Origin of the sequence: Rhodococcus sp. NPDC057135 (assembly GCF_042670865.1) — a bacterium.
Classification (GTDB): domain Bacteria; phylum Actinomycetota; class Actinomycetes; order Mycobacteriales; family Mycobacteriaceae; genus Rhodococcus_F.
This window is the reverse complement of sequence record NZ_JBHUUU010000005.1, coordinates 226,517-282,551: the sequence shown is the minus strand read 5'-3', so window position 1 is coordinate 282,551 and position 56,035 is coordinate 226,517. Positions and strand designations below refer to the sequence as shown.

General features: G+C 63.3%; 60 protein-coding genes (1 of these 60 only partly in view). 16 read left to right on the top strand and 44 right to left on the bottom strand.

Features of this window, described 5'->3' with window-relative positions:
* The 5 genes in view from ACFT1A_RS12115 to ACFT1A_RS12095 are tightly spaced (at most 60 nt apart) and all read right to left on the bottom strand, a layout consistent with a single transcriptional unit that may run on beyond the window.
* On the bottom strand, positions 1 to 203 hold the 5' portion of the coding sequence (locus tag ACFT1A_RS12115; protein ID WP_003942018.1) for a hypothetical protein. It extends 157 nt beyond the left edge of the window; the window shows 203 of its 360 coding nt (coding positions 1-203); the start codon lies at positions 201 to 203; its stop codon lies off the left edge, out of view.
* 2 nt (positions 204 to 205) lie between these two features.
* Positions 206 to 964, bottom strand: coding sequence for an ABC transporter ATP-binding protein (locus ACFT1A_RS12110; RefSeq protein WP_378447167.1), 759 nt, complete (start codon positions 962 to 964; stop codon positions 206 to 208).
* On the bottom strand, positions 961 to 1,704 hold the full coding sequence (locus ACFT1A_RS12105) for an ABC transporter ATP-binding protein (protein WP_020968954.1): 744 nt from the start codon (positions 1,702 to 1,704) through the stop codon (positions 961 to 963). The genes ACFT1A_RS12110 and ACFT1A_RS12105 overlap by 4 nt, the downstream gene beginning before the upstream one ends.
* On the bottom strand, positions 1,697 to 3,955 hold the full coding sequence (locus ACFT1A_RS12100) for an ABC transporter permease (protein WP_378447166.1): 2,259 nt from the start codon (positions 3,953 to 3,955) through the stop codon (positions 1,697 to 1,699). Before ACFT1A_RS12100 ends, ACFT1A_RS12105 begins: the two co-directional genes overlap by 8 nt.
* Before the next feature lie 60 nt (positions 3,956 to 4,015).
* Positions 4,016 to 5,440 (bottom strand): ABC transporter substrate-binding protein, encoded by a 1,425-nt coding sequence (locus ACFT1A_RS12095; RefSeq protein ID WP_378447165.1) that lies wholly within the window; start codon positions 5,438 to 5,440, stop codon positions 4,016 to 4,018.
* A gap of 284 nt (positions 5,441 to 5,724) precedes the next feature.
* Here ACFT1A_RS12095 and ACFT1A_RS12090 point away from each other — a divergent pair, with 284 nt between their 5' ends.
* Genes ACFT1A_RS12090 through menE form a run of 5 tightly spaced genes read left to right on the top strand, consistent with a single transcriptional unit; the run spans position 5,725 to position 9,036 of the window.
* A complete protein-coding gene (locus ACFT1A_RS12090) occupies positions 5,725 to 6,924 on the top strand; it encodes an anion permease (protein WP_378447164.1) in 1,200 nt (399 codons plus the stop codon).
* A gap of 15 nt (positions 6,925 to 6,939) precedes the next feature.
* Positions 6,940 to 7,203 (top strand): hypothetical protein, encoded by a 264-nt coding sequence (locus ACFT1A_RS12085; RefSeq protein WP_003942079.1) that lies wholly within the window; start codon positions 6,940 to 6,942, stop codon positions 7,201 to 7,203.
* Between the two features lie 54 nt (positions 7,204 to 7,257).
* Positions 7,258 to 7,593: a DUF3349 domain-containing protein gene (locus tag ACFT1A_RS12080; protein ID WP_378447163.1), complete on the top strand. Its 336-nt coding sequence runs from the start codon at positions 7,258 to 7,260 to the stop codon at positions 7,591 to 7,593.
* A 4-nt stretch (positions 7,594 to 7,597) separates the two neighbouring features.
* The gene (locus ACFT1A_RS12075; protein WP_003941976.1) at positions 7,598 to 7,900 is read left to right on the top strand and encodes a DUF3349 domain-containing protein; all 303 of its coding nucleotides are present in this window, start codon (positions 7,598 to 7,600) and stop codon (positions 7,898 to 7,900) included.
* A complete protein-coding gene (gene menE / locus ACFT1A_RS12070) occupies positions 7,870 to 9,036 on the top strand; it encodes an o-succinylbenzoate--CoA ligase (protein ID WP_378447162.1) in 1,167 nt (388 codons plus the stop codon). The genes ACFT1A_RS12075 and menE overlap by 31 nt, the downstream gene beginning before the upstream one ends.
* 34 nt (positions 9,037 to 9,070) lie before the next feature.
* Here the strand turns inward: menE and ACFT1A_RS12065 are convergent, their stop codons facing one another.
* A complete protein-coding gene (locus ACFT1A_RS12065) occupies positions 9,071 to 9,868 on the bottom strand; it encodes a hypothetical protein (protein ID WP_378447161.1) in 798 nt (265 codons plus the stop codon).
* A gap of 154 nt (positions 9,869 to 10,022) precedes the next feature.
* Between ACFT1A_RS12065 and ACFT1A_RS12060 the strand changes: the two genes are divergently transcribed.
* Together ACFT1A_RS12060 and ACFT1A_RS12055 are read left to right on the top strand one after the other, a co-directional pair.
* Positions 10,023 to 11,030 carry an ATP-binding cassette domain-containing protein gene (locus ACFT1A_RS12060; RefSeq protein ID WP_378447160.1) on the top strand — a complete coding sequence of 336 codons (1,008 nt, stop codon included), beginning with the start codon at positions 10,023 to 10,025 and terminating at the stop codon, positions 11,028 to 11,030.
* A complete protein-coding gene (locus ACFT1A_RS12055; RefSeq protein WP_003941848.1) occupies positions 11,027 to 11,854 on the top strand; it encodes an ABC transporter permease in 828 nt (275 codons plus the stop codon). Before ACFT1A_RS12060 ends, ACFT1A_RS12055 begins: the two co-directional genes overlap by 4 nt.
* A gap of 21 nt (positions 11,855 to 11,875) precedes the next feature.
* Here the strand turns inward: ACFT1A_RS12055 and ACFT1A_RS12050 are convergent, their stop codons facing one another.
* Positions 11,876 to 15,124 carry a BTAD domain-containing putative transcriptional regulator gene (locus ACFT1A_RS12050; RefSeq protein ID WP_378447159.1) on the bottom strand — a complete coding sequence of 1,083 codons (3,249 nt, stop codon included), beginning with the start codon at positions 15,122 to 15,124 and terminating at the stop codon, positions 11,876 to 11,878.
* A 49-nt stretch (positions 15,125 to 15,173) separates the two neighbouring features.
* On the opposite strand from ACFT1A_RS12050, the gene ACFT1A_RS12045 reads away from it, so the two are divergent.
* Complete coding sequence (locus ACFT1A_RS12045) at positions 15,174 to 16,043, top strand: 1,4-dihydroxy-2-naphthoate polyprenyltransferase (protein WP_230812123.1); 870 nt, start codon at positions 15,174 to 15,176, stop codon at positions 16,041 to 16,043.
* Positions 16,044 to 16,055: 12 nt separating this feature from the next.
* On the opposite strand, the gene ACFT1A_RS12040 is transcribed toward ACFT1A_RS12045, so the two are convergent.
* Genes ACFT1A_RS12040 through ACFT1A_RS12025 form a run of 4 tightly spaced genes read right to left on the bottom strand, consistent with a single transcriptional unit; the run spans position 16,056 to position 18,101 of the window.
* Positions 16,056 to 16,436: a phage holin family protein gene (locus ACFT1A_RS12040; protein ID WP_378447158.1), complete on the bottom strand. Its 381-nt coding sequence runs from the start codon at positions 16,434 to 16,436 to the stop codon at positions 16,056 to 16,058.
* A 48-nt stretch (positions 16,437 to 16,484) separates the two neighbouring features.
* A complete protein-coding gene (locus ACFT1A_RS12035) occupies positions 16,485 to 17,051 on the bottom strand; it encodes a Clp protease N-terminal domain-containing protein (protein ID WP_378447157.1) in 567 nt (188 codons plus the stop codon).
* Between the two features lie 5 nt (positions 17,052 to 17,056).
* The gene (locus ACFT1A_RS12030) at positions 17,057 to 17,308 is read right to left on the bottom strand and encodes an HTH domain-containing protein (protein ID WP_230812121.1); all 252 of its coding nucleotides are present in this window, start codon (positions 17,306 to 17,308) and stop codon (positions 17,057 to 17,059) included.
* Between the two features lie 55 nt (positions 17,309 to 17,363).
* Positions 17,364 to 18,101, bottom strand: coding sequence for a lysophospholipid acyltransferase family protein (locus ACFT1A_RS12025; protein WP_378447156.1), 738 nt, complete (start codon positions 18,099 to 18,101; stop codon positions 17,364 to 17,366).
* Between the two features lie 122 nt (positions 18,102 to 18,223).
* On the opposite strand from ACFT1A_RS12025, the gene ACFT1A_RS12020 reads away from it, so the two are divergent.
* A complete protein-coding gene (locus ACFT1A_RS12020) occupies positions 18,224 to 18,862 on the top strand; it encodes a GNAT family N-acetyltransferase (RefSeq protein ID WP_378447155.1) in 639 nt (212 codons plus the stop codon).
* Here ACFT1A_RS12020 and ACFT1A_RS12015 read toward each other — a convergent pair.
* Complete coding sequence (locus ACFT1A_RS12015; protein WP_378447154.1) at positions 18,760 to 19,863, bottom strand: PLP-dependent cysteine synthase family protein; 1,104 nt, start codon at positions 19,861 to 19,863, stop codon at positions 18,760 to 18,762. The genes ACFT1A_RS12020 and ACFT1A_RS12015 overlap by 103 nt on opposite strands.
* Positions 19,860 to 20,246 carry a DUF4229 domain-containing protein gene (locus tag ACFT1A_RS12010; protein ID WP_378447153.1) on the bottom strand — a complete coding sequence of 129 codons (387 nt, stop codon included), beginning with the start codon at positions 20,244 to 20,246 and terminating at the stop codon, positions 19,860 to 19,862. The genes ACFT1A_RS12015 and ACFT1A_RS12010 overlap by 4 nt, the downstream gene beginning before the upstream one ends.
* Positions 20,247 to 20,518: 272 nt before the next feature.
* Between ACFT1A_RS12010 and ACFT1A_RS12005 the strand changes: the two genes are divergently transcribed.
* Positions 20,519 to 20,731 (top strand): BldC family transcriptional regulator, encoded by a 213-nt coding sequence (locus ACFT1A_RS12005; RefSeq protein ID WP_230812117.1) that lies wholly within the window; start codon positions 20,519 to 20,521, stop codon positions 20,729 to 20,731.
* Positions 20,732 to 20,895: 164 nt separating this feature from the next.
* Positions 20,896 to 21,102, top strand: coding sequence for a hypothetical protein (locus ACFT1A_RS12000; RefSeq protein ID WP_060939066.1), 207 nt, complete (start codon positions 20,896 to 20,898; stop codon positions 21,100 to 21,102).
* 25 nt (positions 21,103 to 21,127) lie between these two features.
* Here ACFT1A_RS12000 and ACFT1A_RS11995 read toward each other — a convergent pair whose 3' ends face one another.
* The 7 genes from ACFT1A_RS11995 to hemL form a co-directional block, all read right to left on the bottom strand.
* Positions 21,128 to 22,405, bottom strand: coding sequence for a MinD/ParA family protein (locus tag ACFT1A_RS11995; protein ID WP_378447273.1), 1,278 nt, complete (start codon positions 22,403 to 22,405; stop codon positions 21,128 to 21,130).
* Between the two features lie 590 nt (positions 22,406 to 22,995).
* Entirely contained in the window at positions 22,996 to 23,958 is a 963-nt protein-coding gene (ccsB, locus tag ACFT1A_RS11990) for a c-type cytochrome biogenesis protein CcsB (protein ID WP_378447152.1), read from the bottom strand.
* Positions 23,955 to 25,619: a cytochrome c biogenesis protein ResB gene (locus ACFT1A_RS11985; protein ID WP_378447151.1), complete on the bottom strand. Its 1,665-nt coding sequence runs from the start codon at positions 25,617 to 25,619 to the stop codon at positions 23,955 to 23,957. The genes ccsB and ACFT1A_RS11985 overlap by 4 nt, the downstream gene beginning before the upstream one ends.
* Complete coding sequence (locus tag ACFT1A_RS11980) at positions 25,616 to 26,464, bottom strand: cytochrome c biogenesis CcdA family protein (protein WP_283304941.1); 849 nt, start codon at positions 26,462 to 26,464, stop codon at positions 25,616 to 25,618. Before ACFT1A_RS11980 ends, ACFT1A_RS11985 begins: the two co-directional genes overlap by 4 nt.
* 2 nt (positions 26,465 to 26,466) lie before the next feature.
* A complete protein-coding gene (locus ACFT1A_RS11975) occupies positions 26,467 to 27,072 on the bottom strand; it encodes a TlpA disulfide reductase family protein (protein WP_378447150.1) in 606 nt (201 codons plus the stop codon).
* Complete coding sequence (locus tag ACFT1A_RS11970; RefSeq protein ID WP_378447149.1) at positions 27,069 to 27,728, bottom strand: histidine phosphatase family protein; 660 nt, start codon at positions 27,726 to 27,728, stop codon at positions 27,069 to 27,071. The genes ACFT1A_RS11975 and ACFT1A_RS11970 overlap by 4 nt, the downstream gene beginning before the upstream one ends.
* Before the next feature lie 66 nt (positions 27,729 to 27,794).
* Positions 27,795 to 29,120 (bottom strand): glutamate-1-semialdehyde 2,1-aminomutase, encoded by a 1,326-nt coding sequence (gene hemL / locus ACFT1A_RS11965; RefSeq protein WP_019744354.1) that lies wholly within the window; start codon positions 29,118 to 29,120, stop codon positions 27,795 to 27,797.
* Positions 29,121 to 29,230: 110 nt separating this feature from the next.
* On the opposite strand from hemL, the gene ACFT1A_RS11960 reads away from it, so the two are divergent.
* Positions 29,231 to 29,578 (top strand): hypothetical protein, encoded by a 348-nt coding sequence (locus ACFT1A_RS11960; RefSeq protein ID WP_378447148.1) that lies wholly within the window; start codon positions 29,231 to 29,233, stop codon positions 29,576 to 29,578.
* Positions 29,579 to 29,638: 60 nt separating this feature from the next.
* Positions 29,639 to 31,570, top strand: coding sequence for an acyl-CoA dehydrogenase (locus ACFT1A_RS11955; RefSeq protein WP_378447147.1), 1,932 nt, complete (start codon positions 29,639 to 29,641; stop codon positions 31,568 to 31,570).
* 53 nt (positions 31,571 to 31,623) lie between these two features.
* Here ACFT1A_RS11955 and ACFT1A_RS11950 read toward each other — a convergent pair whose 3' ends face one another.
* Entirely contained in the window at positions 31,624 to 32,640 is a 1,017-nt protein-coding gene (locus ACFT1A_RS11950; protein WP_378447146.1) for a hypothetical protein, read from the bottom strand.
* A gap of 131 nt (positions 32,641 to 32,771) precedes the next feature.
* Here ACFT1A_RS11950 and ACFT1A_RS11945 point away from each other — a divergent pair, with 131 nt between their 5' ends.
* Positions 32,772 to 33,320: a TetR family transcriptional regulator gene (locus tag ACFT1A_RS11945; RefSeq protein WP_378447145.1), complete on the top strand. Its 549-nt coding sequence runs from the start codon at positions 32,772 to 32,774 to the stop codon at positions 33,318 to 33,320.
* Here the strand turns inward: ACFT1A_RS11945 and ACFT1A_RS11940 are convergent.
* The 9 genes from ACFT1A_RS11940 to ACFT1A_RS11900 all read right to left on the bottom strand — a co-directional run bounded on the left by ACFT1A_RS11940 (position 33,311) and on the right by ACFT1A_RS11900 (position 42,946).
* Positions 33,311 to 34,186, bottom strand: a complete 876-nt coding sequence (locus ACFT1A_RS11940; RefSeq protein ID WP_378447144.1) for a TIGR03619 family F420-dependent LLM class oxidoreductase — start codon at positions 34,184 to 34,186, stop codon at positions 33,311 to 33,313. The genes ACFT1A_RS11945 and ACFT1A_RS11940 overlap by 10 nt on opposite strands.
* Positions 34,187 to 34,255: 69 nt before the next feature.
* Positions 34,256 to 35,884 (bottom strand): ABC transporter substrate-binding protein, encoded by a 1,629-nt coding sequence (locus ACFT1A_RS11935; RefSeq protein ID WP_378447272.1) that lies wholly within the window; start codon positions 35,882 to 35,884, stop codon positions 34,256 to 34,258.
* A gap of 23 nt (positions 35,885 to 35,907) precedes the next feature.
* On the bottom strand, positions 35,908 to 36,969 hold the full coding sequence (locus ACFT1A_RS11930) for a DUF1214 domain-containing protein (RefSeq protein WP_378447143.1): 1,062 nt from the start codon (positions 36,967 to 36,969) through the stop codon (positions 35,908 to 35,910).
* Between the two features lie 89 nt (positions 36,970 to 37,058).
* Positions 37,059 to 38,204, bottom strand: a complete 1,146-nt coding sequence (locus tag ACFT1A_RS11925; RefSeq protein WP_378447142.1) for a sulfotransferase family protein — start codon at positions 38,202 to 38,204, stop codon at positions 37,059 to 37,061.
* 23 nt (positions 38,205 to 38,227) lie between these two features.
* Positions 38,228 to 39,019 carry an SDR family oxidoreductase gene (locus ACFT1A_RS11920; protein WP_378447141.1) on the bottom strand — a complete coding sequence of 264 codons (792 nt, stop codon included), beginning with the start codon at positions 39,017 to 39,019 and terminating at the stop codon, positions 38,228 to 38,230.
* Positions 39,013 to 39,372 (bottom strand): nuclear transport factor 2 family protein, encoded by a 360-nt coding sequence (locus ACFT1A_RS11915; protein ID WP_378447140.1) that lies wholly within the window; start codon positions 39,370 to 39,372, stop codon positions 39,013 to 39,015. The genes ACFT1A_RS11920 and ACFT1A_RS11915 overlap by 7 nt, the downstream gene beginning before the upstream one ends.
* A 24-nt stretch (positions 39,373 to 39,396) precedes the next feature.
* Positions 39,397 to 41,298, bottom strand: a complete 1,902-nt coding sequence (cysN, locus tag ACFT1A_RS11910) for a sulfate adenylyltransferase subunit CysN (RefSeq protein WP_378447139.1) — start codon at positions 41,296 to 41,298, stop codon at positions 39,397 to 39,399.
* Positions 41,298 to 42,203, bottom strand: coding sequence for a sulfate adenylyltransferase subunit CysD (gene cysD, locus ACFT1A_RS11905; protein WP_019744365.1), 906 nt, complete (start codon positions 42,201 to 42,203; stop codon positions 41,298 to 41,300). The genes cysN and cysD overlap by 1 nt, the downstream gene beginning before the upstream one ends.
* Positions 42,200 to 42,946, bottom strand: a complete 747-nt coding sequence (locus ACFT1A_RS11900; protein ID WP_378447138.1) for a 3'(2'),5'-bisphosphate nucleotidase CysQ — start codon at positions 42,944 to 42,946, stop codon at positions 42,200 to 42,202. The genes cysD and ACFT1A_RS11900 overlap by 4 nt, the downstream gene beginning before the upstream one ends.
* A 254-nt stretch (positions 42,947 to 43,200) precedes the next feature.
* Here ACFT1A_RS11900 and ACFT1A_RS11895 point away from each other — a divergent pair, with 254 nt between their 5' ends.
* Positions 43,201 to 43,812, top strand: a complete 612-nt coding sequence (locus ACFT1A_RS11895) for a TetR/AcrR family transcriptional regulator (protein WP_378447137.1) — start codon at positions 43,201 to 43,203, stop codon at positions 43,810 to 43,812.
* A gap of 12 nt (positions 43,813 to 43,824) precedes the next feature.
* Here ACFT1A_RS11895 and ACFT1A_RS11890 read toward each other — a convergent pair whose 3' ends face one another.
* From ACFT1A_RS11890 to ACFT1A_RS11835, 12 genes are all read right to left on the bottom strand, one after another.
* Complete coding sequence (locus tag ACFT1A_RS11890) at positions 43,825 to 44,106, bottom strand: metal-sensitive transcriptional regulator (RefSeq protein WP_003942012.1); 282 nt, start codon at positions 44,104 to 44,106, stop codon at positions 43,825 to 43,827.
* Positions 44,107 to 44,137: 31 nt separating this feature from the next.
* A complete protein-coding gene (locus ACFT1A_RS11885; protein ID WP_378447136.1) occupies positions 44,138 to 44,410 on the bottom strand; it encodes a hypothetical protein in 273 nt (90 codons plus the stop codon).
* Positions 44,403 to 44,918 carry a hypothetical protein gene (locus ACFT1A_RS11880; RefSeq protein ID WP_378447135.1) on the bottom strand — a complete coding sequence of 172 codons (516 nt, stop codon included), beginning with the start codon at positions 44,916 to 44,918 and terminating at the stop codon, positions 44,403 to 44,405. Before ACFT1A_RS11880 ends, ACFT1A_RS11885 begins: the two co-directional genes overlap by 8 nt.
* Complete coding sequence (locus tag ACFT1A_RS11875) at positions 44,911 to 45,348, bottom strand: hypothetical protein (RefSeq protein WP_378447134.1); 438 nt, start codon at positions 45,346 to 45,348, stop codon at positions 44,911 to 44,913. Before ACFT1A_RS11875 ends, ACFT1A_RS11880 begins: the two co-directional genes overlap by 8 nt.
* 15 nt (positions 45,349 to 45,363) lie before the next feature.
* Entirely contained in the window at positions 45,364 to 45,519 is a 156-nt protein-coding gene (locus ACFT1A_RS11870; protein ID WP_019744371.1) for a hypothetical protein, read from the bottom strand.
* A 57-nt stretch (positions 45,520 to 45,576) separates the two neighbouring features.
* Positions 45,577 to 46,239: a hypothetical protein gene (locus tag ACFT1A_RS11865; RefSeq protein ID WP_378447133.1), complete on the bottom strand. Its 663-nt coding sequence runs from the start codon at positions 46,237 to 46,239 to the stop codon at positions 45,577 to 45,579.
* Positions 46,240 to 46,312: 73 nt separating this feature from the next.
* Positions 46,313 to 47,287 carry a porphobilinogen synthase gene (gene hemB, locus ACFT1A_RS11860; protein WP_378447132.1) on the bottom strand — a complete coding sequence of 325 codons (975 nt, stop codon included), beginning with the start codon at positions 47,285 to 47,287 and terminating at the stop codon, positions 46,313 to 46,315.
* A gap of 74 nt (positions 47,288 to 47,361) precedes the next feature.
* Positions 47,362 to 48,924 carry a bifunctional uroporphyrinogen-III C-methyltransferase/uroporphyrinogen-III synthase gene (locus ACFT1A_RS11855; protein ID WP_003941969.1) on the bottom strand — a complete coding sequence of 521 codons (1,563 nt, stop codon included), beginning with the start codon at positions 48,922 to 48,924 and terminating at the stop codon, positions 47,362 to 47,364.
* 60 nt (positions 48,925 to 48,984) lie between these two features.
* On the bottom strand, positions 48,985 to 49,959 hold the full coding sequence (gene hemC / locus ACFT1A_RS11850) for a hydroxymethylbilane synthase (RefSeq protein ID WP_378447131.1): 975 nt from the start codon (positions 49,957 to 49,959) through the stop codon (positions 48,985 to 48,987).
* Positions 49,956 to 51,317 carry a glutamyl-tRNA reductase gene (locus ACFT1A_RS11845; RefSeq protein WP_019744375.1) on the bottom strand — a complete coding sequence of 454 codons (1,362 nt, stop codon included), beginning with the start codon at positions 51,315 to 51,317 and terminating at the stop codon, positions 49,956 to 49,958. The genes hemC and ACFT1A_RS11845 overlap by 4 nt, the downstream gene beginning before the upstream one ends.
* Positions 51,314 to 52,201, bottom strand: a complete 888-nt coding sequence (locus ACFT1A_RS11840) for a redox-sensing transcriptional repressor Rex (protein ID WP_007735314.1) — start codon at positions 52,199 to 52,201, stop codon at positions 51,314 to 51,316. Before ACFT1A_RS11840 ends, ACFT1A_RS11845 begins: the two co-directional genes overlap by 4 nt.
* 141 nt (positions 52,202 to 52,342) lie before the next feature.
* Complete coding sequence (locus tag ACFT1A_RS11835; protein ID WP_003941953.1) at positions 52,343 to 52,603, bottom strand: glutaredoxin family protein; 261 nt, start codon at positions 52,601 to 52,603, stop codon at positions 52,343 to 52,345.
* Between the two features lie 200 nt (positions 52,604 to 52,803).
* On the opposite strand from ACFT1A_RS11835, the gene ACFT1A_RS11830 reads away from it, so the two are divergent.
* Positions 52,804 to 53,799, top strand: a complete 996-nt coding sequence (locus ACFT1A_RS11830; RefSeq protein ID WP_378447130.1) for an HAD family hydrolase — start codon at positions 52,804 to 52,806, stop codon at positions 53,797 to 53,799.
* Between the two features lie 39 nt (positions 53,800 to 53,838).
* On the opposite strand, the gene ACFT1A_RS11825 is transcribed toward ACFT1A_RS11830, so the two are convergent.
* A complete protein-coding gene (locus tag ACFT1A_RS11825) occupies positions 53,839 to 54,876 on the bottom strand; it encodes a lysophospholipid acyltransferase family protein (protein ID WP_378447129.1) in 1,038 nt (345 codons plus the stop codon).
* Positions 54,873 to 56,006: an NAD-dependent epimerase/dehydratase family protein gene (locus ACFT1A_RS11820; RefSeq protein ID WP_378447128.1), complete on the bottom strand. Its 1,134-nt coding sequence runs from the start codon at positions 56,004 to 56,006 to the stop codon at positions 54,873 to 54,875. The genes ACFT1A_RS11825 and ACFT1A_RS11820 overlap by 4 nt, the downstream gene beginning before the upstream one ends.
* Positions 56,007 to 56,035: the final 29 nt, after the last annotated feature.

Here is a 56,035-nt window from a genome sequence, read left to right as displayed (position 1 = left end):
ATCTGGTACGACACCAGATCACGCAGGTCCGAGAGCGTCAGCGAGGAGATGTAGACGACGAAGGCGCCGACCACTCCGACGACCATGAGCACCAGGCCCGCGATGCGCGTAGCAGCGTCGCCGCCTGCCTGCTTCTTGTCCAGCTTCAACTCTGCGATGTTCTTCTTGAATTCCTCACGGCGATCTTCGGCGAGAGTAGTCATCGTCATCCTCCTAGATAACTGGTAGAAAGTTCGTTTTCGATGTCGTGCGGATCGCCGGTTTTCACGACGCGTCCCTGCAACATCAGTGCGGCCGAGGTCGCGATGGGCAGCACCGCTCGCGCGAACTGCTCGGCAACCAGAATGGAAATGCCTTCGGCTGCAAGTGAGCCGACGACGTCGTACATCTGCGAGACGATTCGAGGTGCGAGTCCCATCGACAGCTCGTCGAGCAGGAGCACCGTCGGGTGAGTGCCGAGTGCCCGCGACAGCGCCAGCATCTGCTGCTCACCACCGGACATCGATCCGGCCAACTGTCCGCGCCGCTCCCCCAGGATCGGGAACCTGCCGTACGCAACCTCTTCGAGTTCGGCCAACCCGACGCCCGTTCCCGTGGCGATCCACAGATTTTCGCGCACGGTGAGGTTCGCGAAGATCCCGCGCCCCTCGGGGATGGAGCAGACGCCCAGCCTCGCCAACTCCGAAGGCTCGACGCCGTTCACGACCTGGCCCGCGAGCCGGAACTCGCCGCGGGTGACCGGCAGGACGCCTGAGCAGATCTTGAGCGTCGACGTCTTGCCGCCGCCGTTGGGTCCGAGCAGCGCCACCACTGCGCCCGGTTCGAGTACCAGATCCACCCCGTGCAGAACCTCGATGGATCCGTAACCGGCACGGACACCGGACAGTTCGAGCAACGGTTCGGAGCGGTCGGGGCTGCGTATGCCCTCGTCGATTTTCGCCTTGCCAATTTTCGCTGAAGTCATACCGCCTCCTCCTCGGTCCCGATGTAGGCCGCGATCACTTCCGGATCCGTCCGGATCTTCTCCGGATCGCCCGAGGCGAGGACTGCGCCGTAGTCGAGCACGTGAATGGTCGAGCACACCTTCATCACCAGCGGAATGTCGTGCTCCACCAGACAGATTCCGAGTCCACCCGCCGCCAGCTCGGTGAGCATCTCGGCAAAGACCTCGGTTTCCTGCTCGGTCTGGCCCGAGGCCGGTTCGTCGAGCAGCAGCACTCGCGGGTCGGTCATGAGCGCCCGTGCAACTTCGACAACGCGGGCGCGTCCGGTGGGGATGTCCGCGACGTCCTTGTCCGCGACATCCGTCAGCCCGGTCAGCTCCAGCAGACGATCCGTCTCGCTGTCCACGTCGATCTTGTTGCGGCCGTTCGCCTTGTGGATGTCTCCGGCGACACGCAGGTTGTCACGCACCGACAGCGAGACGAACAGTTCGAGCCGCTGGAAGGTACGTGCAAGCCCGCGACCTGCCCGCTTGTGCGGCGGTAGCTTCGTCACGTCGACGCCGCCGAGGAACACCTGACCTGACGTGGGTTTCTGCAGCCCGGTGATGGTGTTGAAGAGCGTCGTCTTGCCGGCACCGTTCGGTCCGATGAGTCCCGTCACCGTGCCGGGTTGCACGGTGAGCGAAACGTCCTTGACCGCGACGTGTCCACCGAAACGAACGCTCACACCGCGTGTTTCGAGAAGTGGTGCATCAGACATGAGCGGTCAACTCCTTCGGCGAGCCGCCCTGGTACTGAGGAATCCCCAGTTCGCGGTCGATCTCGTCACGGATCTCGGGGCTGTACGGAACGGCGATCCCGACGTCCTCGGGAACGATTGTCGACTTGGCAGCCAGTTCTTCCGGGGTGAGAACCGCACTGGGCATGACCATCTCACCGATCACCGGCAGCATGAACACCACGGCAATCGTGATGGACGCGAACCACCAGTTGCCGAGCACGCCGGTCAGGGCAAGGACGTACGTCAGCAGAACAACTGCGGCGCCGCTGATCAGAACCGGCCTGGCATCGGCAAGCCTTCGGTAGCCCTCGATCACGCTGTGGACCGTTCCGCTGGGGTTCGCGCCGACGCCGATGCCGATCAGTGCCGGGCTGACGGCCGCGATGTTGCCGAAGAGCAGCCACATTCCCTCCAACTCCGGTTGCGCCGAAGCCAGATTGGTGAACGAGACCATGATGACCGCAAAACCGATTCCGGCCATGAGCCCACCGAACAGGGCGCCGGTCACGTATCCGATACCCGCGACGACGGTCAGCATGAGCAGCGAGAGGCTGACCATGATGGCAAAGCTTTCGCCCGAAACGGAGCCCATGGCGCTCGACATCAGAATGCCGCCGAGGCCGGCGATCCCCGAGGAGATCATGAAGACGCTCAGCTTGAGCCGAACCAGGCTCTGCCCGAGCATGGCCGAACCGGCCGGGCTGTCCTTCATCGCAGCGAGTCGGCGCCCGTAGCCGCTGTTACGCAACGCGATGACGCCGACGCCGAGTACCGAGAACAGCGCGGTCACGGTCATCAGGAACACCGTCTCGTTGCTCAGATCGAGCGGGCCGATCTTCAGCGGCGGCAGGGCGATGTTGCCGTCCTTGAACAGCGAGTAACGGATGCCGAACATCTCGTGTTCGGTGGTGTCACGAAGGACCATGTTGGAGAGGAACACTCCGAAGGCCATGGTCGCGAGCGCCAGATACAGTCCTCGAAGTCGCAGCGCCGGCAGGGCAACCAGGCCGCCGATGACTGCGGTGACCAGGACTCCGACGACGATGCCCCACAGGTTGAGGTGCGCGGCCAATCCGGAACCGGAGATCCCGAAGTGGAAGGCCACGATGGTGGCGATAGCGCCGAAAGACACCGGCGCCAAGTTCAATTCACCCGCATAGCCGGTGAGGAGGGTGAGCGAGAGTGCGATGATCGCGAACGTCATTCCGATGGTCAGTGTGGTGACCGCGGACGTCACCATCAGCAGACGGATCAGGTACACGATGACGATCAGCGCCACGCCCCAGACGACCGCCTTGCGCACGCTCGGCACGTGGTAACGCTCGCGAGTACGGGTGACCGCGCCACGCAACCGGTCCTGTGGGAGCACGATCAGCACCACGAACAGCGCGATCATCGGCAGGGAGACACGGAAATTCGACGTCCAACTCCAACTCGTCGGGAAGTACGCCAATACGTACGTACCGGCAAGCCCGAGAACCACGGCGCCGACAAACGTGCGCGGGATGCTGCGCAACCGGCCGAACATGGCCGCGGCAAACGCGTCGATCACCAAGAGCGTCAACATGTTCGCTTCGAGTGTGCCGCCGCTGATCGGGGTGATCAGGATGCCGGCGAGGACGGCGAGCGTCGAACCCATCGCCCACGAGAGTGCCGCGAGACGCTCCGGATTGTGCCCGTTGAGGCGCAGTAGTTCCGGATCGTCGACGACGCCGCGCATCGCGACGCCGGCGCGGGTGCGCGTGAACAGGATCCGCAGGCCGACGGCGATGGCGATCGCAACGAGGATGCAGATCAACTCGTGGTAGCGAATGCTCGCGCCGAACACCGTGATCTTGGACTGGTCGCCGAAGAACATCTGCATCGTCCGAGCAGTTTCGGGGTGCCAGAACCAGTGCGAGATCGAGAGCATTCCGAGCAGGATCGAGACCGTCACAACGATTTTGGTGACCTCGGCGGTATCGCGCAGACCCTTCATGATCAGGACGTAGAGGCCGAGGCCCATCAGTGGCCCGACCAGGACGAGTGAAATCAGCAAAGCGACGACGGTGGGAAGTTCCCAGCCGTAGCGCAACTGCCAGTAGATGAACGCACCGAGCATTGCCTGTGCACCGTGCGCGAAGTTGAAGATGCCTGACGTGTTGTACGTGAGCACCAGTCCGGAGGCGGCGATCGCGTACACCGATCCCAGGACCAGGCCCAGGATCGTGAAAGTGACAAAAGTGTTCATGGCTGAACCCTCGTTAGGGACTCGGGCGGTGGTTGGCGCTCACCGCCCGAGTCAGGAGAATCAGGACTGCGGCTTGATGACGTTCGCGTTCTGGTATTTCGTCGACACGCGGTCGGTGCCGAGTTCGGTTCCCCAGGTGCTCTTGTCGGTCGCGACGAGGTACTTGGGGTCACACTTGAATTCGCCCGCGGTCGACGGGAACGCCTGCGAGTAGGTATTGCCCGTCAGCGCGGTCGTGAGTCCGCAAGTGGCCGGCATGTTCTTGCCGGGATCGGTGGCGGCGTGCAGTCCGCCGCCGTCCCACTCGTGAATGCTCGAGAGTTCGTCGACCATGCACTGGCGCGTCAGATCGCTGCCGCACTCGTCCGCGGCGGCTGCCCACAGCAGGAACGACGACGCCGCCTGCATACCGAGGAGCGCGGTCTTGCCGCCCTGCTCGGAAACCAGATCGACGTACTTCTTCACTGCGGGCACCTTGTCCGCGTTCTCGAGCATCTGGAAGGTCATGCCCGCGTTGAGGTTGTCGAGCAGTCCGGTGTCCTTGTTCCAATCGGAGACGGTCGCGCCGTACCAGGTGGCTTCACCGAAGAAGATGGGGTCGATCCCGACCTGGTCGAGCGCCTTGACGAAGTTCAGTTCCGAAGGGCTCGCCGATCGTGACGTCCAGATCCCCTTCGCGCCGCACTCCTTGAACTTCTCGGCAAACGGCACGTAGCTCGATTCACCCTCGTAGTTGAGGGTGACGCCACAATCCTTGAGCTTGAAGCCCGCAGCCTCGGCAATCGAACGAATCTTCGTGGTGGAGCTGATGATCGTGGGCATCGTGCTGTTGACGACGTCGAAGTCGTTGACCAGGTCGGGGTGCATCTCGGCCATCTGGAACCACTGCGAGCCGTTCGCGTAATCGACCGGGAACGGGACACCCTGGAACGTCATCGGTCCGTTGGCTGCGTCGGGCGAGACGGTGAAGCCTGGCACGGACACCAGGTTGCACGCGACACGCGTCTGCTCGGCGGTCTGATCCATCGCGAAGCCGTAGCCGACCATCATGAACTGGCTTGCGCACGCTTCCTGCATGACCGAGTTGGCCTGTGTCATCGCGGCGTCGTAGTCGGTTCCGACGACCTTGCGGCCGTTGATGCCGCCCTGATCGTTGCACCACGAGATGAGCGCGTTCACCGCGTCGCTCATTTCCTTGTTCAGCCCCGGAGACTTCACGTACCCGCGGTCGTCACCGAACCCGATCTTGATCTCGGTGTCGCTGACACCCTGATCGGTTGCGCCAGTGGCATCGCCTTCGCCGCACGGCGAATCGAGGGTGCCGAATTTGGCATCGGAGGTGCTCGACGCGACGTCGGCGCTGACGCCTGATCCGCCGACGGCAACGGCGTAGGGATCGTCACCACGATTCGATGCGCAGGCTGATGCCAGAACGGCGGTCGCGGCGAGTGCCACGATCAGCTTCGTGGACTTGTTGGGCTTCACGGTCGGAGCTCTCCTTCTCACTGACAGACACCGAGATACAGGGGTGAAACCCCTGTTCCGGTGCGCTCGGTGCCCGTAGGTAATCAGCGTTTAAAACGGCCCGAATGTGCCTTCCCGGTGAGTGAGACCAAAAAGTGAGGTCCCACACAAGGTTCGAATTTCGTGGCGCTGAACACATCACGAACGGCAGCGCCGCAGCCCACGCGCGGCGACGTACTCCACGGAGCCGCTGTTCGCATCCCGTTCGCTGTACTTTTACGCGTTCGATACGCACAATTCACGTTGTGACCGCAGAGCTTTTAATCCTCCTGGTGGTAGTTGTCACCGCCCTCGCGTTCGATTTCACGAATGGTTTTCACGACACGGGTAACGCAATGGCCACCTCCATCGCGACCGGTGCACTCAAGCCCAAAGTTGCGGTCACACTTTCCGCGATCTTGAACCTGGTCGGTGCGTTCCTGTCCGTCGAGGTCGCCGCAACCGTGGCCAAAGGCGTCGTCAACCTCGGCGCGGTCAGTGGGCAGGATCTGCTGCTGATCGTGTTCGCCGGTCTTGTCGGCGGAATCATCTGGAATCTGGCGACCTGGCTGCTCGGATTGCCGTCGAGCTCCTCGCACGCACTGTTCGGCGGTTTGATCGGCGCCGCAATCGCCTCCATCGGTATGGGCGGCGTCGAGTGGGGTGGCGTTCTGACCAAGGTCGTCGTGCCCGCAATCCTCGCGCCCGTCGTCGCGGCTCTGGTCGCCGGCGTCGGCACCAAGCTCGTGTACCGAATCACCGCATCCGTCAAGGAAGACGAGCGTGAGCGCGGTTTCCGCTACGGCCAGATCGGCACCGCCTCACTGATCTCACTTGCGCACGGCACCAATGACGCCCAGAAGACGATGGGCGTCATCTTTTTGGCCCTGGTCGCTCACGGCACCATCACCGCCGAAACCGAGATGCCGTTCTGGGTGAAGTTCACCTGTGCCGTCGCGATCGCTCTCGGCACCTACCTCGGCGGTTGGCGCATCATCCGCACCCTGGGCAAGGGCCTTGTCGAGATCGCCGCGCCGCAGGGTCTGGCAGCCGAAGCGTCGTCGGCCGCCATCATCCTCACGTCGAGCCATCTCGGACTCCCCCTCTCGACCACCCACGTCGCCACCGGATCCATCCTCGGCACCGGCATCGGCCGCAAGGGCGCGGAGGTCCGCTGGGGCGTCGCAGGTCGGATGGCCGCCGCCTGGCTGATCACGCTGCCGTCGGCCGCCGTCGTCGGCGCTATCTGCTGGGCACTCGCGCATCTGGTCGGCGGACTGGCCGGGGTGCTCGTCGTCTTCGCCGCTCTCATCGCGTTCGCGATCTTCATGTACCTGCGTTCGCGTAAGGAACCCGTAGACGCGGCCAACGTCACCGCCGAATGGGACGAGAATCCGGATGCGACGGCTCGCGAGATTCCGGTCGCCGATCCCACTCCGTCCACCGAACCCACTCGCAACTCCTGAAAGGGGCGCAAGAGAATGCATCTACTCACCGATACCCTCGATTCGCTCTGGCAGGTAGTGGCAGTCGGACTGCTCTTCGGAGCCGGACTGCCGGCGATCTTCGCCTTCGGCCTCAAGTCGCTGAGCCTGCCGAACGCCGACGGCACCGAAGGACCGTCCACCCTGGGTAAAATGGGTGCGTACCTCTGTTTTGCGGTCGTGCTCGTCACGATCTTCGCCGGAATACTGTTGTTGATGAAGAACTTCTTGGCCAGCACGTTCGGAATCCACGTCTTCTGAGTGGTCGTCGCGGCACACCACTGAAACCACCGAAACGAAAATGAGGCCGAGGATTTGAGCAAGTATTCATTGCGCAGCGTGCTCGACTGGCTGCGTGCCGGGTACCCCGAGGGCATCCCGGACAAGGATCATTTTGCGCTGCTCGCCGTTCTCCGTCGTCGTCTGACCGACGAGGAGATCGAGCAGGTCGTTTCGATGTCCATCGAGTCGGCACACGAAGTACCGGACCGGCACGTCGACTACGACACCATCCGCGCCATCATCGAGGGAATCCTCAACGAGGAGCCTTCCGAGGACGACGTCGATCGTGTCAGCGAGAGACTGCGTGCAGGTGGGTGGCCGGTCATCGAAGACGCGGAATCAGACAACGAAGTTCGAGACGTGAGCTGACGTCATGGCCCTTCCGCCCTTCCTCACGTCGATAGTCGGCTGGTTGCGGGCCGGCTATCCCAATGGCGTCCCTGAGCAGGACTACATCCCCCTCTTCGCACTTCTCACTCGCAGACTCTCCGAAACCGAGGTCGACGCCGTCGCCGACGCGTTGATCGAGGACGGCGATCTGCCCATCGAGAAGACCGACATCCAGGTCCTCATCACGAAGATCACCAACGAGATGCCACTCGAAACCGACGTCGACCGTGTGCGAAGCCATCTGGCTGCCGGTGGATGGCCGCTCGCCGGGCCGGACGTCCGGTGAACGTTCTTCGCACACTGGCCGTTCCGCAGGGTGAGGCCGTTTTCGAGGTGCTGCCGCGCATCGCGCAGATCCTCGAAGGCAAGCACGACGCCGTGCTCCCCGTCCCGGCGGCCGACGCCCGCGAGTCGGCCCGCCTGAGCGATGCACTGCACCCCGATCAGCCCATCGACGACGGTGTTTCGCTGGTAGTCGCGACCTCGGGAACCACCGGCACTCCCAAGGGTGCGATGCTCACGGCGAGCGCACTGCGGGCCAGCGGCGACGCGACGCATGAACGCCTCGGCGGGCCGGGATCCTGGTTGCTGGTTCTCCCTCCGCACCACATCGCCGGGATGCAGGTTCTGTTGCGCAGCGTCCTCGCCGGAACACAACCGGTGATCGTCGACGTCAGTGCGGGTTTCGACCCGGCGGCCTTGCCGGGCGCTGTCGCCGCGATGAGCGGACCGCGCCGCTACACCTCGTTGGTGCCGACGCAGTTGGTCAAGGCGCTCGGTGATCGCTCCGCGGTCGAGGCGTTGGCTTCGCTCGACGCTGTCCTGCTCGGCGGCGCTGCGACTCCCGCACCGGTACTCGCGCAGGCCACCGAAGCTGGCATCACCGTCGTCCGAACCTACGGAATGAGTGAGACGTCGGGCGGCTGTGTGTACGACGGAATCCCGTTGTCCGGGGCAAAGATTCGTATCGACGACGGCCGGGTTCTGCTGGGCGGGCCGATGCTCGCGTCCGGGTACCGCGGGCTTCCCGACCACCCTGCCTTCGCCGAGCCCGGGTGGTTCCGGACCGACGACGCCGGATCGGTGGTCGACGGGGTCCTGCGCATCAGCGGCCGACTGGACGAGGCTATCTCCACCGGCGGGCTGACCGTCGTACCGCAGGTGGTCGAGGCCGCGTTGGCCGATCACCCCGCCGTTCGCGAGTGCGCGGTGATCGGCATCGAGGACCAGCGTCTCGGGCAGCGGGTGGTGGCCGTGGTCGTACCGGAGGGCGAAGCTCCGACGCTCGCGGAACTACGCACACATGCTCAGCGGACACTCGACGTCACCGCAGCGCCGCGCGAGCTGTTCGTCGTGGACGCGCTCCCCCTGCGTGGGCCGGGCAAGCTCGACCGCGCCGCCCTGGTAGCGCGGTTCAGCTAGCAGCCGCAGCACTATTGTTCAGCCGCAGGCCTGATCAGCCCCGCGGCTGCACAATCAGCGCGCGGCTGCGCGGAAGAACCGCCCTACCCGGATTGTCGCCGCGGTACTTGACCATCCCGTCGAACTCGCCCACCACACCGTGCTCTTTCCAGAAGAAGTCGACTCGTCCGATGAACCGGCCACCATGACGGATCTCGTGCTGCAGGGTCGGCTTCGGCCATCTGTCGTCGCGCATGCGTACGCGGCTGATGGACTCCCCTGGGCTCTCGGCACCCGGTTCGATGAACTCCGCCGCCACTCGCGCACGACTCATGCCCAGCCTTCCGCGCGCATGATCGAGCGAAGCGTCGACGTCCTCACGTCTCATCCCGCGTCGCAGGGCGCAATCGCCGATCACCACGGCGTTCTCGAACGACGTCGTCCGTGCGAGGTCGACGAACGTTCGCGCAAGTGACGTGGTTGCGACACCGTCGATCAGCACGACCTCCTCGGGCGGGACCACTGCTGGATGAAGATGCAAGGTCCGACTCTTCCGCCCACCCGAGCACCGGTTACGCGTCATGTGCACGGTGCCCAATCGCAATCCGCCGCAATCTAATCCGTGCATGACCGCTGCCGAAGCGTGGCTCACGATCGCACCTGGACCACAGGTTTCAGCGGCCGCGAGGACAGCGCACCGGTGGCGTGCTCTCTCATCGAGTTCGCGAAAGTGATCGGCTCGCATGTAGATCCCCGCTGCGATTCGGTACAGCTCACCGCGCCTGACCGCTCGCTGCAACTGCGCATCGCTGGTGCCGTCCCGGTGAGCCTGCGCCCGCGTGAGAATTCCCATGCAGCGAGCGTGACGCCATCGCGCCCGCACACCGACAAACAAGATCCGTCTGGGGATTGTTTGCCGGTTGTGGAGCACCGACCTCGCGCGCTGTGCAAGTAACCGCAAGTTCCACGCAAGGTCCATGCAAGATCGATCTGCCAAGCTTCACCCCATGAACCACACAGCTTCGCCTCTTGCCATCGAGGCCGACGGACTCGTCAAGAAGTTCGGCGAGCACCGCGCGGTCGACGGCGTCAGCCTCACCGTCCCCACCGGCTCGGTCTTCGGCGTCCTCGGGCCGAACGGCGCCGGCAAGACCACCACCGTCCGCATGCTCGCCACCCTCCTACGCCCCGACGGCGGTGAGGCGCGCATCTTCGGCCACGACGTCAGCCGTGAACCCACCGCAGTCCGCTCCCTGATCGGCGTCACCGGGCAATATGCCTCCGTCGACGAGGACCTGACCGCAACCGAGAACCTCGTGATCTTCTCGCGACTGCTCGGCCTGAGCCGCCGCGATGCGCGCACCAAGTCCCTCGAACTCCTCGAAGAGTTCGACCTGGCCGAGGCAGCAAGCAAGCCGCTCAAGAACTTCTCCGGCGGTATGCGTCGACGCCTCGACCTGGCGGCCAGCCTGATCGCCCGCCCGCCGCTGCTGTTCCTCGACGAGCCCACCACGGGCCTGGATCCGCGCACCCGCGCCCAGATGTGGGTGACCATCCGACGATTGGTCGCCGAGGGTTCGACGGTGATGCTCACCACGCAGTACCTGGACGAGGCCGATCAGTTGGCGGATCGCATCGCGGTGATCGACCGCGGCCGCGTGATCGCCAACGGCACTGCCGACGAACTCAAGGCTTCGGTCGGGATCTCCTCGCTCCAACTCAAGCTGGTCGATCGTGATCGCACCGAGGAAGCTCGCTCGCTCATCGCGTCGGCGCTCGGCGTCGAGGTAGGTGTCACGCCCGAGGTCGGACGGATCACCGCCCCGTTGAGCGACCCGTCGATCACCGCCGACCTGCTGATCCGCCTGCGCGAGCAAGGTATCGCCGTCGACGAGATCAACGTACAGAAACCCAGCCTGGACGAAGTGTTCCTGACCATCACCGGGCACCAGCCCGAAGACGGTGGACGCAACGACGCCCAGTCCGACAACGACTCCGATCGGAGCGTCGCATGACAACCACCCTCACCAAACCCCGGTCACCGATAGCCCAGCCGGATGCCGCACCCCGCCGCATCAGCCTGCAGCAGAGCTTCGCGAACACGTTCACGATGGCGTACCGCGGAATTCTCAAGATCAAGCACAACCCCGAGCAACTGTTCGACGTCGTCATCCAGCCGATCATCTTCACGTTGATGTTCACCTATATCTTCGGCGGCGCGATCGCCGGTGACGTGACGGCATATCTGCCGACGATCATCCCCGGCATCTTGGTTCAGACCGTCATCACCGGTTCCATCGTCACGGGCACCCAGCTTCGTGAGGACATGGACAAGGGCGTGTTCGACCGCTTCAAGTCCCTTCCCATCGCTCGTATCGCCCCGCTGTCCGGCGCATTGCTCGCCGACGTCGTGCGCTACGGCATCGCCACGACCATCACGTTCATCGTCGGTTTCGCGATGGGATACCGCCCCGCGGGCGGCGTGGTCGGCATTCTGTCCGCCGCGATCCTGGTCATGGTGTGCGCGTTCTCGATCAGCTGGATCTTCGCCCTCATGGGCGTGCTGATGAACAAAGCGTCCACGGTGCAGGGTGTTTCGATGCTCGTGCTGTTCCCGCTGACGTTCCTGTCGAATGCGTTTGTCGATCCTGCCACCATGCCGAGTTGGCTTCAGAAGTTCGTGAACGTCAACCCGGTCTCACACTTGGTGACCGCAGTTCGCGAGCTTGCCAACGACGGTCACTTCGGTATCCACGTCGTGTGGTCGCTGGTGGGCGCCGCAGTGATCGTTGCCGTCATGGCACCTCTGACCGTCCGGATGTACATGCGCAAGACGTAAGTCCCGCACCACTGTCCAGCTCTAATCCAGCACCGGTCCGCGAAGCACAGCCAACACTGCTTCGCGGACCGCTCTGCGTGAGTAGCCCGACACCTTCTCGGTTTCCACAGACCACCTGTCGGCTCCGACCACCCCAACGGCGAAGTCGGACAGGCGCGCATGGTGGAGCGAGACGAAGTCTTGTCTCCCGGGCATTTTCAACGACAGAGCCATCAGCTCGACCCCGCGGTCGATGTTGCCCGTGACAAGATCGAACGACCCGATCGCCGACGCCAAGGAACCCGCGAGCGGCAGGTCCGCATAACCGTTCGGATCGAACTTGAGAGCACCCGAATCCTTCATCTGCAGAACCCGACCGGCCACGAGTTCATGTCGTCCGTGAACGACGTGAGCGCACACTGCCGCGGCACCGAGCAGAACGACGAAGGGATCACCGAAGATGTTCTCGATTGCAGGACCCAACAGCTCCAGCGCTTCTCGATACCGAGCCAGGCCGTCCTCGATACGGCCGTCCGCGAGATCCGCCTCGGCAATGCTCGCCATGAGCGCCGCGCGCCGTTGATCGGTTTCGATCGCACCGGTCCCGGTCGAGTGCGCCAAGGCCGGGCGCGCCCGATCGAGAAGTGTTCGCCCGCCGGCGGTGTCACCGGATGCGATCATCGCTCCGGCTTGAAAGCAGATGAGCTGCATCGCCTCGTCACGAGCGCCGAGACGTTCCATCGACGCCGCCGCAATCGCGTAGAACGCAATGGCGTCGCCGTAGCGGGCGGACTGGCTGTGAACCGACCCGACATGCTGGGCTGCCATCGCCAGTCCCCACTCGTCACCGACACTGGTCGCATAGTCGAACAGAGCCTGCCCGTCGAGCAATGCGCCGCGCAGATCGCCGATGTTCTCCCGCATGTTCGAACGCGCGGACAGCGCAGCCATTCGGGTCTCGGGGTCGGGGCTGCGAACGCCCTCCGCAACCAACCGCGCAAGTTTGTGGTTGGCGATCCCACTCGTGGAAAGTCTGATCAGAAACGCAAACAACGGACCGAGATCATCGCGCTCACGCAACAGCTTTCGAAGACGAACCCGCGCGCGGGCATGGTTTCGATCGGCCTCCCCGAAATAGAGATGCATCGCTACCAGAATGTACGTGGCGCCCACCAGTTCCGCATTCACGTCGCGCAGATCGTTGTCCGCGGTAGCCCCGACGATCTTCGACGCCCAGTTCGAGATTTCCGAGTTCGATCCTCGCACTGCCCACAGAATCGCAAGGACGGGAAAGACGTTGGCTACGGTGACCGCGTCGCCGCGCTCCACTGCCCAGCGAAGAACTGCGAGAAGGTTGTCGTGCTCGGCGTCCAGGTCGGCAATCAGACGCAGCTGATCGGTGCGCGCACGCACGACGGCGTCCTCGGCGATCGCGATCGCCCAGTCATCGAGGCGCCGAATCACTTCCGGCCCCTCTCCGGACGCGGCGAGTTGCTCCTCGCCGTATTCACGGACCGTCTCGAGCATGTAGTACCGAAGCTCACCCTCCCCGTCGCTGACGGAAAGAAGAGACTGATTCACCAGCGCTCCGACGGCACCGGCCACATCGGTCAACTCGCCCCACCCGGCAACGGCCTGCGCCGAGGAAAGCGTGAAACCTGCCGGGAATCGGCACAACCGACGCAGCGCAATCTGATCTCCGCCGCCCAGCAGATTCCAACTCCAGTCGATCACCGCGTGCAGAGTGCGATGCCGATCCGGAGACGTCGGATCATCGGAGCGCAACAACGCGAACCGATCTCGCAGTCTCGAACCGATTTCGTCGACGCTCATCGTCCGGACCCGAGCGGCCGCGAGTTCGATCGCCAACGGGAGTCCGTCGAGCGTCGTACACAGCTTGACGACGGCGTCGACGTCCAGGTGAACCGAAGGCCGCACCGCGCGTGCTCTCGCCGAGAAGAGCTCGACTGCCGAGCCGGTTCCGCCGTCGATCGCCAACGGCGGCAACGGGTACACCGCCTCGGCGCTGATCATGAGCGGAGATCGACTGGTAGTCAGTACCGTTAGCTGACGGCCGGCCGCGATCATCTCGGCCGCGATCTCCGAACACGCGCCGATCACGTGCTCACAGTTGTCGAGGATGAGCAACATCGGACCGGCGGACAGTGCCTCTTTGAGTCGCTCTCGCGCCGAATGTGTCCGGCCGACGGTCAATTTGCCTGGCGCCAGGTCGGATTCACTGATTCCGAGGGTGCCGCCGATGGCCGCGATCACATCTTCGCTGCTGCGCAGCGACGCCAACTCCACCAGTACCACCGAGACGCCCGGCTGATTCACTGATGCACGTTGGCCCAATTCGTGTGCAAGACGGGTCTTTCCGGCACCGCCGGGTCCGAGAATCGTCACCACACGTGAGCGGGCGAGCAAGGATTCGATCTGGTCGATGTCGTTGTCGCGACCGAGCAGGGTGTTGGGGGCAGCGCGCAGGCCGATCGCACGCGCAGCCCGCGGTATTGCCGCCGGCGCCCCCAGAAGTTCTGCGTTCAGAGTCACCAGTGCAGGTGACGGATCAGCGCCCAGACGGTTGGCGAGATGGTTGCGGAACTCCGCGAACACCTCGAGTGCTTCGTTGACCCGCCCGGCTCCGGCGAGCGCACGCATCAGCGCTTCGGCTGCCGTGTCGTCGAATGGACTCGCCAGGTGCCGTCCGCGCGCCAGTGGAATGGCTGCCGCGTACTCCCCCAGCGTGAGGAACGCGTCGATCTGCGCCGTCTCCAGTTCGTCGTACACGCGGCCCGCGTCGAGCGCCAGACGATCTGCGACGTCGCCGACGACGTCGCTCCCGGGTGTGCCGCGCCACAGGCGCAGTGCCTCGGTCGCGGCCGCAAGTGCCTCGGACGCGGCAGCGTCGCCGGCGTGCAGACGACGGGCCGCGTCCGCTGCCCGGGCCAGGTCGACGCGCGTTCTGGCGAGAGTGAGCCGGTATCCGGCCGCCGTGACCTCGAGGGCCCCGTCCGGGAGTGCAGATCGCAGGCGCGAGACCTGAGTGTGGAGGGCGTTCATCGGTGAGCGCGGCGGCTCCAGCCCCCAGACGTCGTCGATCAGGCTCTGCGCGGTGCGTGGCTCACCGGGATTGCGCGCCAGCGCAACCAGCAGAGTTCGAGCTCGCGGACCCGGCAGCGGAACCAAGCGATCGCCCACTTTGGTCGAAACGGGTCCGAGCAAGGCAATGTCTGCCAGGTCTTCGCCCGACTGCGCGTACCTGGCGCGCTCACTCACGTCTCGAGTCATGTGCTGATCCACCGCGTTCGATCGTATTGCACAGTGCAAAGATCGTTGTATGGCAACAGCTGCTCAATGGATCGAAGGCGCGAGGCCGCGCACACTCCCGAACGCGATTGCGCCCGTGCTGGTCGGCACCGGAGCCGCGGCGTCCCTGGACCTCGCAGTGTGGTGGAAGGCGCTCCTGGCACTGGTCGTCTCCTTGGCCTTGATCGTCGGGGTGAATTTCGCGAACGACTACTCCGACGGAATCCGCGGAACGGACGACGACCGCGTCGGGCCACTGCGCTTGGTCGGATCGAAGTTGGTCAGTCCCGGGGCCGTGAAGGCCGCAGCGATCAGCTGCTTCGCCGTTGCCGCGGTAGCCGGGTTCGTTCTGGCGGCGACCACAGCGTGGTGGCTGGTCGCGGTCGGCGTGTTCTGCATCATCGGTGCCTGGTTCTACACCGGCGGCAAGAAGCCGTACGGATACAGCGGGTTCGGCGAGATCGCCGTATTCATCTTCTTCGGGCTGATCGCAGTGCTGGGAACTCAGTTCGTGCAGGCCGAGCGGGTGGATCTGGCCGGGCTGGCCGGAGCGATCGCCATCGGCTCGTTCTCGAGCGCGGTGCTCGTTGCCAACAATCTTCGCGACATCCCGACCGACACCGAGTCCGGAAAGATCACTCTCGCAGTACGGCTCGGCGACGCGAAGACCCGCACGCTGCACGTGATCCTGCTGGCCGTTCCGTTCGTCGCGACCCTGCTGCTGATCCTGCGCACTCCGTGGGCATTGCTCGGATTGCTCGCGCTACCGCTGGCAATCCGAGCCAACGCCCCACTGCGTTCAGGCGGGCAGGGAATGGCCCTGATCCCCGCGCTGCGCGACACCGGACTCGCCATGCTCGTCTGGGGTGCCGCGACCGCAGTTGCGCTCAGTCTCGCCTGAACGTCGACGCACTCAACGGTTGTCGGGGACGAACGCGCTGAGCAGGAAGTTCACGATCGAGATGATCAGCGCGCCCCAGATTGCCGTCCAGAAGCCGTCGACCGTCAAGCCGTAGGACGTTCCGGACGAGATCCAGGCCGTCAGCATCAGCATCAGGGCGTTGATCACGAGAGTGAACAGTCCGAGCGTCAGGATGAGCAGCGGTAGCGAGAGAAGCTGCACTACCGGCTTGATGAAGGCATTGACCACCGTGAAGATCAGGGCGATCACCGCGATCACGAGAACCGTGCCCCAGGTGCCGTTGTCGTGGTTGGCGATCGTGATGCCGGTGACCCACGCCGACGCCAGCCAGATGGCTATGCCGTTGATGATGAGACGTGCCAGAAATGTCATGTCTGAATGCTGGCACATCCCTCCCGTGCATGCGGAACCGTGCCGAATCTAGGCCGCGCGATTCATCTTCGCTTCCAACCGCTCACGGATTACCGGCATCGTGACCTGCGTTTCGAGGGCCTCACGGGTGGGTCCGTCGGCGACACGCAGGATGCCGAGCAGGATGTGTTCGGCGCCGATGCGATTGTCCTTGTGCGCGAGCGCTTCACGGAGCGAGAGTTCCAACACCTTCTTGGAGTCCTTCTCGAATCGTGAACGAGGGAACCCGAATCGGCTCTTGCGAGAAGTGTCGACGCCGTCCGGCACAGGAGTCTCGTCCAGCACACCTTCGCCGAAGGACTGCTCGAGACTCTCCCGAACCGCATCGAGATCGATGCCGATCGACTTGAGTATCTCGGCGTCGTCGTCGAGATTGTTCGAGCTACCTTCGTTCGAGCCGGCGCCGGCGTGGCGGATCACGTCGAGCGTGACACCGGACTCGGTGAGCACCTCGGTGGCGATGCCCCGATCAGCTGTGAGTAGCGCGGTCAACAGTTCCATCGGAGTGACAGGACCGGAGCCGGCGACAGCATCGACGACGACTCCCCTCGCCTGCGCGGAGAACCTTTCGAACATGGCACTTACCTGCCCTTCTCGCGCAGTGAACGCAGCATCGATTCCGATTGCGCGGACGCATATTTCTTGTGGACGGCTTGCCGGCTGACCTCGAGGGTTTCCGCGATTGCCTGCCAGGACCATCCGTGACGACGCGCGTTGGCGACCTGAATGGCCTCGAGCTTTTCGAGTAGACGTCGCAGCGCTCGAACGGCACGCAATCCCTCGGCGGGATCCGGACTGCCGGCGGCAGCGGCAAGAGAGGTTGCTTCGGTCATAGTGTCAATTTAGATTGACAATCGGAATCTGTCAACCAAAATTGACACCGCAATGTCAGTACCCGGCAACTGCCCCGTCCACTGCCAACTGCAAGTCAGCCTGCACGGTTCGGGCGATATCCATCGGCTTGTCCGGAAGTTCGGTCACGGGCATCCCGACAAAGACGCTCGCAGCCTTCACGTCGCCGGCCACCGGGCCGTAGTTGATGCCGATCGACACCAGGGCCGGCGAGCATCCCAACTTCTCAGCTCGGGCGACGATGTGGCCGATACCGCTGTTGACGTGCTGCAGCCGCGCCGGATCCTCGGTATTGCACGTCCCCTCCGGGAAAATCGCCAGACAATCCCCATTGCCCAGACGCTCGGCCGCGACGTCCATCATCACGCGGCCGGCATCCGAAACAGCGCGAAGGCCGTAGTTCTTGCTGCGAAAAACCGGAATGCTGCCCATCATGTCGACCTTCTTGCGCTGCGAAGGATCAACGAAGAGTTCGTCTTTGGCGAGGACTCTGGTCCGTCCGATCACGCGCCGCAACGGAGTACGCCACGCGGTCGCAGCGAGCGTGAATTGGTCGCTCTCCGTCAGATGATTGACTGCCACGACCAATTGCGTCTTACGTTCGAGCAGAGTCTTCAGCGCAGCTTCCGCACCCGGCGCGTACTTCACCCGCGGGCGGTACTTCAACGCCAGCGCGGCATAGGCGAGCTTCGCCACAAACCGGTTCTGCTGATGGCTGCGGTAGTACTCGTACACAGCCTCGTAATTGTCGAGTGAAACTTCAGGATTGCCCATGATCCGCCCTCGCTGGAGAAGTGCCCCTTGGACAAACGATACACAACCTACGGTTGCGTAGGTTTGTGTTTCACATGGCGTAGCGCTGGGAGAAACGCACTTCTCGAGGTAAAACGGTTCCTGTGATCCGCTCGGCCATATCCACCGACCTACCCGCACTGCAACAGATCGAGATCGCCGCGGGCGAACCGTTCCGAGACATCGGGATGGACGCCATCGCAGACGATCCACCGCCGACGCTCGACGAGTTGAACGATTTTCTCGCCGCCGAACACATCTGGGTTCAGACCGACGCAAACGACGTACCCGTTGCGTACGCACTGGTCGAGATCGTGGACGGCGGCGCACATATCGAGCAGGTTTCCGTTCACCCCGACCATGCCCGCAAAGGCCTCGGAGCCCAGTTGATCGACGCCGTCACCGAATGGGCGGCGGACCATCACCACGATCTCGTGACCCTGACGACCTTCGTCGACGTTCCGTGGAACGCGCCGTACTACGAGCGACTCGGATTCGTGCGCCTGGCCGAGAACACACTCTCCCCCGGCCTGATCCGCATCAGAATGGTCGAGCAGTCATCCGGGCTGGACGCGTGGCCGCGCGTGACGATGAGCCGCCCCGCCCGCGGTCACGCGTCAGCAGTGCAGAAGTACACGGTTCAGGAGTTGGCGGTCCACGCACCCGAACGTACGAACTCGTCCAGCACTGCCGTGGGGCCGAGCAGGTCGATCCCTTCCGAGGCCACCCATTCGTCGTTGTAATACGTGCCCGAGTAGCGCTCTCCGCCGTCGCACAGCAGCGTGACGACGCTGCCGCTGCGTCCGGCGGCCATCATCTCCGCAATCAATGCAAAAGCTCCCCACAGGTTCGTACCCGTCGAGCCACCCACTTTGCGCCCCAGGGCGGTGCTGGCGTGCCGTGCGGCCGCTATCGAGCCTGCGTCCGGCACCTTGATCATGCGGTCGACCACTTGACCGACAAATGACGGTTCGACGCGTGGACGGCCGATGCCCTCGATCCGGGAGCCTCGAGTACCGACGATCGACGGATCGCTCGCTCGCCACGCGTCGAAGAACACCGAGTGCTCCGGGTCTACGACGCACAGTCCGGTGTCGAACTTGCGATAGCGAAGGAAGCGGCCGATCGTGGCGCCGGTTCCGCCCGTCCCGGCTCCGACGACCACCCAGTCGGGAATCGGATGTTCCTCGTGCTCGAGCTGAGTGAAGATCGATTCGGCGATGTTGTTGTTTCCGCGCCAGTCCGTCGCGCGCTCGGCGTGGGTGAACTGGTCCATGTAGTGACCGTTCAACTCACTCGCAAGCCGATGAGATTCCGAGTAGATCGAGGACGGATCGCTCACGAAATGACAACGCCCGCCCTGCGCCTCGATCAACGCGATCTTGGCGGGACTCGTACTCGCCGGCATCACCGCGACAAAATCCAGACCGAGCAACTTCGCGAAATACGCCTCGCTCACAGCCGTCGAACCGGACGACGCTTCGATGACGGTGGTCTCTTCGGTAACCCAGCCGTTGCAGATCGCGTACAGGAAAAGCGACCGCGCCAGGCGATGCTTGAGGCTCCCCGTGATGTGTGTGGACTCGTCCTTCAGATAGAGCTGGACGGTCCAGTTACTCGGCAGCGGATACCGCAGCAGGTGAGTGTCCGCGCTGCGTTGCGCATCGGCTTCGATCAACCGCACCGCGTTGTCGACCCACTGACGAGACGTCCGACGGTCGACGTCGAGCGACTCCGTGGTCACCGGCCGTCTCCACGCAGCTTGGAACGAAGATCGTCACGATCGGACCGACGCTGGGCGTCGACAGCGGCGATGCCCGCGTTGACACGCTTGCGCAGTTTCGCGAACAGCAGCAGCGACAGCGGTAGCGCGATCAGCACTGCGAACAGTGCGGCGACAATCAGGGGAACGTCGGTGCCGGCGAGCTTTCCGCCGCCGATGATGAGGGCACCGATCACGACGACAAGCAGCAACCGGGCGACCGAGTACAGCACCACGTCGCGGGCCAGTTGACCCTTGGTCACCGGCCCGGTGGCCGACTTTGCTTGCCCAGAGTTTGCGGAAGGTTTACTGGCCTTGACCGGCTCAGAAGGAACATTTTCGGGGTTTTCAGACAACTGACTCACCCTCTCAGGTTACCCATTCCGAATACCAGTAGCACCGAGCCCGCTATATCCATTTTGTCCTTTACTTAAACATTACTTTGTCTTGAAAGATCGACTACCCGGCTATATCTGTGCAAACATTGCGCTACCACTCAGAAAACGGTCGAATGTAAGCGAAGGACTTCGAAACAAACTCGACGCAGGTTTTTGGCAACTGCTCGACACGCCGGTTCGGTATCACTGTTCAGAGTCACTGTTCGTCAACGTTCGACATCAACATGGAGGACCTCACAATGAGCGCACCAACCTTCAATACCGCCGCAGACGCACTCATGACGCCCGGACAGGTAGCGGCATTGTTTCATGTCGATCCCAAGACCGTGACCCGCTGGGCACACGCAGGACGACTCGGCTCGCTTCGCACACCAGGGGGACATCGTCGATTCCGCGAGACCGAGGTCATGCAGCTTCTGCGCTCGCTGACCACGGAAGCGGACCACAACTGAGCATTCTCAGCTCACTTCGAAGTACCTGCACTACCCGACAGATACAGCAGTACCCGACAGATACAGCACTGACGCACTGAGCCGAAAGACTTGTCCGCACCACTTCTGGTGATGCGGGCCGGAGACTGAGTAGGCTCGACCTCAGTTCCTTGAGGAGGTGCGCCGTGCTGTATCTGTTGGCGTTGGTGGGTTTGGTGACATTGATCGTTCTGATGTGGAAGGCATTCGGGCCCGATCCGTCTACGCGTGCCCCGGTGAGCGGCGTGCGCGGGCCGGACGACGATCCCGAATTCCTGTGGAATGTGAACCAGCAAACACGACGCAAGCGCACGGAAGGGCCGGACGTACCGCCGACTGACACGTCGACGTAGCGTCCGGGCTCACCCGGCTATCCGATTACCGCCCTGAGAGGCCGAACGGGGAGGCCGGAAAGTCCTGCGCAACCACCGCAGCCAACTCCAGCACCGCTTCCCGAGTACCTGGACGCAGCCGGTCCAGATCGATTTCCGCGCCTTCTTCCAAATGCGGGTCGAACGGAATCAGTCTCACTGCTCGACAGCGCTGCTCGAAGTGCTCGACGACGCGCGGTAGATCAACCTTGCCCGAGCGAGGCCGCACCGCGTTGATGACGGCCACGGACGTGGCGACCAGCCTGCTGTAACCGTGAGCGTCGAGCCAATCAAGAGTTGCGGAGGCGCTGCGTGCACCGTCGACGGATCCGGAACTGACGACGATCAACGAATCTGCGCCCTCGAGAATCGCCTGCATCGCCGAGTGCATCAAGCCGGTGCCGCAGTCGGTCAGAACTATGCTGTAGAACTTTTCGAGCATGTCGACCGTGCGTGTGTAGTCCACACCGCTGAATGCCTCCGAGACTGCTGGATCACTGTCGGACGCAAGTACTTCGAGTCGGTGCTGGTTTTGCGATGTATAGCCTCTGACGTCGCTGTACTTTTCGATACTGTTCTCGTCACGCAGCAGGTTACGCACAGTTGCCGGCGTCTCGAGCGGGATTTTCTGACTCAGGGTTCCCCGGTCCGGGTTCGCATCGACTGCGACGACGCGATCACCGCGAATCGACGCGAACATCGATCCCAGCGTCGCAGTTGTCGTGGTCTTGCCGACGCCACCTTTGAGACTGAGCACCGCAACCTTGTAGCAGCCCTGCAGGGGCTGGTTGATCTGGCGCGTCAACTCGACGACATGCTGATCCTTCGCGCCGTTCCCGAGGTTCACCGATCGGCCGGACATCGTGTACAGCGCTTTGCGCCAGCCACCGGCCGGGGCAGGCCGGACCGGCTTGACGAGAAGCGCTGCCGAGAGGTCTTGCGCCGTCATCGGAAGAGCCGGTTCAGGACGATTGCCGGCAGCGGGGTTGAATCCGCCCTGCTGTATCGGAGGGTGAACCGGTGCCGCCGGCGGCGGAGCAACCGGCATCGCATGCCCGTTCTGCAGGGTGTGACCGTTCTGCAGGGTGTGACCGTTCTGCACCGGTGCAGCGCCGGGGTGACCGAACTGCCGAATCACGGGATTGGGCTGATGCATGCCGGGCGAAGAAGGTGCCTGCGGTTGCTGGAGAGGTCTCGCGGTTGGGCGCGCGGTGGGAGCGGGCTGGTTCTGGAGAGGCTGGACGGGCTGCGGGTTCTGGACAGGCGGCGGGTTCTGGACAGGCAGCGAGTTCTGGACAGGCTGCAAGTTCTGTCCGGATTGCCGAGCGCCAGTTCGTGAATCCGGAACAGACCCTGCACGATTCGTAGGTTCATAGGTCTGCATCGGCATCGCGGGCGAGGTCGAGAACTGGCCGTTGATGGGGCCTGGCTGCGCTTCCGGGTATTGGATGACCGGAGTTTTAGGGCCTGGCGCAGGCGCCGGTGGAGCTGCCGGCGTCGTCAGCGGTGGCTGGGCGGCGGGTGCACTGGGCGGGGATGCACTGGGCGCCTGTCCGGCTACTTGCTGGAGCGGACCGGAGTCGACCGGGGCCACGAAGAGACTGCGAACATCGCTGGGAACCGAGTCGGATGACGGCTCCGGCGCGGACGCGCGCGGCTCGCGCCGCGTCGGCTCGGCAGGACGCACCGGCTCCCACAATCCTGCTCCGGCGTCTTCAATCTTGTCGGCCATCTCGCCGTTCCCCCTCGTCGATCCCCACAGCTACCAGGCAGCTAGTTATTCACCGAGCTGCATCGTAGCTGGTGCCGCCCCTGACCTACCTACCGGTAATGCCTACAGACCGGTCGGCAGCCACCCACGGTACCTCGAGAGGATCAGTTGAGTCCCGCGTAGGAGTGCAAGCCGGAGACGACCATGTTGATGATGAAGAGATTGAACAGCATCGCAACGAAACCGGCGATGTTGATCCAGGCAGCCTTCGTCTCCCGCCACCCGGACGTTGCCCTCGCATGCAGGTAGGCCGCGTAGATCACCCAGGCGATGAAGGACATCGTCTCCTTGGGATCCCAACCCCAGAAGCGTCCCCACGCAGCTTCCGCCCAGATGGCACCGAGGATTACGCCTGCGCCGAACAGCGGAAACGCGATGATCGTGCTCTTGTACGCCAAGCGGTCGAGAGTCTGGGCGTCCGGCAGTCGCTCTGCGATCCGGCCGCCGATGCTCGTGCCCTCGTCACCGGGCGGGAACTTCAGTCGCAGCAGGAACAGGAGGCTCGCGATACCGCCGATCATGAAGATGCCGGAGCCGACGCTGACGATCGTCACGTGAATCGGAAGCCAGTACGAGCGCAGCGCCGGAACCACGGGAGCCGCGTCGGCGTAGAGAACCGTGCCGGCGAGGAACATCAGAATCAGAACGGGAACCAGCAGGAAGACCCACATCGGACGGTAAGCCGGCTTGATCAACAGGACGTGCCCGACCAGCAACGACGCCGCACATGCCATCGCCACGAATTCGTACATGTTGCCGAGCGGGAATCGTTCCGTCGCAAATCCGCGGAGCACGATCGACGCGATGATCAGAACCGTTCCGACGACCAGGACAGCTCGGCCCATTCCGCCGAATCGCTCCGAGAGCGACTTGGTCGGAGTCTCCGTGACTCTGCCCGGCACGGAAGCGTCGACTCCGCCGGCCGAGACCAGTTCCTTGTCCTGAACCGCCTTGGCTCTGGCCGACGCGTACTGCACGATGAGCAGCACAAACGCCAGAACGAGCACGGTGAAGGCGGACTTGAAGGCCCAGTCGCTGTACTGCGCGAGTGTCTCGTTGGTTGTCATCGGGCGTTCTCCTGCGCGTGCGGTTCGGTCACCGCGGTGGTCGGATTGCTTTTCAGCAAGCGGTCGGCGAGGCGGTCGAACTCGTCGCCCCAGCCTGCGTGGTCGGTGCGGGCAAGCCCACCAAGTTCTACTACAGTACGTCGTTCGTCATCTGGATAGATACGCGCCCAGACGCGGCGACGCTTGATCACGAGCGAGACGAGCAGCCCCGCCATCATCGTCAACGCCGAAACCAACACCCATACCTGAGCGGGATCGTGGGAGACCTGAAGGTTCACGAAGTCGACGGCACCGTCGAATCGCACCTGGGTTCCGTCGGCAAGCGTCGCGCTCTCCCCCGGGAAAAGGTTGACCCGGTCCTGCTTGAGCAGTCGACCCTGATTGATCAGTTCGGTGTTGAGTTCGAACAGCGATTGCGGGTTACCGGTATCGAGTCCGGTGTCGCCCTTGTAGATGTCGATCGCGACGGCCGGATCGTTCATCGCCGGGTAACTCGACGACAGAAGGTTGCCGTGGAACAGCGCGGTGGGCGCGAACAATCCTTCGATGGCAATCTGATTCTTCCGACGCTCGTCCGCATCCGGATACATACCGCCCGGCGGGTCGAAGCGCATCGCGCCACTGCTCAGGAACGTCGTGGCGTCGTCCGGACGCCACTGAAGCGTCTCGGTGCGGGTCTCGCCGTTCGGGAACGTGACGGTGAAGGTCGGCGCGTATCCGTGTCCCTGCAGGTACACACGATCGCCGGCGATCCGCAGCGGGTGGTTCACCTGAATGGTCGTGTCCCGCCAGGTATCGGACTCGAGGTCGTCGCCAGCCTGGTACGAGATGTCCGAGGTGAACATCTCGGCCTGACCGGTCTCGAGGTAGTCGGCCTGGAAGTTCTTCACACGGACACACAGCGGAGTCATGCCGGTGCCGTCGAGGCTCAGGCCCGCGACGAACGAGTCGAACACCGCCGGCGACGTAGTGCAGAACCCGGGGCCGTCGTTGGCGATGACGATGCGATTGCCTTCGTAGCCGAACAACTTGCCCGCGGCGATCGCGATCAGCAGTCCGACCAGCGACAGGTGGAACACGAGGTTGCCGAATTCGCGGAGATATCCCTTCTCCGCCGAGATGGTGATCTCACCTTCGCGGCGCGATTTCGTATCGCCGCGACGCGTTTCGACGCGCCAACCACGCAGTTCTTTCGACACACGGTCGGCAAGTTCGTCGGGAGTCTCGCCGTCCACGACGCTCGTGGTGTGGTGCGGCAGACGAGCGAGGTTGCGCGGCGCATTCACCGGACGGGTGCGCAGTGCCTTTGCGTGCTCCACACAACGCGGCAGGATGCAGCCGACCAGCGAGATGAAGAGCAATGCGTAGATCGCGGTGAACCAGAAGCTGCTGAACACGTCGAACAGTTCGAGGCGGTCCATCCACGGGCCGAGCGTCGGACGCGCGGCGATGTAGTCGGCGACCTTGCCCTCGTTGAGGGTTCGCTGTGGCAGCAGGGCACCGGGGATCGCAGCGAGTGCGAGGAGGAACAGCAGAACCAGCGCGGTCCGCATCGAGGTGAGCCCGCGCCAGGTGTTGCGCCCGAGTGCAACGACTCGACCGATCACCGACTGCTTCGGCAGCACGGGTGTCGGGTTGTCGTTATTGTCGTCAGCTGTCATATCGGCAGCGTCACCTCCGAGATAAATGCGTCGCGAACCCAGCCGACGAACTGGTCCCACGCGCCTGTGACGAGGGCGATTCCCACTGCCACCAACATGATTCCGCCGAAAATTTGAATGGTGCGTGCATTACGACGCAACCAGCCGACGCCGGTCAGCGCACGCGCCGACCCCAGCGCCAGAAAGATGAACGGCAGCCCGAGTCCGATGCAGTACGCGACGATCAACGTGACACCGCGCGCGGCGGTCATCCCGTCGGTTCCCGCGGCTACGGACATCACGCCTGCCAATGTCGGTCCGAGGCATGGCGTCCAGCCCAGCGCGAACACTCCCCCGAGCAGCGGCGCCCCCACCAGCGACGACACACGACGCGGTTCGAAGCGAACGTCTTTTTGCAGCGCCGGGATCAGTCCGATGAACACCAGGCCCATCGCGATCGTGACCACACCGCCCACGCGCATCAGGACCTCGCGGTTGACGAGCAGAGTCGAGATAACGCCGAACACCGACGCGGTGGCGAGAACGAAGACGACGGTGAAGCCGGCGACGAACAGTCCGGCCGCACCGGCGACCCTCAGTCGACTGCTCCGGGTGATCGTCCGGGTCCTCGCCTCGTCGGCGGTGATCGCGGGGGCGTCGGCGCCGACGACGCCGGCGAGGTACGAAAGGTAGCCGGGAACGAGCGGCACGACGCACGGTGAAGCGAACGACACCAGACCGGCGAGCACGCAGGCACCGAGGGCCAGCAGCAGCGGACCGGACGACGCCGCGTTCTGAAACGCTTCGCCCACACCGGCACTCAGTGTTTCGCTGCCGGCCAGCAGCGTGGTGGTCGTGGTTGTCATGTCTACTGCGCGTCTTCCTGAGCTACTCGCTGGACGACGGGCAGCAAATCCTCGGCGAGAAGTTCTTGGAGAAATACCGCGGCGACGCGGTGCTGGCGATCAAGGACGATCGTCGTCGGAATGACCGACGTGGGGTAGCCCTTGCCGAGGGCGATCAGCGAGCGCATCGACGGGTCGTAGATCGACGGGTACGAGACCTTGTTGTCGACCACGAAGTCCTGCGCCTTGTTCTTGGTGTCGTCGCGGACGTTGATACCGAGGAACTGCACGCCGGAATCCTTGGTCTGCTCGTAGACCTGTTCCAGATCGTCGGCTTCGGCCCGGCACGGTCCACACCACTGACCCCAGACGTTGAGGACGACGACCTTGCCCTCGAAGTCGTCGACGCCGACCTTCTGGCCTTCGTTCATCAGGTCGGGCCCGGAGAGGTTGCCGATGGTGCCTCGGTCGGACGGCGGATCGTAGAAGATCTTGGTTTGTCCGCCCGGTGAGACGAAGTCGAAAGTTCCGCCCTGTGCGACGGCGTCGTCGCCGGTCGCGCAGGACGAGAGAAGGAGCATCGCGGATGCAGCGGCTGCCAGTGCTGCGGCGATGCGGCGCGAAATCATGCGCCTGTCACTCTCGGGTCGGAGGCGCCGGCGGGTTCGGAGTAAACGATGTCGACCAAGGTGTCGCCCTCGTAGACCAGTGACGTCAACGAGGCCAGACCGCACTGACGGTGACGCGGGTCGTGCCAGAGACGCTCACCCTGCAGGAATCGACGCAGAGTCCAGACCGGAAGCTGATGGCTGACGACGACGGCTTCGTGTCCGACTGCCGCGACGCGTGCGGCGTTGACGGCTGCCAGCATGCGATGGGCGATCTGCAAGTAGGGCTCGCCCCAGGACGGGGTGAACGGGTCACGCAGTTTCCACCAGTGACGCGGACGCGAGAGCGCACCGTCACCGACAGCTACCTTGAGGCCCTCGAATTCGTTGCCCGCCTCGATGAGGTTCTCGTCGGTGACGATGTCGAGCTTGTGCGCCTCGGCGATCGGAGTCGCGGTTTCCTGTGCGCGCTGCAGCGGCGACGCGACCACGTGGGTGATGTCGTGATCGGAGAGCACGGATGCGACCGCACGAGCCTGGGCCTCGCCCGCCACCGACAACCGGAAGCCCGGGAGCCGTCCGTAGAGGATCCCGCGCGGGTTGTGAACTTCGCCGTGGCGAAGGACGTGGACGATGGTGCGGGTGGACGTGTGGTCGGGGTGATCGGCGTCGGTCACAGTCGAGGGTCCTCGCTGAAGGTGATGGATGTCGGAAGCGTGCGGGTGTGCTGGAACTGGAACGGATCAGGGCTTGACGGCAGCAGCTGCGGCCTTGGCTGCGTGAGGCATGGCGTCGGCGATGATCGAGAATGCTCGATCATCGAGTGCTGCGGAGACGAACCAGGCTTCGAACGCGCTCGGCGGCGGGTACACGCCGCGGGAGAGCAGCGCGTGGAAGAAGGCGGGGAATCGCCAGGTCTGCGCGGCTTTGGCTTCGTCGTAGTTGGTCACCGTGTTCTCCGTGAAGAACACGCTCACCAAGGTGCCTGCGTACTGCACACGGTGTTCGACGCCTTCGGCGGTGAGGGCTTGGGTCATGAGGTCGCCGAGGGCGGTCGCGTTCCGGCCGAGCTTGGCGTACACCTCGGCGTCGGCGGCGCGCAGGCTTGCGAGTCCGGCAGCGACGGCAACAGGATTACCCGAGAGGGTGCCTGCCTGGTAGACGGGACCGTCGGGTGCGAGGTGGCCCATGATGTCGGCGCGGCCGCCGAAAGCTGCGGCGGGCAGGCCGCCGCTCATGACCTTGCCGAAGGTGTAGAGGTCGCCGGCGACGTTGTCGATGCCGTACCAACCCGAGGCGCTGACGCGGAATCCGGTCATCACCTCGTCCATGATCAGGAGTGCGCCGTGCTCACGGGTGAGACGACGCAGGCCCTCGTTGAAGCCGGGGAGCGGCGCGACGGCGCCCATGTTTCCAGCGGCAGCTTCGGTGATGACGCACGCGATGGCGCCGGGGTTGGCGGCGAACGCCGCGGCCACTGCGTCGAGATCGTTGTAGCGGACGACGATGGTGTCTTCGGCTTGCGCGCCGGTCACACCGGGCGAGGTCGGCAGTCCGAACGTCGCGAGGCCCGATCCGGCGTCGGCCAGGAGGGCGTCGACGTGGCCGTGATAGCAACCGGAGAACTTGATGATCTTGGTGCGTCCGGTGAATCCGCGGGCGAGGCGGACTGCGCTCATCGTGGCTTCGGTTCCGGAGTTGACCAGGCGAACCTTTTCCACGGGCGCGACGCGGGCGACGATTTCCTCGGCGAGGGCAACTTCGCCTTCCGTCGGCGCACCGAAGGAGAGACCGCCGAGCGCGGCTTCGCGAACGGCTTCGACGACTGCCGGGTGAGCGTGCCCGAGAATCATCGGACCCCAGGACGACACCAGGTCGACGTAGTTGTTCCCGTCGACGTCGGTGAGGGTGTAACCGGACGCCTCGCGGATGAATCGCGGTGTTCCGCCGACCGAACCGAACGCACGGACGGGCGAGTTGACGCCACCCGGAATCACGTTGCCGGCACGTTCGAAGAGCCGAGCGGAGTTCGTTGCATGCACGTCGGGATCACCGGAAGACACAGTCACGGCTTCCAGTGTCCCAGTTCTGTCGAATCTGACAACGACAGGGTGTAGGACTTCGGTGCTCGAGGCGAGTTTTCCGGTCGAACCGGACCTCACGTGAGACGATTTCGAGCATGAAGCGACTGTTGACGACGCTGATGGTCTCAGCTGCGATTCTTCTCACATCCTGTGGTTCGGACGCTTCCGATGACGACAAGGCGACAATTTCGTCGCCGCCAAGTGCCACGGAGGCGGTTGGAACGACTGCGGCAACGAGCACCGAGCCCGCGTTTCTCGGCGGGTGTTCGGCCGTCTCCGTCTACGTTCAGCAGCGTGTTCAGAGCGGTGACACGTCGACTCAGACGGCGGGAGCCGACTTCCTGAAGATCGTCGAGAACGACCCTTCGTACCAGGCTATGTCCGAGAGCGAGAAGGAACTCTTCCGTCAGGGAATCGAAGCGGGCGCCGCAGGCTCCTGCTGAATGTGAGGGTTGGGATCGAACCGGGTTGCCCGCGGTGCGCTACGCGCTATCGTCGGTTCCATGGCCACCACAGCGGACCACCTCAGGACAACACTCGACGGACGCTGGCGGGAGGTGCGTGAGCGCGTTCGCGGCGAATTGAACGACGAACGTTTTGCTCCGCACTACACACCCAACACCGCCATAGCGCGTTCCAAGGCTCTCGAACAGATGCGGGTTCTCGCCGATCTCGGCTACGCCGCAAACGGTTTCGCGGTATCTCACGGCGGAACGGGCGACGCGGGCGGCGCCGTCACCAGCATCGAGATGCTGGCGATGTCCGACCTCTCGCTGATGGTCAAGGCGGGCGTCCAGTGGGGATTGTTCGGCGGCGCCATCGAAAACCTCGGTACCGAGCGTCATCACCAGGCGTACGTCAAACCGCTGATCGACCTGGACCTACTCGGTTGCTTCGCGATGACCGAGACCGGCCACGGCAGCGACGTACAAGAACTCGAGACCACGGCAACCTACGACGTCGAGACGGGCGAGTTCGTCGTCAACTCCCCCACTCCGTCCTCGCGCAAGGACTACATCGGCGGCGCGGCCCAGCACGCCACCGTCGCGGCGGTGTTCGCTCAGTTGATCACCGGTGGCGAAAGCCAGGGCGTCCACTGTTTTGTCGTGCCGATCCGCGACGACGCCGGCAACGACCTTCCCGGCGTCACGACGTCCGACTGCGGGCTCAAGGGTGGACTACCCGGAGTCGACAACGGCCGCATCGTCTTCGACCAGGTCCGCATCCCGCGTGAGAATCTACTCAACCGCTACGCCGACGTCGCCGAGGACGGCACGTACAGCTCGGCTATCGAAAACCCGAACCGTCGCTTCTTCACGATGGTCGGCACGTTGGTGCGCGGACGTGTCACGGTCGGTGGTTCGGCGGCAGCGGCCGCCCGCGTCGGATTGGCCATCGCCGGTCGATATGCCCTGCAGCGCAGGCAGTTCAGTGCCCCGAAGAGTGAGGACGAGGTTCTGATCATGGACTACCTCGTCCACCAGAAGCGTCTGCTGCCGTTGATCGCCCGCTCGTACGCTCTGCAGTTCGCACAGAACGAACTTGTCGCCGCGATGCACGACATCCAGAGCAGCGAGAATCCGGATCCGCAGGAGCAGCGCGAACTCGAAGGTCGCGCCGCCGGACTCAAGGCCGCCAACACATGGCATGCCACGCGGGCCATCCAGGAGGCGCGCGAAGCGTGCGGCGGCGCAGGCTATCTCGCGGAGAACCGTCTCACCGCACTCAAGGCTGACACCGACGTGTTCACCACGTTCGAGGGCGACAACCATGTTCTGACGCAGTTGGTCGCCAAGGAACTGCTCACCTCCTACGCCGACGAAGTACGCGGCATGAGCCCGGTCGACTGGATGCGCTTTGCGGCTACGACGGTCTCCGACGTGGTCAAGAAGCGCACGGCGGCGCAGCAGATTCTGCAGACGATCGTCGACACCCGCCAGGACAACGAAGAGGACGGCAGCCTCTTCAACCGCGGCACCCAGATGAAGATGTTCGAGGACCGCGAGGAGTACCTACTCGCTACTGCGGCAAGGCGATTGCAGGCTGCACAGAAGCGCGAGGAGAACCCCTTCGACGCGTTCAACTTCGTGCAGGATCACGTGCTCAAAGCCGCTCAGGCACACATCGAGCGTGTCATCCTGGAAGCATTCGTCGCCGGTATCGACTCCTGTGAGGACGAGACCACGAAGGAACTCTTCGGCGAGGTGTGCGACCTCTATGCACTGTCCGTCATCGAGGAGGACAAGGCCTGGTTCATGGAGCACCGGCATCTGTCGGTGGAGCGTTCGAAGGCCGTGACGCGCGGAATCAACGAGCGTTGCCGCACCTTGCGTCCGCACGTCGAGACGCTGATCGAAGGGTTCGGCATTCCGGAGATCCTGCTGGGGTCCGCAATGTTGGACGGACCGGGTACGGACGCGGTACGGCTGAAGTAGACGGTCTGAAGTAGATGGTCGGGTGGGGTCGGCAAACGCCGGCCCCACCACACTTAGTGCGCTGCCGCCTTTTTGGACTGGCGTGAGGCAAGCAGTCCGGTCAGGCCGAGTGCCGCGACGAGCCAGATTCCCAGAACGAGCAGGTGCGGCCCGGCGCCGTTGCCATCGAAGTAGATGACGGACCGAATCGGCTCCATGGCCGCTGATCCGAGCCAGAACGAATGGATGTGCTGCCAGAATCCCGGAAGGAACGACACCGGGATGGCGCCACCCGAGCTCGGGAAGTTGATGAAAACGAGCACCGTCAGCACTGCAAAGATCGCCGCCTGTCCGAGCAGTCGATTCAGCAGGATGCTCACGGCACCGACGGTGAACGTGTAGAGCATCGAGATCCCCAGCAGTTGCAGGATCTGGCCGAACGACGCACCGAAGGCGTGCATGAAAATACTGGTGATGCCGAACGCGATGAGCGGGGTGAGAATCGCCGCACCGGCCAGGATCGAATACTGCTCTCGCAGGCGCATTCTCGGAGCAACCTGACTGAGCACCGTGATGGTCAGGTAGCCGCCGAGGGTGCAGACGATCAGGAAGTAGAAGAGCCCGACTGTCGAGGAGTCACGTGCCGTGACAGGCGCCGAGTCGATCACGGTGACCTGCTGCCCCGTCTGCTCCGCGACGGAATGCGCCAAGCCGCTCACCACGGAAACCGTCGAGGCCCCTGCACCGGTTGCGATGTGCGCGGTCACGGTGTCACCGATTTCGATGGCGCCGATGGCGTCGCGGTTGTCGATACGAGAGAGAGCGTCGGCGGCGTTGTCGGTGGCGACGATGTCGAACTTGTCGCCTGACGTAGCTTCGATTCCCTCGATCAGCGGAGCCGTGACGGACGGTGAACCGACCACCACGATCGGTGCCTGATTCGGCATCGGTGAGTGGAAGGCGCTGACGTAACACAGGCAGAACATGATGACGAAGAACAACGGAAATGCGAGTCCACTGCCCACCATCTTCCAATTGGTCGGCGGATCGACAACCTCTTCGCTGGGCACCCGGACGTCGGTAACTGTCATATTCCACGCTCTCTTCACTAACCGCATCTAGCTGTCAACACCGTTGACAGACTCAACAGTCAACACTGTTGACACGTTATAGTCAACAGTGTTGACAACGAGGTCGGCGAGCGAGCACACAGGTCGGTGTCGTGACATTCACAGAACGAGAGCAGCCCTCGACGTCCGAGGCGATTCGAGCGGCAGCGTTCCAACTTTTCGGCGAGCACGGGTTCGGTGGCACGTCAGTTCGCGCCATCGCCAAGGTTGCCGGCATCGATCCTGCCCTGGTCATCCGGCATTTCGGATCCAAAGAAGCACTGTTCCTGGAAACCACGCCGGTCGCCGGCTACTTCGAAGGCCAGTTCGACGGCCCGATCGACACCCTCGGTGAGCGGATCGCAGAATTCGTCCTGGGTAAGGCCGACGCCCGGATGCTGTCGGTGTACACGGCGCTCAAGCGAGCGTCGGACAGTCCCCGCATCCGGGAGCGGTTGCGCGAGATGACCGGAGTATTCGCCACCAATCTCTCGGCTCGTCTCCAAGGCGAAGACGCATACACCCGCGCGCTCCTGGTCTCCGCCCAGGTGTCCGGATTGTTAAGTGCTCTCAGCGACGAGAGCATCCCTCAGTCGGCAGATCGAGATCAGTTGGCAAAGCTCTACGGCCGGGCGATGCAGACGCTGATCGATCAGTACTGAGCGATGACCTCGTCGGCGAACCGTCGAATGGAGTCGAGTCTTCCCTGACGATCACCGGCATCAACTCCGTAGCGATACCACGGCAAGACTCTGATTTCCGTGACGCCCAGGGTCTCGAGTTCGCGATATCCGTCCAGATCACGAACATCCGTCGGCGAGACGTTGACGCCGAAAGGAATATCGGCACGACCGTACTCGACCCGCAATTCCATGAGGCGATCGATGGCGGAGGCTAATTCGGCTTTGGTCGTGTTCACCGACATCCAACCGTCGGCCAGCCTGGCTGCGCGGCGCAATCCCGGTTCACTGTGTCCACCAATGTAGATCGGAACCGCAATCTCCGGAGCAGGACTGATCATCAGAGCGTCGAACTCGTAGTGCTTGCCGTGGTATTCGATCCATTCGGGTCCACGTCCCGCACACACGGCCTTGATGATCTCGATGGCTTCGTCGGTACGCGCACCGCGGGTTCGCATCTCGGTCCCGGTAAAGGTGAATTCCTCGGGGATCCAGGACAAGCCGATGCCGAGCGCGATGCGATTTCGCGACATCACTGCCATGGTCGAGACCTGCTTGGCCGTCAACAAAGGATCGCGCAGTGGGAGTTTGAACACGTTGGTGTAAAACTGAATTCGCGACGTGACGGCCGCCATTGCCGTCATCGCAATGAACGGATCAGGCATCGGAGTCTCGGGCGCCCACATCCGCTTCCCGTCAGCAGTGTACGGATACGGCGCCGACACCTGCTCGGGATAGAACACGGAATCCGGCATCGCGATACCGTCGAACCCCACCTCTTCCGCAACCTGGGCCAACTCGCACAGTTCCAGAGCGTCGATCATCGCGCCCGCCAACGACCACTTCATCGTTCCACCATTTCGCCGCTACACCATTTCGTCATTCGCACGTCGAAACACCCTTCCGTTCAGAGGAACTCACTTCGACGACATCCATACTTCGTCGAAGAACATGATGTCGGTGATATTGCGTTCGACGCCGTGAACAGTGCCGTCCCATGCGATCAACACCGATGCGGGACCCCAGATCACGTAAGGCACAGTCACATTGGCGTACTCCTGCACCTTGCTGATCGCCTCACGGACAGCGTCGTCCGACGGTGCGGTCTGCACAGCCGTGATCAGTGCGTCCATCTCCGGGTCCGCGAAGCCCGACGGGTTGTTCTTCGAATCACTGGCCATACTGTTGTACACGTTGAGGTACGGCGCTTCTTCTCCGACTGGAGCGCCACCTCTGGTCATGTCGAAATCGTGCTCCTTGTATACCCGTCGGACCAGGTCGGTCACATCGGTGGCGTAGTCGATGGTGACGTCGAAACCGATCGCGTTCAGCGACGCCTGAACCGTCAGTGCCGTCGCCTGCTGGCTCGGCTCCGAGCTGGTGAGGTAGCGGAGTTTCCCGTCGTACCCGTCGGACTTCGCTTGATCGAGTAGTGCCTTTGCCTTCACGTGATCGAACGGAATGCCTGCGGTGTTGTTGAACCAACGTGAGGTCTGCGGGACCAGTTCGGAACTGGCGGTGCCCAATCCGTTGTTCGCACGGGTATTGATCGCCGCCGGATCCACCCCGTAGGCGATCGCCTGACGAATGCGCACATCGGCTCCGGGCTTGCCCGCCCGGTTGTTGATCGTGCCGATCCCGTTCTGTCCGGTCGGACTGAGGTAGCCGGAGTATCCGTCGTCGAGAGCTTGTTTGATGACGGCCTCGTCGCGAAGAATGTACGTCATGTCGATCTGACCGCTCTTCAGCGATTCGTACTGAGACTGTGCACCCGAGGTAGGGACAAACCGCAGTGTGTCCAGTGGCGGTTTACCGCCCTGATAATCCGTGCGTGCGGCGAGTACCAGTTCTTCGTGCGGCGCGAACTTGGCCAAGGTGAACGGGCCCGCCCCGATCGGCGTGAACGCTTTTTCCCCTGCCCCTGTCTCTGCGTCGGAACTTCGCGCAACGATCATTCCGGGGCCGAGCGACAACAGTGCCGGGAATTGTCGCCAGGGCCGCTCGAGCACAAATTCGACAGTGGTGGCGTCGGGTGTCTCGATCCGATCCACGATGTTGAGCCAGGTCTGCGATACATCACCCTTACCTGCCACGAATCGTTCGATACTCCACTTCACCGCTTCCGCGTCGAGCGGGCTTCCGTCACTGAAGGTCAGACCATCAGCCAAAGTGACGGTGTACGAGGTGAAGTCGCTGTTGTTCGACAGTGCCTTCGCGAGTTGCGGTGCGAAGCTCCCACTTGTGGAATCGCTGCGTACCAGCGTGTCGTAAATCGCGGCCATTTCGGTTCCGCCGGTCGAACCGGCGGCTTGAGTTCTAGTGGGGTCCAGTGAGGAAGGGAACGAATAGGACCCGAAGGTGAGAACACCTCCGTCGATCCGCTCCCCCGTATCTCGAGCTCCCACGAAACCCGCTGCGCCGCGACTGCTCGGTGAATCCGATCCCGCGGTGCCCCCACTGCTGGAAGCGCACCCGGCCAACAACAGGGCACCGGCAAGGCCGAGCGCGACAAATCGAGGGACGAACCGATTCTTCTTGGTGTACATACGTTCCCAATCTCGGCAGCGGGTCAGATCTTGACTACCTTCGAGGTCGGGATCGGGTGCGAGTCCGCCTTGATCCAGCGCAGCGCCCATGTCCCCTCGGCGTGCGAATCGGTGTCGATCCAGTTGCCGTAGCCGGGATCCTTCGCCGCCACGACAATCGTCATGGTGCCGTCGTCGTTGAGCTTCGCGGTGTGGTTGTTGATGTAGATGTTCGTGCGGTTGTAGTCGAGAGACTCGACCCAGAAGTTCTGCAGCACGAAGTTGAAGTACTCGCAGTTCGGAACCTCGGTCTCGATGACCCACGCCTCGTCCTCGGCGAGCTTCCAGTAGCCGTGGAAGTAGAAGATCGTCGGATCGCCGCCGGCGTCCTGGAAGTAGTCCTGTCCCCAGTCGAAGATCTCGTTGGTGTGCGGCTGGAATTTGCGCGACCATTCCAGGAAGGTCTCCGCCATCCCCTTCACGATCCCGACGGACTTGGTGAGGCGCTCGCCGATCTCTTCTGGAGTCAGCGGGACGAACTCCCCGTCCGGGTTGAGGCATTCGATGGCCAGATCACCGATGACCTCGTTGCGCCGATCCTTGTAAGTTTGCCGTACGGAGATGAGGTTGCTGTCGGGCGCCAAAGGCAGCCAAGCCCCCTCAGCGGGCTTGTCGACGCTCGCGATGAACTCGAAACGGCCGTTCTCGTCGACCTCGAGGTCCTGGATATGCAGATCGCCGGTCTGCAGCATGGTGCCGTCGATGTGGTACCGATTGACGCGCGAGCCGAAGGTGATCAACGGGACGGTGCCTCGGGTGCCGATGATCCGGTAGTTGTACTTACCGGAAATGTTGGCGCGCATGTAGACGTTGTCCGGGTTGTCGGCACCGATCTTCGTCATCATGTTCGGGTTCGGAGCCGACGAGAACTGTGGCCAGCGTGGATCGGTGTACTCGACACAGTTGATCGTGCCGTACCGAAGCAACCGACTCAGGTACCGAACGCCCTCGGCCTGGGTCAGCGGGTCCTGAGGGACGATCTCGTCCTCCAGGACCTTTCCGACCTCGAGCAGATCTGCGCAGAACTTTTCCCAAACAGCATTCATGTGAATCTCCTTGTTTCAGTTGGGGCTTCGCCCCTGTGCGCCTTTTTGGTAGTCGGCGCTACCAAAAAGGCGCACAGGGCCGGAGGCCTTCAGGGTGTGGTGGCGAACTTCGCTTCGACGTCGGCCGCCGTCACGCCGAACTCCTCGAGCGAATAGCGGTGCGACGGACGACGGTGCTCGGCAAGGCTGGCCTGGTGTGACGCCTCCACCGCGGCGCGAGCCTCGTCCGTGAAGGGCAGGGCGAACTGCGCGTAGATCTTCTCGACGGTGCCGACCGCATCGGCGATGAAGTCCGTGTAGTCGACGTCGATGAACTGATCGGGGTTGTATCGGCTACGGGCACTGTTGAAGTTCGCGTTACCGCGCGCCCACAGGTCGAGTTGGGTGCGTCCGATAGCCGGACGGTCGAAGGCCTTCGACATGTCGTGTCCGCCCTGCTCGGCAAGGCTGAAGGTGGACGCCATCGACGTCAACGGGTCCCGGAAGGTCCGAACGAACAGTGCATCCGGATAGACCGACATGATCTCGTCGATCGCGAAGACATGGCTCGGGCTCTTGAGCACCCATCGTCGGTCCGAGTCGTTCAGACCGATCAACTGCAGGTTCTTCTTGTGCCTCGCATACGTTTCCGTCCAGTCCTGCTCCGCGAGCCACCTGGTGTAACTCGGCACGTACGCGATGGTCTCGAACGCGGTGGAAAGCATCGTCTGCTGCAGCAGACGCCAACATTCCTCGACCTCTTCTGCCCCCATGAAATGCACCTTCATCAGGTCCGCCTCGTTGCGCTGGCGCGCACGGTAGAAGGCGTCGGAGCGAACGTAGTCTGCGTTCTCCGACCACTTGTCGCGCTCGGGGCGCGGCTGCGGCGACTCGGCGAGCCACATCTCGGCGCCCTGATGCGCCGGGTCGGCACCGAGCAAGCGGTGCAGCGCGGTGCTGCCGGTGCGGGTCAACCCGACGACGAAGATCGGGCGCTCGATCGGGACGTCGACGTGCTCTGGATATTTCGTAAATCCGGCCTCACTGGTCAGGCGACCCGCGAGCGCTCCGATGATCATCTTGCGAGCAATCACCTTGCCGTGCGGAGTGAGGTCGGCCTCCTTCTGGAACGCTTCGAGCAGCACTCGAAGCCCTTCGAGATAGCTTTCGCTGCCGAAGTCCTCGTACCCGGTGTCCGCGCGCGCGGCCTGGTGCAAGTCGTCGATGGAACCGATGCCGTCGTATTCCTGTGTCATCTGTAATTCCTTGGGGGATGGGTTCAGTGGTGGGTGTGACCGCAGTTGACGTCGAGACATTGCCCGGCGATGGCTCTGGCCGCATCGGACAAGAGGAAGACGACGGCATTGGCGATGTCGTCGGGTTCTGGTAGCCGGCGCAGATCGGCGCCCGCTGCGACCTCGTCGTAAATGACCTTGGGGTCGACTCCTGCTGCCGCCGCCTTTTTCTCGAACATGTTCTTGACCGAGTCCGCCCAGATGTAGCCGGGCGCAACCGAGTTCACTCGAATCCCCTTGGGTCCGAGATCGATCGACAAACTTCGCGCCATTGCCAGGAGGCCGGCTTTCATGATGCGGTACGCCCCGAACCCGGGAAGCTGATTGCGCAGCACCATGGACGTCACCATCACGACGGACCCCTGCGCCTCGGTCAATGCAGGCACCAATGCGCGCGTGACATTCAACGCCGCGAGCAGGTTGATGTCGATACCCGACTGGATGGACGCCAAGTCAGCGTCCAGGAGCGGGACCTGCGCGGGTTGAACAAATGCGTTGTTCACCAAGCAATGCACCGCACCGAACTCAGCGACAGTTGTCTCCGCCAACGAAGCGATCGAATCGACATCGGTGAGGTTCGTCGGTACGGCCAACGCGATTCCGCCGCGGTCTCGAATCTCCCTTGCCACCGATTCCAAGCGCTCGGGTGTGCGGGCAGCCAGGACAACTTTCGCTCCGGCCGCCGCACTCTGCACTGCGATGGAACGACCAAGCGCCGGCCCGACTCCGGATACCACCACAACTTTGCCGGCGAGCAGGCCGTGGGCACTCAACACAGTGCCTGCGGATCGAGAACCACGCTCAGAGAGGTGATCTTGCAGTTCTCGTCGAACTCGAACAGGTCGGTGGCAGCGAAGTCGGGGATACCGACTCGCTGCACCCGAAGCTGCATGGCTGCGTACTTTCCCGTCACCGAAATCGGACCGAGCAGGCTGACTGTGAAATCGACCTGCGCGTTCGCGGTATCGAATGCGCGAATCTCGTCGACTCCGCGGTAGGTCGTCGCGCCCAGCGGCTCGTGTTGAACTGCGTCGGGCGCAAACAGCGCAACCAGTCCGTCGACGTCGTGACTTCCGAGGTACTTGACGTAATCTTCTACGGCAGAAACTATTTCAGCCCTGTCAGGCATGGAGGCTCCTCGTGTTCAGGCGGATCAAGAAATGGTTCCGCGGGCGCGGAGATAGTCGATGATCGCGATCGCAGCGTCCTCGGTCGTCGTGACCCTGGTGTCGATGTGAATGTCAGGGTTCTGCGGCGCTTCGTACGGCGAATCGATGCCGGTGAAGTTCACCAACTCCCCACGTCGAGCTTTCTTGTACAGGCCCTTGGGATCTCGCTTCTCTGCGACGGCAAGGGCGGTATCGACGAAGATTTCGACGAACTGGTCGTCGCCGATCAATTCACGGGCGGCATGACGCTCGGCCTCGAACGGTGAAATGAAGGACGCGAGGACGATCAGACCGGCGTCCGCCATCAGGCGGGTGACCTCGGTGACGCGGCGGATGTTCTCGACACGGTCGGCTTCGGTGAATCCGAGGTCGCGATTCAACCCGTGACGGACGTTGTCTCCGTCGAGGAGGTAGGTGTGCGCACCGAGTGCGTGCAGTTGACGCTCGACGTCGTTTGCGATGGTCGACTTTCCCGAACCGGAGAGACCGGTGAACCACAGAACTGCGGGTTGGTGTCCCTTGAGCCTGGTGTGCGCGGCCTCGTCGACGTCGACGGACTGCCAGTGAATGTTGTCCGATCGACGCAGCGAGTGCGTGATCATGCCCGCACCGACGGTGCCGTTGGTAAGGCGGTCGATGAGGATGAAGCTACCGGTGTCGCGGTTGCCCACGTACGGATCGAACGGCACGGGCCGATCGAAACTGAGGTTGCACACACCGATTTCGTTGAGCGCGAGGGTTGTCGTAGCGGTCTTCTCGAGAGTGTTGACGTTGATCTTGTGTTTCGGTTTGGTGATGCGTGCGGTGAGAGTGACGGTACCGATCTGGCACAGGAACGGCCGTTCGGGCAGCATGGGAGCCTCACCCATCCAGACGATGCAGGCCTCGAACTGATCGGCGACGGCCGGCGGATTGTCGCCGATGGACAGCACATCACCGCGACTGATGTCGATCTCGTCGGCGAGCGTGATGGTGACCGAGCGGCCCGCACCGGCAACGTCGAGGTCGCCACCCATAGTCACGATGCGCTCGACGGTGGACGTCTTTCCGCTGGGGAGCACGCGGATGGGATCTCCGGGAGATACTGTGCCGGAAACGATCTGGCCGGAGAATCCTCGGAAGTCGAGGTCGGGCCGGTTCACCCACTGCACCGGCATCCGAAACGGAGCCGCGGAGGCAGCATCGTCGATGTCCACGCTTTCGAGATGCTCGATCAGGCTGGGCCCGGAGTACCACGGGGTATTCGCGCTGCGCTCGGTGAGATTGTCACCCATGTATGCCGACATCGGAATGGCGACGAATCCGTCCAGTCCGATCTCGTGAGCGAAGGCCGTGTAGTCCGCAGTGATGGCATCGAAGACCTCTTGCGAGTAATCGACGAGGTCGAGTTTGTTCACGGCAAGCACCACGTGCTTGATCCCGAGCAACGACACGAGATACGAGTGCCGACGGGTCTGAGTCAGTATGCCCTTGCGGGAATCGACAAGGATCACAGCAAGATCGGCGGTCGACGCGCCCGTCACCATGTTTCGGGTGTACTGCTCGTGCCCCGGAGTATCGGCGACGACGAACTTGCGTCGCTCGGTCGTGAAGTAACGGTAGGCAACGTCGATCGTGATGCCCTGCTCGCGTTCGGCGGCGAGACCGTCGACCAGGAGCGCAAAATCGAGCCCCTCCCCCTGGGTTCCGCTCTTGCGCGAATCGGCTTCGAGCGCCGTCAACTGGTCGTCGAAGACGAGCTTCGATTCGTAGAGCAGACGGCCGATCAAGGTGCTCTTGCCGTCGTCGACGCTGCCGCAGGTGATGAATCGCAGCATGCTCTTGTTCGCGTGACGTTCGAGGTACGCCTCGATGTCGTCAGCGATCAGGTCCGAGGAAACAGTCATCAGAAGTACCCCTCTTGCTTCTTCTTTTCCATCGACGCGCTGGAGTCGTGGTCGATGACCCGTCCCTGGCGTTCGGAAGTGGTGGTGAGCAACATTTCCGAGATGATCTCGGTCAGGCTCGTTGCGGTCGATTCGACAGCGCCGGTCAGCGGATAGCAGCCGAGGGTGCGGAAACGAACGCTCTTGAGTTCCGGAGTCTCTCCCGGCAGCAACGGCATCCGGTCGTCGTCGACCATGATCAGCGCACCGTCCCGCTCGACGACGGGCCGCTTGTCGGCAAAATACAGCGGAACGATCGGAATCTCTTCCTGGCGTATGTATTCCCACACATCCAGCTCGGTCCAGTTCGAGAGCGGGAAGACGCGCAGGCTTTCACCCGGCGCTTTGCGGACGTTGTACATCCGCCACAACTCCGGGCGCTGCTGCTTGGGATCCCAGCGGTGCGCAGCTGATCGAATCGAGAAGATCCGTTCCTTGGCGCGGGATTTTTCTTCGTCACGGCGGGCGCCACCGAATGCTGCGTCGAACTTGTAGTGATCGAGGGCTTGTTTGAGTCCTTCGGTTTTCCACATGTCGGTATGGACAGCGCTGCCGTGAGTGAACGGGTTGATCCCCTGCTTCACGCAGTCCGGGTTGGTGTGGACGATGAGATCGAGATCGCCTGCAGCAGCGGTACTGTCACGAAGTTTGTACATTTCGCGGAACTTCCACGTCGTGTCGACGTGCAACAGCGGAAACGGCAGCTTCGACGGATAGAAGGCCTTGCGCGCCAGATGCAACATCACGGCGGAGTCCTTGCCCACCGAGTACAACATCACCGGGTTCTCGCTCTGCGCAACAGCTTCACGCATGATGTGGATGCTCTCGGCTTCGAGTCGTTCGAGGTGCGTCAGTGTCGCGGTCATCGGCCCAGTTCCTCCAGTGCTTTCGGGGCGAGTTCGGGTCGGCAGATCAGCAGATCCGGCCACCACGGGTTTTCCTGGTTGTAGCGCAGTTCGCTGCCATCTATACGCGAAACATGCAGTCCCGCAGCGCGTGCGACGGCAACAGGCGCCGCCGAATCCCACTCGTACTGTCCGCCCGCATGTGCATAGATGTCCGCGTCACCCGAGACGACCGCCATTGCTTTGGCTCCGGCGGATCCCATTTCGATCAACTCCGCGCCCATCGAGTCGGCCATGCGCATGACCGGTTCCGGACGACGTGTCCGCGATACGACGACTCGAACCGGCGCCGCGGCATCCCGCTCGGTTCGATCATCGCTGCTCGAATAGGTGACGCCAAGGGCAGGCATTGCGACCGCACCTGTTGTGAGGACACCGTTTTCGGTCAGTGCAACATGTACGGCCCAGTCCGATCGTCCGGCCTCGCCGTATTCACGGGTGCCGTCGAGAGGGTCGACGATCCACACTCGATCCGCAGCCAGCCTCGCGAGGTCGTCTGCGCCTTCCTCCGACAGCACTGCATCCGCAGGAAAGCGTCGGGCAAGTTCGGCGACGATGAATTCGTGACTGAGCCGATCGGCCGCGTTCTTGAAAGTCGCGACGTCACCGTCGTTTTCGCCGAGGGATTTCCGATGGTCGAGCAGAAGTTCTCCAGCCGCAGCGGCGATGTCGATCGCCGCGCGTTCATCGTTGGTGCGTGTCATAGGTACTCCACAACTGTGTAGACCTCCCGATCGATACGGGAAGAAAGGTCAGGCCGACCGCAGAGTGTCCAGCGCGACGCACTGGTCTCGATGTGGTCTGCGCCATACCGTAACACCAGAATGAACAATGTTCATTCTATTTCGAACAATGTTCATTCTATGATCTGAGTCACAGTAAAATGTAAGTCGCGACCGACAACGAACATTGTTCGATGTGAATTGAGGATGCCCACCCCCGCGACTACGGTGGTCAAATGAGCAGTACCAGCAGCAAGTCGATCTATGGCGACGCCGAAGTGCGTCGGCGCCGAACACTCGACGCGGCGATCTCGCTACTGGACGAGGGTGGCTACTCCGCGCTCACCATCCGCGCGGTCGCCAAACGAGCCGGCACCAGCACTGGGCTGATCTACCAGTACTTCGTCGACAAGCAAGACATCTTCGCAGCCCTCTTGAGCGAAAGTCAGCTGGAAATGGCTGATTTCGTGAACTCGCTCCCCCGCGAGCAGGGACTGAGCGCATTGCTGGAGTCCATGATTTCCGAGTTTGCTCGGCACTGGGCGCGGGTGGGTCGACTCACCACCACCTGGCGCGACATCGAAGGCATGGCCGGATCCGACCGAGAGAGCATGCGGGAACTTCACGCATCCGTCGCGGTCTTCAACTCGGCGTTGATTCGAGCGCTCACCGAAGCTGCTGCAGCCGAAGGAAGTCGGCTGATCGATGACCCTGCGCTGATCCACGTCGTGCTCTCCGGACTCAAAGGTCTGTCGGACACCATCGTCGTCAACATCGCCAAGGAAATCACGCCCGAGCATTTCGTGAACTTCTCGGCCCGGGCGCTCGCGCGGTCCATCACACAGTGACGGACCGGCACCTTACGAACGAACGAGACGAGCGATAGCCGCCTGTGCTTCCTTGATCTTGACGTCCGCTTCCGGACCACCCTGCTTGGCAGCTTCGACGACGCAACCTGCGAGGTGGGCGTCGAGAAGCTTCAGGGATACCGACTGCAGCGCGCTCGTCGCAGCGGACACCTGGGTGAGCACGTCGATGCAGTACCGGTCGTCTGCGACCATGCGCGAGATTCCGGCTACCTGACCTTCGATACGACGAAGGCGCTTGAGCAGATCGTCCTGCTCGGGGCTGTAACTACTCATACCGCAACTATACCCCCTACCCGTATGAGGGCTAGCGGGATGCGACGAAGCCCACCCGGACCCGGCGCACGACATCGATGGCCATCAGCCCCGCAACCAGAATCGACAGTCCGGCACCCGAGATCCAGAGGCCGTCGTAGTGCGTGCTCTCGAATGGCGGAGCGCCCTCCAAGATCGGGCCGAAGTCGGTAGTCGTCGTACCCGACCGCCAGCACACGATCGCCAGAATCGTGGCGGCGACGATGCCGAGGACACCGATCCACGTCTTCACGTCGACAAGCGGAGATGGCTGCGACTCAGTCATCGGCAGACCCGTCCGGTTCCACACCAACCGTGACAACCTGGCTCAACGCCTCGCGAAGTGCCCGATCGTCTTTCGCCCACGCCCGCACCAATCCCCCGGTGGTCAGACGCAAGCCGATACCGTGCCGACGCCTCGGCACTCCGGACAGCTCACCGAGTGCACGTGCCGTTTCCCACGGTTCCATTTCGTCCTCGTAGGCCGCGTCGTCGGACTCTGGGAACACCTCGGCGATCTCGGTGATCGGCACCTCTTCGGTTCCCTGACGCAAAGTAGTCGCGGTCAGAAGTACGCTCGCATGCCGGCGCGCGGCAATCACCTGCACGTACACCAATCCGGTGAGAATCACAGCGAACATCGCCAAACCGAACCAATGCACGACAGGGCCGGTGAACAGTTCGATGACCAAGGCGATCAGGCAGAAGATCGGACCGAACGCGACGGCCCACCACCGTGAACCCGGCTCGTAGTAGAGAACGTCCGGGCCGCTTTCAGGAGCACGGTCAGCCACGGGCAAACCAACTTCTTGTGGTGTCTCGGTAGATCGCAATGCAGGCACAGATCAACATGACGGGAACGACAAGCGCGAGCACGGTACTGATCCCGGCCACCACCAGCGCGATCTGCAGCACCGCGAACACGCCCGAGACGATCACCAGGATTCGTCGACAGAGAGGTTTTCCGGCGCGCGTGGGACCGGCGAGGCCGCCGATCGCGAGACCGGTCAACAGCAGAACCAGCCCGGACACCCTCACGAAGGTGACGTAGATGTCGATGTTTCCGGCCGATATGCCTTGATCGGTGAATTGCTCACGCAGCGAATACGACGCGCTGGTGACGTTGATCAGGCCGAAGAGTATGAGTAGGAACGCGCTGGCGATCCACAGCCAAAATGCTGCCTCGACGGCTGTCGGGCGCCTGACCTTCGTAGAGATACTCACGGGTTCAAGTGTGCGCTATCCGCTGACGATGCCCGGAATCATGAGCACCAGGAGTGTCACCAGAACAGAGGCTCCGAGGATCGCGAACAAGATCACTTCGGTGCGTGAACCACGTTGGCGCAGTGGCGCGTCGTGGGTGCTTTCTGTGCGCAGGGCTTCCTGAGAACTCATCGCGTGCGACCTCTCCCCTACTACTGCAGTGACCCGTTTCACAGTACCCCGAGCTACCTACCGGTTCCCCGTCGGGGGGAAACGAAGGAAGTACGGATTGGACTCTTTTCGGTGCATCATCACAATCGCGCCGACAGCAGCGACTGCCTGCAGGATTTCCGCGCCACCGAACAGCAGCGTGGCCGCGCCGCCGTCGCCGCCGAGCCCGAAGATCACCGGGATCGCGGAGACCAGCATGAAGACACCACAGAATGTCAGCAACATTCGAGCCCAGTTCTTGCCGCGACTCATCGAGCGTACGAACAGAAGGAACACCGCGGTGACGATCACGACCAGCACCGCGGAGAACACGATGACCAGTGGGAACATGCCCTCCACGTCGGAGCGCGTCAGGCCCGCGTCGACAGCTGCCTGGTTTCTGAGCATCTCGTCGACGAACATCGACTTCTGCCCGAGCAGCATCCAGATCATCGCGCCGCCCTGGACCAACCCCAGCGCCGTCACAGCCCACCACAACTGAATCGCAGTCACGACGTCCGTCGGCGGCTCGGGTTTCGGCGCAGGTCCCGGGTATCCGTTGTAACCGGGGCCGTATCCCGGGATCTGACCGGTTGGCATCGGTCCGAGTTCGCGGTACGGCTGGTTCTCGAACGGCTGGTTCTCGTAGGGAGGTTCCCGGCGGGGCGGTTCCTGGCGCGACGGCGGCCACTGCTCGGTCATGACACCAGCGTATCGGTCGATACGGGCGCAGCCACCATGTGCGGCACCGTCACAGCCACCATGCGTGACACCGTCACAGCCATCCGGCGACTTCCGACGCCCAATACGTGAGGACCACGTCGGCGCCGGCGCGGCGAATGCTGGTGAGCGATTCGAGAATCGCAGCATCCCGATCGATCCACCCGTTCTGCGCAGCGGCCGTGATCATCGAGTACTCCCCCGAGATCTGGTACGCCGCGACCGGAACCGGAGACCGGTCGGCGGTCTCACGCAGAATGTCGAGGTAGGACATCGCAGGCTTGACCATCACCATGTCGGCGCCCTCGGCGATGTCGAGGTCTACTTCGCGCATCGACTCGCGGCGATTGGCACCGTCCTGCTGATACGTACGACGGTCACCTTGCAGAGAGGACCCGACGGCTTCACGGAACGGACCGTAGAACGCCGACGCGTACTTCGCGGCATAGGCGAGCTGACTGACCTCGACATACCCGGATGCGTCGAGCGCACCTCGAATTGCAGCCACCTGGCCGTCCATCATGCCGCTGGGCCCGAGCAGGTGAGCACCCGATTCAGCTTGTGCGAGAGCCATTTCGACGTATCGGATCAAGGTCGCGTCGTTGTCGACGGCACCGTCGGCAGAGAGCACACCGCAGTGGCCATGATCAGTGAACTCGTCGAGGCAGGTATCGGCCATGATGACCGTCGAATCACCGAGTTCGTCTGCCAGAGCGCGCAATCCGACGTTGAGGATGCCGTCGGGATCGGAGGCACCGGAACCCTGCGGGTCCTTGTCCTCCGCTTTGGGGACACCGAAGAGCATCAGGCCACCGACGCCGGCTTCCACCGCTTCGACCGCAGCGGACCGCAACGAATCGAGGGTGTGCTGGAAAACGCCTGGCATGGAACTGATCTCACGCGGAGCGTCGATGCCGTCGGCGACGAACATCGGCAACACGAGGTGCCGGGGTTCGAGCGAGGTCTCTGCCACGAGTCGCCGGAGCGCAGGCGTGCGCCGGAGCCGGCGAGGGCGATGAGTGGGAAACACGGAAGGGGCCCTCCTTCGTCGGGACCTGTGAGTGGTTGAGGAGTCCACAGACTCCTCAACCACTCACGGGTGCGCTAGCGCCTTCGAGACTTCTTACGCGGGGGCGGCAAAGCACCTTCGGCGCGCAGACGAGCTGCGTGCTCGGCGAGCGCCTCCACCAGCGGTCCCACCTGCGAGGTCTCGGGCTGCACGTCGACGCGCAGACCGAACTCGATGGCGGTTTCGGCCGTCTTCGGCCCGATGCACGCGACCAACGTGCGGGCGTGCGGCTTGCCGGCGATGCCGACGAGGTTGCGCACGGTCGAGGACGAGGTGAAGCAGACGGCGTCGAATCCACCGGTCTTGATCATCTCGCGGGTCTCGGCCGGCGGCGGCGCTGCCCGGACGGTGCGGTAGGCGGTGACGTCGTCGATCTCCCAACCGCGTTCACGCAGGCCCTCGGCAAGGGTTTCGGTCGCAATGTCCGCGCGCGGCAACAGAACCCGGTTGACCGGATCGAAAACGTCGTCGTAGGGCGCGAATTCGGCCAGCAGGCCCTCGCTGGACTGCTCACCGGTCGGGATCAGCTCGGGGTTGATGCCGAACGAGCGAACCTTGGCTGCGGTTGCTTCGCCGATGCAGGCGATCTTCACACCCGAGAAGGCGCGAGCGTCGAGACCGAACTCTTCGAACTTCTCCCACACTGCGCGAACAGCATTGGTGGAAGTGAAGACGACCCACTGGTAACGACCGTCGACGAGACCCTTGACCGAACGCTCCATCTGAGCCGGGCTGCGAGGTGGCTCGACGGCGATGGTCGGAACCTCGATCGGGATGGCTCCGTGAGTGACCAGACGGTCGCTCATCTCGCCGGCCTGATCCTTGGTGCGCGGCACGAGAACGGTCCAGCCGTACAGAGCGCGCGATTCCCACCACGACATCTTGTTGCGCTGCGCGACAACCTTGCCGACGGTGACGATCAGCGAGCCCACCAGTTCGGATCCGGCTTCGTTGAGCGTCGCGAGAGTTGCCTCGACGGTTCGCTGCTGACGAGTGGTGCCGCGGACGGTGATGGCAGCGGGTGTCTGCGGAGCCAAACCGTTCTCGACCAGCGCGCTGGCGGTCTCGGCAAGGTGTCCGGACGTCGCGTGCAGAACCAACGGTCCCGGTGCAGCGGCCAGAGCAGCCCAGTCGACTTCACCGCGAACGTCTGCCTCGGTGTGACCCGAGCCGAGCGCCATGCCGGCGTAGCTCGGCACTGCCGAACCGGACGGAAGACCGGGGAGGACCTCGAACTGAACCTGCGTGCGCGCGACCGCGGTGACTTCTGCAATCACGGAATCCGTGGTCAGCGGGTCACCGGAGACCAGACGCACGACGTCGTGGCCGTTCTTGGCCTCGTGCACCAATGTCTTTGCAACCTCGGCCGGCTCACCGAGTGCCGGACGCACGTCCGCGATCAGCTCGCCGGTCTCCTCGTCGCGACCCATGTCGATGCCGACGAGCGCGACGACGCCCTTGTCGACGTCCGGATCGGTGAATGCCATTGCGGCGCCGGTGAGGACGTCACGTGCGCGAACGGTGAGCAGGGCGGGGTCGCCCGGTCCCGATCCCACGAACAGGATCCGTCCGGGAGTGTTCTTTCGGACTCGGGTCATCGGTGATTCTCCAGTGCGCTGTATCGAAATGGGAACTTGGTGCAAGTGCAAAGTGGGGCGTCAAACATCGGCTGCCTCGCCTGTAGTCACGTTCATCAACTCTCGGGCGCCGAGTTCGAGTAACTCGCGCGCCACCGCTCGGCCGAGTTCCTCGGCCTTGTCCGGCGCACCTACGGCGCCGGTACGGATGACGTCCGAGCCGTCGATGGCGGCTGCGCAGCCGCGTACCGACAGTTCGTCGAAGATTCTGCCGTCGTCGTCGAGGGATTCGACGATTTCCGCAATCGCACCGACCGGCGCGGTGCATCCGGCTTCCAACTCGGCGAGAAGTGCACGCTCGGCAGTGACTGCCGCTCGGGTTCCCGCGTCGTCCTGCTCGGCCAGAATTGCTGCCAATTCCGTATTGGCAGAAAGGCATTCGACGGCCAAAGCGCCCTGCGCCGGAGCGGGGAGCATCTGTACGGGCTCGATGTTCTCGGTGATGAGATCGAGCAGGCCGATCCGCGACAGGCCGGCGCGGGCGAGGATCACGGCGTCGAGTTCACCGGATTCGACCTTGCCGAGGCGACGCTGCAGGTTGCCCCGCAGCGGCACGATGTCGAGGCCGAGCCCGAGTGCCTTCAGCTGTGAAACACGTCGCGGCGCCGAGGTTCCCACCTTGGAACCGGCCGGAAGCTCGCCGAGGACCAGACCGTCGCGGGCGACGAGCGCGTCACGCGGATCTTCACGAGGCGGAATCGCAGCGATGACAAAACGTGGATCCTGCGCGGTCGGCAGGTCCTTGTAGGAATGCACTGCAACGTCGACGCGGTTGTCCAGCAAGGCTTCTCGAAGCTCAGCGGTGAACACTCCGACGCCGATCTTCTGGACGGGATCGGTGGACTGATCGCCCTTGGTCTTGATGATGACCAACTCGGCGGGATGTCCGGCTGCAATGAGGGCATCGCGCACGGTTCCGGCCTGGGTGGTCGCGAGAAGACTTCCGCGAGTGCCGATCCGCAGCGGGCTCCCCGATTGCGGGGTGGTGACGCTCATGCCTGCAGGTCCCTTCCAGTGCGGTCGCCGTCCACCAGATCGGTGGGTGTGGCCACGGCCGCGGGAGATCCGGGGCTGAGTTCGAAGAGTTCGCGCAGCGCTGCTGCGTAGGAGTCGCCGCCGGGGGCCGACGCCAGTTGCTTGACGCGCACGGTCGGGGCGTGGAGAAGCTTGTCCACGACGCGGCGCACGGTGCGCGCAACCTCGTCGCGCTGCGGATCGTCCAGGCCGGGCAGACGCGAATCGAGCCGCATCAGTTCGGCTTCGACGACGTCGGCGGCGCGCTGACGCAAAGCCGTGACGGTCGGAGTGACCTCGGCGAGACGCTGGCCCGCGAGGTACGTCGCAAGCTCGCCGGCAACGATGGTGCGTGCGGCATCTGCGTCGGAAGCGGCGGCGCCTGCCGCCGGATCACGCTGCAGCGTCTCCATGTCGAGAACGGTGACACCCGGCAGGCCGGCGACGGCGGGATCGATGTCGCGCGGCAGTCCGAGGTCGCAGATGACCAGGTGCTTGGTGTTGTCGCGATCGGGCTCGGCGAGTGCGCGGTGCACATCCGCCAGGGTGACCACTGCCCCGACCGCGCCGGTACAGGTGACCATGACGTCGGCCTGCGCCATCGCGGCCGAAAGCTGGTCGAAGGCAACACCGTCGGCGTCGACGCCGTTGGAGCGTGCCGTCTCGGCGAGGTGCTCGGCGCGTTCCTGCGTCCGGTTCACGACGACGATGCGTTCGATTCCGGCGCGGGTGAGGTGCGCGACGGACAGACCACCCATCGAGCCGGCCCCGACGACCACGGCAGTGCGGCCGACCAGGCCGCCCTCGCCGATGATGCCGGCTGCACGATCGAGAGCCACGGACACGACTGACGCTCCGGCGGAGTCGATTCCGGTTTCGGAATGCACTCGCTTACCGACGCGCAGTGCCTGCTGAGCCAGTTCGTGGACGACGCGTCCAGCGGCCTGCTGCGCATCCGAAGATGCGTAGGCCGAACGGATCTGGCCGAGAATCTGCTGTTCGCCGATCACCATCGAGTCGAGGCCACTGGCCACCGCGAAGAGGTGTTCGACCGCGGCTTCGCTGTAGCGGACGTAAGCGTGAGCGTGCAGCGCCGTCAGGTCGAGACCCGAATGGTCGGCCAGGATTTCACCGACTTCGGTGAGAGCACCGTGGAACGCGTCCACCACCGCGTAGACCTCCACCCGGTTGCAGGTGGAGACGATCATCGCTTCGGAGATGTGCGAGGACGCCAGAAGCTTGTCGATCAGCTTCGGACGATCGGTGTCGGTCACAGCTACTCGCTCGAGCACCGGGACGGGCGCGGTTCGATGCGAGACCCCGACAAGCAGAACACTCACGGCGCGATCACTGATCCGTTTCTTGTCGAACCTGCTCCGACCGGAGCGGGTGAACTGGTGGATGGAACTGACGAAGCGGATGCGGCGTGAGCCACGCGTACTCGCGGCGCGCTGGATGCCTGATCGGCATTGCGCGCACTGTTGAAGGAGAGAACCTGCATCTCGACGGCCAGATCGACGCGCCGCAGTTCCACATGATCGGGAACGTCGAGGGCGATCGGCGAGAAACTCATGATGCAGCGCAGCCCGGCGCTGACGAACTGGTCGCACACGCCCTGCGCTGCCTCGTCCGGTGTGGAGATGACGCCGATGGTCGCGTTCAGTTCGCGGCAGGCGACAGTCAGTTCCTCGGTGCTGCGCACGACGAGATCGCCGACTCTGCTTCCGATTCGATCTGCGTCACTGTCGAAGAGTCCGACCATCTCGAAACCGCGGCGGCTGAATCCGCCGTAGCCGACCAGCGCCTTGCCGAGGTTTCCGACTCCGACGAGAACGACCTTGTGCCCACGATCGAGTCCGAGTGCACGCTCGATGCGGATGCGGAGCCTGTTGACGTCGTACCCGACGCCGCGGACGCCGTTGGGCCCGAGGAACGACAGATCCTTACGCAATTTCGCTGATCCGACGCCTGACGCCTGGGCGAGTTCCTCGCTCGAGACGATGGAGGTACCCCGGTCGGACATCACTCCGAGGACCCGCAGGTATGCGGCCAAGCGCGTCACCGTAGCCTGGGGGATGACGCGATCCTGAGCGATCGGGTCGGTGACCGAGGCACTGGAAGCGTCGGTGACAGAAGAGCCCGCAGCGCCGGTGACGCGCTGAGCCACAGGCTCATGCGTCTGGTGCGGTTCGGTCACGTCGCTGGCTCCTCGTCCGGTCGACACGACTGTCGACCTCCACGATGCTCCGGGGGGAATGTTCACACCACGGTAACCGCTTGTGAACCCATGCACAAAGTTGCTCGAGACGGGTTCGATGTGCCGTTCACCTGCAAAGCGGCTCCGCGCGCAACTTTGAGGGTTGCCTTACTTGCGTAAATCGTCGCGAAGGCGTTCTTCGTCAACTTCCCAGTAACCGTGCTCGCGTCCGTCGAGAAGAATGACCGGCAACCTGTCTCCGTACTCCGCTCTCAGCTCTGGATCGGTCGCGGCAGCTTCGTCTACGTCGATGCACGTCAATTCCAGCTCGAACTCGGAACAGACCCGTCGTAGTACCTCCGCCGCGCCGACGCAGGACGCGCATCCTGCGCGTGTCAACAGGGTTACTTCATGCGTAGCTGCAGTCATCGACGCATACCTTTCTTCTGCTGGGATGCCATCTACTTGATCGGTCGAGTGTGCCTCCAGAGCCCCACTCGATACCAAATCGGCGGAGAGGAACGTCACACACCACAGGGAAGGTCGCCATCCAACCCATCGGGCCTCATCGCGGAGGATAGGCTGACTCGAAGAGTTCTCTGCTCGAGAGTGCAACACGGGAGGTGCGGGTGCCTGCGCGATCACTACCGAACGGCTCCGGATTCGGATCAGGGCTGGCCGGGGTCATACTCCCCGGGCGTCGCCATGTGAAGAATCCGCTGGGCCCGAGTGAGTCGGAAGTTCGAGCCAATCTCGCCGGCGAGGCGAGTGCCGATGCAGCCCTGGCGTTGCACGAAGCTGCCAACCCCGCAGAACCCGAAACCGGCGAAGAGCCGCCGACTGTTCCGCGCGACCTCACGGCCGCTGCATTCTTCGACGTCGACAACACCATGGTGCAGGGTGCATCGATCATCCACTTCGCCCGTGGTCTCGCTGCTCGCAAGTATCTCAAGACCTCGGATCTGGTCGATTTCGCGTGGAAGCAGATCAAGTTCCGAGTTACCGGCAGAGAAAGCAGTGACGACGTCGCGGAAGGCCGCGAGAAAGCACTGTCCTTCGTGGCCGGCCGATCCACCGCCGAACTCGCCCGCCTCGGCGAGGAGATCTACGACGAGGTCATCGCCGACAAGATCTGGCCAGGCACGAGAGCGTTGGCTCAGATGCACCTCGACGCCGGACAGCAGGTGTGGTTGGTGACGGCGACTCCGGTCGAACTGGCTCAGGTCATCGCCGAGAAACTTGGACTGACCGGCGCCTTGGGCACCGTCGCCGAGAGTGAGGACGGCGTCTTCACCGGCCGACTCGTCGGCGACATCCTGCACGGTATGGGCAAGGCTCACGCCGTGCGGACATTGGCCGTACGTGAAGGACTCAATCTCAAGCGCTGTTCCGCCTACTCCGACAGCCACAACGACGTTCCGATGCTCTCGTTGGTGGGGACGCCCGTGGCGATCAATCCCGACGCAGATCTTCGTGAACTCGCGAAGAACCGCGGTTGGGAAGTTCGCGATTTCCGCACCGGACGAAAGGCCGCCAAGATCGGCGTACCGACGGCGCTGGTGCTCGGAGCGGTCGGCGGGGCGCTCGCGGCAATTCTGGCCAGGCGCAAAGAACAGAACGCCTGAGCGGGTTCGGCCCGGATCGCCTGGCGATCCGGACCGAACTCAGCCGAGAAAGACGTTGCGACGCTTGGCCAACAGCCGATACAGCGTCTGCTGAATCGTCTCTCGAACGTGGTCCGTGACCTCGAACAGGACCATCGGATCGTCGGCGGCACCGCTCTCGAAAGTGTCGGTGACGATGGGCTTTCCGAACTCGATGTACCACTTCGACGGCAACGGAACCAGGCCGAGCGGCCCGAAGTGCGGGAACAGTGGTGTCACCGGAAAATACGGCAACCCGAGAACACGCGCGAGTGTGGTCAGATCACCGATTTTCGGATAGATCTCCTCCGAACCCACGATCGAGCACGGAATGATCGGAACACCGGTACGCATTGCGGCCGACACGAAGCCACCGCGCCCGAACCGCTGCAACTTGTACCGCTCACTGAACGGTTTCCCGATGCCCTTGAATCCCTCCGGGAACACCGCCGCGACTTCACCGTCGTTGAGCAGACGCTCGGCGTCGGGGTTGCACGCCAACGTGTGACCGGCCTTGCGCGCCAGACCGCCCACCACCGGCATCTCGAAAGCCATGTCCGCAGCCAACATTCGCAGCGGGCGATGCGCCGGATGATGATCGTGCACTGCGACCGACGTCATCAGACCGTCGAGCGGAATCACGCCGGCGTGATTGGCAACCACCAGCGCTCCCCCGGTGAGGGGAATGTTCTCGATCCCACTGACCTCGACTCGGAACCACTTCTCGAACAACGGCCGCAACATCGGCATGACGACGTTGTCCGCGAAATGCGGATCGAATCCGAACTCGTCGACCTCGTAGTCACCGGACACCCGACGTCGGAAAAATTCTGCCGCCGAGCCGATCTGGTCGACGATCGCGGACCTGGCCGCATCGACGAACGTGCTCTCACCGCCATGGTCGGCCCCCGACGAAACTCCGGACGGATGCCGACGCTCACTTTGTTCACGGATGTCACGCTCCGTGCACGTGACGGACTCACGCGAGCGCGAGGTTGCCGACTTTCCGGTGTGAGTTGCGCTGGGTCTCAGGGGAATTACCTTCGCCACGTCAGTCACCCCTTCACCGCACTTTGCCGCGACAACGGCATGTGCATCACGTCTGCACTTGCGCTCGCCGCGGCGGCGTCACCGCCGAGGATCGTGGTCAACGCATTCTCGGCCCGATCGATCCACTCGGACTTGATGATCCGGCGGGTCTGCATCGCACGCATGAAATCGTCGAGTGCCTGCATGGTGGTCCATCGCGGCTCGAACCCCAATTCGCTGCGCATGCGAGTTGTGTCGAGTCCGCAGCCGAACCGGAAGTACTCGAGTTGCTCGTCGGTGTACAGCCTCATGGACGATCCCACCAACGCGCTCCCGACACTGCGGAACAGAGCGAGCGGCATCGGAACTTCGACCCTGCCTGCCCGGCGGATCGCCTGCGACATCATCACCACTCCGTCGCCGGCGATGTTGTACGTACCCGAGGCGTGTCCGATGGTCGCCTTCTCCAACGCTGCGAGGGCATCCTCGACGTGGAGCAATTGCAGACGCGCGTTGCGCCCGACGATGGTCGGCACGAGCGGGGCGGTGACGTAATGCCCCACAGTTGCCGTCAGTTGAGGTCCGATCAGCGGCGCCAACCGCAGAATCCCGACCGAGATGTCGGGACGCCGACGCCCCATCCCGCGGAGGTATCCCTCGATCTCGAGACTGTCGCGGGCATATCCGCCCGGCGGCCGGCGGCGCGCACTCATTTCTTCGGTGAACTGAGCGGGGTCCTTGGCACTGCACCCGTAGACGACCGAGGCCGAGCGCAGGACCACCTTGCGAACCGTCGGAGCTTTCTGGCAGACCGCGAACAGTTGCATGGCGCCGATGACGTTCATGTCCTTCATAGCGGCGCGGCTGCCGGCTTTGGGGGCTTTCTGAAGCGTCGACGCATGCACGACGGTGTCGACCTCGGCGTTTCGGATCACTTTGCCGATCAGCGGATTGCGGATGTCTGCTCGCACGAATTCCGCGCGGCCCATTCTGCGCATCATGTCCTTGCTCGGACTGACCGCGTCGACGGCGATGACACGCTCGATCGACGGATTCTGCGCAAGCCTGGTAACCAGGTAGCCGCCGAGGAATCTGCTCGCCCCGGTCACCAGTACGACGCGAGGCGCCGTGCCCCCTGAAGTGTTGTCACCTTCAACCACCAAGTACCCCCATATCCAGTAGAAACGCG

Bases quoted from the DNA above. Each gene is read 5' to 3' on its own strand.
- ACFT1A_RS11895 (WP_378447137.1), top strand. From the start codon at position 43,201: ATGAGCAGTACCAGCAGCAAGTCGATCTATGGCGACGCCGAAGTGCGT.
- ACFT1A_RS11955 (WP_378447147.1), top strand. From the start codon at position 29,639: ATGGCCACCACAGCGGACCACCTCAGGACAACACTCGACGGACGCTGG.
- ACFT1A_RS11865 (WP_378447133.1), bottom strand. From the start codon at position 46,239: ATGACCGAGCAGTGGCCGCCGTCGCGCCAGGAACCGCCCCGCCGGGAA.
- ACFT1A_RS11980 (WP_283304941.1), bottom strand. From the start codon at position 26,464: ATGACAACCACGACCACCACGCTGCTGGCCGGCAGCGAAACACTGAGT.
- ACFT1A_RS11835 (WP_003941953.1), bottom strand. From the start codon at position 52,603: ATGACTGCAGCTACGCATGAAGTAACCCTGTTGACACGCGCAGGATGC.
- ACFT1A_RS11975 (WP_378447150.1), bottom strand. From the start codon at position 27,072: ATGATTTCGCGCCGCATCGCCGCAGCACTGGCAGCCGCTGCATCCGCG.
- ACFT1A_RS12105 (WP_020968954.1), bottom strand. From the start codon at position 1,704: ATGTCTGATGCACCACTTCTCGAAACACGCGGTGTGAGCGTTCGTTTC.
- ACFT1A_RS12075 (WP_003941976.1), top strand. From the start codon at position 7,598: ATGGCCCTTCCGCCCTTCCTCACGTCGATAGTCGGCTGGTTGCGGGCC.
- ACFT1A_RS11935 (WP_378447272.1), bottom strand. From the start codon at position 35,884: ATGTACACCAAGAAGAATCGGTTCGTCCCTCGATTTGTCGCGCTCGGC.
- ACFT1A_RS12040 (WP_378447158.1), bottom strand. From the start codon at position 16,436: ATGACATTTCTGGCACGTCTCATCATCAACGGCATAGCCATCTGGCTG.
- ACFT1A_RS11900 (WP_378447138.1), bottom strand. From the start codon at position 42,946: ATGACACGCACCAACGATGAACGCGCGGCGATCGACATCGCCGCTGCG.
- ACFT1A_RS12025 (WP_378447156.1), bottom strand. From the start codon at position 18,101: ATGGGCAATCCTGAAGTTTCACTCGACAATTACGAGGCTGTGTACGAG.
- ACFT1A_RS11855 (WP_003941969.1), bottom strand. From the start codon at position 48,924: ATGACCCGAGTCCGAAAGAACACTCCCGGACGGATCCTGTTCGTGGGA.
- ACFT1A_RS12055 (WP_003941848.1), top strand. From the start codon at position 11,027: ATGACAACCACCCTCACCAAACCCCGGTCACCGATAGCCCAGCCGGAT.
- ACFT1A_RS12065 (WP_378447161.1), bottom strand. From the start codon at position 9,868: ATGGGAATTCTCACGCGGGCGCAGGCTCACCGGGACGGCACCAGCGAT.
- ACFT1A_RS11930 (WP_378447143.1), bottom strand. From the start codon at position 36,969: ATGAATGCTGTTTGGGAAAAGTTCTGCGCAGATCTGCTCGAGGTCGGA.
- ACFT1A_RS12085 (WP_003942079.1), top strand. From the start codon at position 6,940: ATGCATCTACTCACCGATACCCTCGATTCGCTCTGGCAGGTAGTGGCA.
- cysN (WP_378447139.1), bottom strand. From the start codon at position 41,298: ATGACTGTTTCCTCGGACCTGATCGCTGACGACATCGAGGCGTACCTC.
- cysD (WP_019744365.1), bottom strand. From the start codon at position 42,203: ATGACCGCGACACTGACGCACCTCGAACGACTCGAAGCCGAGAGCATC.
- ACFT1A_RS12045 (WP_230812123.1), top strand. From the start codon at position 15,174: ATGGCAACAGCTGCTCAATGGATCGAAGGCGCGAGGCCGCGCACACTC.
- ACFT1A_RS11885 (WP_378447136.1), bottom strand. From the start codon at position 44,410: ATGACTGAGTCGCAGCCATCTCCGCTTGTCGACGTGAAGACGTGGATC.
- ACFT1A_RS11960 (WP_378447148.1), top strand. From the start codon at position 29,231: ATGAAGCGACTGTTGACGACGCTGATGGTCTCAGCTGCGATTCTTCTC.
- ccsB (WP_378447152.1), bottom strand. From the start codon at position 23,958: ATGACAACCAACGAGACACTCGCGCAGTACAGCGACTGGGCCTTCAAG.
- ACFT1A_RS11940 (WP_378447144.1), bottom strand. From the start codon at position 34,186: ATGAAGTGGTCGTTGGCGGGCGCGATGATCGACGCTCTGGAACTGTGC.
- ACFT1A_RS11890 (WP_003942012.1), bottom strand. From the start codon at position 44,106: ATGAGTAGTTACAGCCCCGAGCAGGACGATCTGCTCAAGCGCCTTCGT.
- ACFT1A_RS12110 (WP_378447167.1), bottom strand. From the start codon at position 964: ATGACTTCAGCGAAAATTGGCAAGGCGAAAATCGACGAGGGCATACGC.
- ACFT1A_RS12060 (WP_378447160.1), top strand. From the start codon at position 10,023: ATGAACCACACAGCTTCGCCTCTTGCCATCGAGGCCGACGGACTCGTC.
- ACFT1A_RS11925 (WP_378447142.1), bottom strand. From the start codon at position 38,204: ATGACACAGGAATACGACGGCATCGGTTCCATCGACGACTTGCACCAG.
- ACFT1A_RS12050 (WP_378447159.1), bottom strand. From the start codon at position 15,124: ATGACTCGAGACGTGAGTGAGCGCGCCAGGTACGCGCAGTCGGGCGAA.
- ACFT1A_RS11950 (WP_378447146.1), bottom strand. From the start codon at position 32,640: ATGACAGTTACCGACGTCCGGGTGCCCAGCGAAGAGGTTGTCGATCCG.
- menE (WP_378447162.1), top strand. From the start codon at position 7,870: ATGGCCGCTCGCCGGGCCGGACGTCCGGTGAACGTTCTTCGCACACTG.
- ACFT1A_RS11915 (WP_378447140.1), bottom strand. From the start codon at position 39,372: ATGCCTGACAGGGCTGAAATAGTTTCTGCCGTAGAAGATTACGTCAAG.
- ACFT1A_RS12005 (WP_230812117.1), top strand. From the start codon at position 20,519: ATGAGCGCACCAACCTTCAATACCGCCGCAGACGCACTCATGACGCCC.
- ACFT1A_RS12035 (WP_378447157.1), bottom strand. From the start codon at position 17,051: ATGTTCGAAAGGTTCTCCGCGCAGGCGAGGGGAGTCGTCGTCGATGCT.
- hemC (WP_378447131.1), bottom strand. From the start codon at position 49,959: ATGAGCGTCACCACCCCGCAATCGGGGAGCCCGCTGCGGATCGGCACT.
- ACFT1A_RS12100 (WP_378447166.1), bottom strand. From the start codon at position 3,955: ATGAACACTTTTGTCACTTTCACGATCCTGGGCCTGGTCCTGGGATCG.
- ACFT1A_RS11985 (WP_378447151.1), bottom strand. From the start codon at position 25,619: ATGACAGCTGACGACAATAACGACAACCCGACACCCGTGCTGCCGAAG.
- ACFT1A_RS11870 (WP_019744371.1), bottom strand. From the start codon at position 45,519: ATGAGTTCTCAGGAAGCCCTGCGCACAGAAAGCACCCACGACGCGCCA.
- ACFT1A_RS12030 (WP_230812121.1), bottom strand. From the start codon at position 17,308: ATGACCGAAGCAACCTCTCTTGCCGCTGCCGCCGGCAGTCCGGATCCC.